This is a genomic window from Streptomyces sp. NPDC059455 (assembly GCF_042750115.1).
In the GTDB taxonomy this organism is placed as follows: domain Bacteria; phylum Actinomycetota; class Actinomycetes; order Streptomycetales; family Streptomycetaceae; genus Streptomyces; species Streptomyces endocoffeicus.
This window is the reverse complement of the sequence record NZ_JBHYVB010000048.1, coordinates 1-57,671: the sequence shown is the minus strand read 5'-3', so window position 1 is coordinate 57,671 and position 57,671 is coordinate 1. Positions and strand designations below refer to the sequence as shown.

Below are 57,671 nucleotides of genomic sequence, written 5' to 3'. Positions count from 1 at the left end.
CCGGCCGGCCGCCCGGCACGCCGCGAGGACGGCGCCGCCCGCGGTCGACCCCGGGTCGGCGCTGGAGCTGGTCTGCGAGCAGGTCGCCGAGGTGCTGGGGTACGGCGACGCCGACGCGGTCGACCCCGAACGGGACTTCCGGGAGTTCGGCTTTGACTCACTGACCGCGGTCGAGCTGCGGAACCGGCTGGCGTCGGCCACCGGGCTGCGGCTGTCCGCGACCGCGGTGTTCGATCATCCGACGGCCACCGCGCTCGCCGACCACGTGTGGGCGCGGCTGGCGGCTGGGCGTTCACCGGAGTCGGAGTCGTCGGCCTACACGGTTGCCACGCTGTACGAGCGGCTGTACCGGGATGGTCGGATCGAGGCGGCGACGCAGATGCTGGTCGGTGCGTCCTGGTCGGTGCCGACCTTCTCGGACCGGGACAGCGCGGAGCACGCCATGCCGCCGGTGACGCTGGCGACCGGTCCGCGGCGGCCGAGGGTGGTCTGCGTGCCGGCGGTGACTCCGGCGGCCACCCCGCATGAGTACGACGCGCTGGGCCGCCGGCTGGACGGGGTCCTGGACAGCGCGGTGCTGCCCTACCCCGGCTTCGGGACCGGTCAGGCCGTGCCGGAGGGCCGCGGGACGCTGGTCGGGATGCACGCGCGGTCCGTGCTCAGCCACGTCGGCGACGAACCGTACGTGCTGGTGGGCCGGTCCCTGGGCGGTACCGTCGCGCACGCCGTCACCGGCGAGCTGGAGCGACTGGGCCGCGGGCCGCGGGGGCTGGTACTGATCGACACCTACCCGCTGGACGGTGATTCGCGCGCCCAGGAGTGGCTGCTCGGGCTGCCCGCGCGGGCCGCGGTGGAGGAGGGCGCGCCGGACGACGCCGCGCTGCTGGCGATGGGTGCCTATCTGCGGATGTTCGCCGACTGGACACCGTACGCGGTCACCACGCCGACGCTGTTCCTGCGGGCCGGCCGCCCCACACCGGAGATGGCCGGAAAGGACGGCTGGCAGGCGACGTGGCCGCTGCCGCACGACCTGATCGAGGTGACGGGCGACCACTTCACGGTGCTGACCGACGAGGTGGCGGACACCGCGGAGGCACTGCTGGGCTGGCTGGCGAAGCTGGACTGAGCCGGGTGCGGCGAACCCATCGGCCGGTGGCGGCCCGGCCCTCCGCCGCACGCCGATCTTCCCCCCGCTGACCTGGCCCGACGGGTGGTCGGCCGATCGGCTGACGGACGGGTGGTGACCGGTCCGTGGAATGGTCGATGGAATTCCGTCACTGGGGCACGGGGCGGCGCCCCGCCTAGCATCGGCGGCGCCGTAAGGACTCGGTCAGCACGGGGGACATGCTCGATTGCAGGAGGAACCTTTGACCAGGTTGGTGGAGAGGGACGAGCAACTGTCCCGCCTTACCGCGCTGCTGTGTCAGGCCACGTCGGGGACCGGGAGCATCGCCCTCATCGAGGGGGCGGCGGCGACCGGTAAGACGGAGTTGCTGCATTCGTTCACCCGGTCCGTCGACGGAGCGTGTTCGCGTCGCGCCGACGGGCGCGAACCCGACTTGGACACGTCAACCGACGGCACATCGGCGGACGGAGCGTCGACGCACGGACGCCATGCGGACGGCGGGCCCGGGGCCGGCGGGGCACTGCTCCGACTGCACGCGATCTGCTCGCCGGCCGAGCGGGCGCTCCCACTGGGCGTGGTCAGCCAGCTGTTCCTGGCGCCCGCGCTGCCGACGGCGTTCCGGGATCGGGCCGCGGAACTGATCGACAGGCTCGCGTCCACCCCCGACACCGGGGCGACCGAGCGACTGACCGCCCAGGTGCTGCAAGGGCTGTGCGTGGAACTGCTCGCCCTGGTGAACCGTTCGCCGGCGCTGATCACGGTGGACGACGTGCAGCACGCCGACCCGGAGTCGGTGCTGTGGCTGCTGTGGCTGGCCCGGCGGATCGGGCCGGCCCCGGTGCTGGTGGTGCTGGCCAGCGACATCGGCCCGCACCCGGGGTTCTCGGCGGCCAGGACCGAGCTGTTGCGGTACCCGCACAGCGACCTGATCCCGGTCGGTCGGCTGTCGCAGCGAGGTGCCGCCGAGCTGATCGGACAGCGCTGCGGGCCGTCGGCCACCCACCGGCTGGCGCCGGCGTTCTTCAGCGCGAGCGGCGGCAATCCGCTGCTGTTGCACGCCCTGCTTGACGACTGGCGGACCGGCCGGAACATGGCCGGCCGCTCCTACCGGCAGGCGCTGCTGACCGGTCTGCGGCGCGGCGGGCCGGCCGGGCTGGCCGTGGTCCGCGGCCTGGCGGTGCTAAGCGGGTACGCCTCGGAGGCGTTGCTGAGCCGGCTGGTCGGGGTGAACGTGGACGTGGTCGCCGACACCGTCCGGGCCTTCGAGGCGGGCGGGCTGCTCAGCGACGGGGACTTCGCGCACCCCAACGGCCGGGCCGGGGTGCTCGACGACCTGCCGCCGCAGCAGCGCGTGGCGCTGCACCGCGCCGCGGCCCGGCTGTTACAGGAACGGGGCGAGCCGGCCACCGCGGTCGCCGTGCACATCGTCGCGGGCGAGGGCGCCGACGGGATCCCGGCCACCCGGATACTGCGGGACGCGGCCGAGAGCCACCTGCTGGAGCTGCGGTTCGCGGTGGCCGTGGACTGCCTGGAGCAGGCGCTGCGCAGCGCCGGGGACGGCCGGGAGCGGGCCGCGATCCGCGTCCGGCTGGCTCAGGTGGAGTGGCGCTCCGACCCCCGCGCCGCGGTCCGGCACCTGGAACAGCTGGCCGGGGACGCCCGGGCCGGCCTGCTGACGCCCGGCGACACCATCGAGGTATGCCGGCAACTGCTGTGGCAGGGCCGTCCCGAGGAGGCCACCGCGCTCGTCGAGCGGCTGCGGGCCGCGCCGGACGACGACCCGGCCGACGCCGGGGCCCGGCTGCGTGCGTTCGAGCTGTGGCTGATGTGCACCCACCCGCGGCCGGCGCGCCGACGCCGGCCGGTGCTGCGGGGCCACCCGACGGGCGAGGGGCCCGCGGACCGGTCCGAGCCGTGGCAGCGGTTCTCCGCGGTGCTGGCGGATGTGCTGATCCACGGGCGGTACGACGAGGCCACCGAACGGACCGAGCAGTTGCTGCACAAGGCCAGTGTGCAGCGGGGCACGGTGTGGACCGGCGAGTCCGCGCTGCTGTGCCTGATGCCGGAGGTGTACGCCGACCGGGCCGAGCGGGCGGCCCGCTGGTGCGAGGCCTGGCGCCGGGACCCGCGGACCGCGCGGCTGCCGATGTCCCGGGCCGAGCTGGCCGCCGTGTCGGCGGAGATCGCGGTCCGGCGCGGGGACCTGGCGACTGCCACCGAACGGGCGCGGGCCGCGCTTGAGGAGGTGTCCGCACCGGCCTGGGGCACGGCCGCCGGCCTGCCGCTGAGCTCGCTGATCCTGGCCGCCTCCCGGACCGGACAGTTGCCAATCGCCGCCGAATACCTGCGGGTTCCGGTCCCGGCGTCGATGTTCGAGAGCCGGTACGGGCTGCACTACCTGTACGCGCGTGGCCACTACCACCTTGTGTGCGACAACCACGCCGCCGCCCTGGCCGACTTCTTCGCCTGTGGCGAGCTGATGCGCTCCTGGGCGCTGGACACCCCGGGACTGGTGCCGTGGCGCACTGGCGCGGCCGAGACCTGGCTGCGCCAGGGCAACCGGGAGCAGGCCAGACGGCTGCTGAACGAACAGCTGGCCTGGGTGGGAACCGACTTCGGCCGGGTCCGGGGCCAGGCGCTGCGGCTACTGGCGGCGTGCGGGAGCGAGCGGCAGCGCACCGATCTGCTGGGGGACGCGGTGGAGATCCTGGAGGGCGCCGGGGACCGTTACGAATTGGCGCGGGCGCTGGCCGACCTCAGCCACGCGTACCACACGTCCGGCGAGCAACGGCGGGCCCGGCAGACGGCCCGCCGGGCCTGGCACGTGGCGCGCAGCTGCCAGGCCGAGCCGCTGTGCCGGGAGCTGTTCCCGGGCATGGCCGAGCACGAGGTGGACGGCCCCGGCGCGTTGGAGGACACCGCGCTGACCTTCCTCAGCCGGGCCGAGCGGCGGGTCGCGAGGCTGGCCTCGGCCGGCTACACCAACCGAGCCATCGCGGAGAAGCTGTTCATCACCGAGAGCACGGTCGAGCAGCACCTGACGAAGGTGTACCGGAAGCTGGGCGTGAAGCACCGCGAGGACCTGCCCGCGCTGCTCCACCACGACATCGCGACGTCCGCATGATGAGCGCACCGCTGCCGTCGGCGTGGGAGTCACGGCCGGCCGAGCAACAGCCGGAGTGGGACGCGCACCCCGCGCACGCCGCCGCGCTCGGCTGGCTGCGTGGCGCCGCGCCGCTGGTGACCCACACCGAGGTGGCCACCCTGGGCTGGGGCCTGGCGAAGGTGGCGCGGGGCCAAGCCCGGCTGGTGCAGGCCGGCGACTGCGCGGAGAGTTTCTATGAGTCCGGCGCCGGGCACACCGCCGCGAAGGCGTCGGCGCTCGAGGCGCTGGCCGACCGGATGGCGGCGCGGACCGGCCAGTCGGTGCTGCGGATCGGGCGGATCGCCGGGCAGTACGCCAAGCCTCGGTCGGCGCCGGTCGAGACGGTCGACGGGGTGACGCTGCCGGTCTTCCGCGGTCACATGGTCAACCTGGAGACGGCCTCGGAGCTCGCCCGGCGACCCGATCCGCGCCGGATGGTCTGGGCGTACCACGCGAGCACGGAGATCCTGCGGGACCTGCGCGCCTGGCGCCTGGCGGCGGCGGACGGCGGGCGGCTGGGGCCATGGAGCAGCCACGAGGCGCTGGTGCTGGACTACGAGGCCGGCCTGGTGCGGCACGACCCGACGCCCGGCCGGTCGCTGCTGGGCTCCACGCACTTTCCATGGATCGGCGAGCGCACCCGGCAGTTGGATCACGCACACGTGGCCCTGCTGGCCTCGGTGCGCAACCCGGTGGGCTGCAAGATCGGCCCGTCGACCGCCCCGGACACTCTGTTGCGGCTGTGCGCCGCGCTCGATCCCGACCGGGTCCCGGGGCGACTGACCCTGATCTTCCGGATGGGCCGGGACGCTGTCGCGGAGGCGCTGCCGCCGCTGGTGCGGGCGGTGGTGTCGGCCGGCCACCCGGTGGTGTGGCTGAGCGATCCGATGCACGGCAACACCCGGCGGGCGGCGGGCGGGCTGAAGACCCGTTATCTGACCGACCTGATCGCGGAGGGTCGGGAATTCCGCCGGGTGGTGGAGCGGGCCGGTCGGCATGTCGGCGGGCTGCACCTGGAGGTGGCCGCGGAGCGGGTGACCGAGTGCGTCGGCCGTCCCGAGGAGGAGAACGCGCTGACCGAGCGCTATCTGTCGCTGTGCGACCCGAGGTTGACCGTAGAGCAGGCGTCCGAGCTGATCGACGCCGTCTTCTGACAGGAGGCTATATCCCGTGATCTTGGTGACCGGTGCTACCGGGGCCGTGGGCGGCGAGGTCGTCGACCGGCTGCTGGAACGTGGAGAGAAGGTCCGGGTGCTCACCCGGAACCCCGAGAGCGCCCGACGCTGGGCCAAGGCGGTGGACGTCGTCACCGGTGACTTGACGGACCCGGGCTCGCTGGGCCCCGCGCTGGACGGGGTGGACCGGGCATTCCTGCTCCTGGTGCTGCCCGGGGTCCCGCAGGCCGGGCCGATCGTGCACGCGGTGCGCGACGCGGGCGTGCGGCAGGTGGCGCTGCTGTCCTCGATCCGGGCCGGCAGCGCGCGGGACAGCGCCATCAAGCAGGTCAACCTGGCGGCGGAAGCGGTGGTCCAGGGCTCCGGCCTGGACTGGACGGTGCTGCGCGGCGGCACGTTCATGTCCAACACGCTGCCGTGGGCGCCGTCGGTGCGCGCCGAGCGCGTGGTGCGGGCCTTCGGCGGGGATTTCCGCAGTTCGGCGGTGGACCCCCGAGACGTGGGCGAGGTGGCCGCCCGGGTGCTGGCGGATCCGGCCCCGCACCGGTCTCGCGTGCACACGCTGACCGGCGGCGAGGTGATCACGGTCGCCGAGCAGGTGGCCGTACTCGCCGACCTGCTCGGCGAGCCGGTGGCGTTCGAGGAACTGCCGGAGGCGGTGGCCCGGGCGGCGATGGTGGACCGGCTGCACTACCCGCCGGCGGTCGCCGACGCGATGCTGACCATGCTGCGCAACACCGACGAGAGCCTGGTGCGGGTCGATGGCGGGGTGGCGGAAGTACTGGGCCGACCGCCGCGGTCGTACCGGGAGTGGGCCGCCGACCACATCGAGGCGTTCCGGTGACCACCGACTGCGACGTGCTGGTGGTCGGCTGGGGCCCGGTCGGCCAGCTGACCGCGACGCTGCTGGCCCAAGAGGGCTGGCGAGTGACCGTGCTGGAGCGCTACGAGCGGCCGTACCCCTTCCCGCGGGCAGTGCACTTCGACGGGGAGACCGCGCGGTACCTGGCGGCCGCCGGGATCGGGGACCGGCTGCACGAGGTCGGGGACCCGGCGGTCGACTACGAGTTCCACACCGCCGACGGCCAGGTGCTGATGCGCCTGGAGCTGGCCGGCGACCCGCCCGGGTCGGCCGGCTGGCCGAGGTCGGTGGTCTTCCACCAGCCGGCGCTGGAGCGGGTGTTGCAGGAAAGGGCCGAGCGGCTGCCGAACCTGCGGCTGCTGCGCGGCGTGGAGGTGACCGACTGCGTCGAGCGGGACGACCATGTGGAGGTCACCGCCGGCCGGCGCCGGGTCACCGCCTCCTGGGTAGTGGGCTGCGACGGCGCGAACAGCGCGGTGCGCCGTGCCATCGGGTCCACGGTGACCGGCCTGGGGTTCTTCTACGACTGGCTGCTCTGCGACCTGGTGCTGAACGAGCCACGCGAGTTCCGGCCGAACAACCTCCAGATCTGCGACCCGGCCCGGCCGACCACGGCGGTCTCCGGCGGCTTGGAACACCGCCGTTGGGAATTCATGCGGCTGCCGGGTGAGAGCATCGAGGAGCTGAACCGGCCCGAGACCGCCTGGCGGCTGCTGGAAGCGCACGGCATAACCCCGGACAACGCCACCATGCACCGGCACTCGGTGTACACCTTCAGCGCGCAGTGGGTGGATCAGTGGCGGCGCGGCCGGATCCTGCTGGCCGGGGACGCCGCGCATCTGATGCCCCCGTTCGCCGGTCAGGGCATGTGCGCCGGCATCCGGGACGCGGCCAACCTGACCTGGAAGCTGGACCTGGTGCTGCGCGGCCGCGGCGACCCGGCGCTGCTGGACAGCTATGCGGTCGAACGCGCCGGCCACCTACGGCACTTCATCGGCTACGCGATCGAACTGGGCAAGATGGTGTGCGAACTGGACCCGGCCGCTGCCGCGGTGCGCGACACCATGCTGTTGGCCCGGGCGGCCGACCCGGAGGCCGAGGAGCCGCCGCAGCTCAGCGGGGTGCCGCTGAACGAGGGACTGTTGTCCGGGGCGGGCCCCGGCGCGGGCGCGTACATGCCGCAGGGCCGGGTGACCGGCACCACCGGCACTGGACGCTTCGACGACGTGGCCGGGCGTGGCTTCGTGTTCCTGACCGGCCAGGCCCCGGCGGCGCTGCTGGACGACGCCGACCGGGAGTTCCTGGCCGACATCGGGGCCCGCCTGGTGCGGGTGGTGCCGGCCGGGACACCGGTGGGCGAGGGCGAAGTGGCCGACGACGACGGGGTGTATCTGCCGTTCCTGGCCGAGTCCTCGGCGGTCGCGCTGGTGGTGCGGCCGGACTTCTACGTCTTCGGATCCGCCGCCGACCGTGTCTCGGCGGCGGAGCTGATGGGCGACCTGCGTCGCGGTCTGCTGTCCGCGACGCCACAACGATCACTCTCGGGAGGACCCGTATGACCGCCACACACCTGTCCCTGTGGGAGAACTGGACCAACCTCTGGTACAACCAGCTGGACCTGACCGACGAGATCATCGCGCCCGGGTTCAAGCTGTGCCTGGAGTCCGACCGCGACCTGGACGCGATCAACGACGCGCAGTCGGTCCGCCGGTGGGTGATCGCGGTGAACGCGGTCTTCCAGGAGGCGAAGTTCACCACCCTGGTCGGGCCGATCATCACGGACGAGTACATCACCACGCACTGGAGCGTGATCGGCAAACTGGGTCCGGGCGCGGGCGAACTCGGGCCGGAGGGCGCCACGTTCACCCGGATCCTGACCGAGATCCTCAAGGTGGAGAACGGTCTGATCACCGAGTGCTGGGCATCCTGCGACCCGGTCAAGGTGCTCACCGACTGACATGCCGCCACCGGGTCGGCCGGGCCCACCCGTCGGCGGGCCCACGGGTGCGCCGCCGACCGCCGGTGGGCCGGGGCGGCCCGGGGGACCAGCCCGCCATCACCGCGCGGCCGGCACCGGCAACGCCGTCGTCAGCCGACCCGAAGCGCCCCGGCCCGGCGGTCGGCACCGGACCGGGTGGCCTTCGGTAACTGGGCGTGCGCCACGTCCCGGATCACCGGGTGCGCGAAGGTGTAGCCCCTCTCGTCGAGCTCGTGCACCAGCAGGTGCCGCCGGGTCAGCTCGTCCAGGCAGCCCCGCACCACCCCCACGGAGCGGCAGCCCAGCGCGGCCACGGTGTCCGGCACGATGGGCCCGGACACCAGGGTGGCCTCCTTCAGGACCTCCTTCTCCTCAGGCCCGAGGCGGTCGAGCATCGCGGCGACCACCCGGTAGATCCGGGCCGGCAGCCGGCCCTCCGGGGTGCCGTCCGGCTCGTGCAGCCGCTGCCGGGCGAACTCGATGGCGTACATGGGGTTGCCGCCGATCCGGTCGAACAACTCCGGGGTCAGACCGGTGCCGTCACCACCTTCCTCGCGCCGCAGCACCGACCCCCACAGCTCCCGGACCGCGGCGTCGGTCAGCCGGTCCAGCGTCATCGTGGTGGATGCCCGGGAACACACCCGGCGACGGGCGAGCTCCGGCCGGGCCGTGGAGATCAGCAGCAGTGGGATGGCGGCGACCCGCCCGGCGAGCAGGCCGAGGAACCGCAACAGGTCCTCGTCGGCCGCGTGCAGATCCTCCACCACCAGCACCACCGGGAGTTCCCGGGCGATCCCGGTGAGCAGGTCGACGACGGCAGCGTGCACCGCGCCGGCGTCCGGCCCGCCGCGCGCCCGCCCGCCCGGAGCGAACAACGGGAGCAGGTCGCGGGCCAGCGACCGGGCCGCCGAGTCCTCGCCGAGCAGTCCGCTCACCGCGGCGGTCACCTTGGCCTCGGCCTCCTCAGGCGTGCAGCCGTGGGACAGCCCGGCCCAGGAGGCGACCAGGGCGGCGACCGGGTCGGCCGTGGCGGTCCGCAGGCCGTGCACCGTGCCGGTCCGCAGTACCCGGGCCCGGTCGGGGTTGTGCCGAATCAGCCGGGCGAGTTCCAGCACCAGACGGCTCTTGCCCATGCCCGCCTCGCCCACCAGGGTCAGGATCCGCCCGCGCCCACGCCGCACCACCAGGTCGAGGTGCTCCTGGAGGATCACCAGATCGAGGTCCCGGTCGACCAGCGGCGGCCGCGGGATGTCGACGGGGCACGGGGGGTCGCCGCGCAGCCCGGTCGCGTGCCACAGCCGCGAACCGGCGGGCGAAGGGTACGGGGCGGGGTCGTGGATGAGGTCGGCACCCCCGCTGCGCCGGGTCGCCTCGCAGATCCACACCGTATCCGGCGGTAGCGACCAGACCTGGCGCAGACAGGTGTCGATCGCCGGGCTCACCACCTCCGGCGCCGCGCCGTGCGTCTTGATCAGGATCTCCTCGGTGTTGACCGACAGGCGCACGGTGGCCGACAGAAGGCCGGTGTCCTCCCGGGCGGCGAAACGGTCGCGCACCACCAGCGCGGTACGAACCGCGGCCAGCATGTCCTGTTCACCGGTGCGCGGGACACCGAACACCGCCTGGACCGCGGAGCCGGTACAGCACACCACGGTGCCGCCGGCGAGCTCCGCCTCGGCACGGACCGCGGCGGCCAGGTCGGCGAGCAGGTCATCCACGTCCTCCGGGTCCACCCCGTGGCCGAGGTCGAACGACGTGGTGAGGATGGAGACGAGCTTGCGCTCCCCGGTCGAGGCGGTCGGCCTGGGGGACGGCGCGACCGGTTCGACCCCGGCCCGGCGGGCGGTCGGCACCCCGTCCGGGACGGTCTCGACCGTCGGTGCCGGACGGACGTGCGGGGCGCCGGAGAGGGTCAGCCGCAGCTCGGGCTCGACGACCGGGCGCAGGGACACGTCGTGGGCGAGGATGCGGGTCTCCAGCTCGCGCAGCTCCCAGGTGGGTTCCAGAGCGAGGTCGTCCATCAGCGCCTTGCGGGTCCGCTGGTAGGCGCGCAGCGCGTCGACCTGCCTGCCGCAGCGGTACAGCGCGACCATCAACAGCCGGCAGGCACGCTCCCGGTGCGGCTCCGCGGTGACCAACTCGTTGAGTTCCGCCACATGTTCGTGGTGCCGCCCGGCGGCGATCTCCGCCTCCAGATAGTCCTCCAAGGTGGTCAGCCGCTCCTCCTGGAGGGCGGCCAGCCGGGGCCAGGTGATGCCGGTGTCGGTCAGATCCTCCAGTGCCGTACCCCGCCACAGGTCGAGTGCCTCGCGCAGGGCCCGGGTGGCCTCGGCGCGCCGGCCGTCAGCCAGCGCCTCGCGGCCGACCCGGGCCAGCCGTTCGAAACGGAGCAGGTCGAGCATGCTCTCGTCGACCCGCAGGAGGTAGCCGGGTGAGTGGGTCAACAACGCGCAGGACGGGGCCAGGTCGTGCTCGGCGAGCAGGCCGCGGATCCACGACACGGTGTTCTGGAGCATCTTACGCGCGGTCGAGGGGGCTCCCTGAGGCCAGATCACCTTGATCATCTGGCTGGTGGCGACCACGTTGTTCGCGTGCACCAGCAGGTATCCCAGAACCGCGCGCTTCTTGGGACCACCCATCGGCAGCATGGCGCCGTCGCTGACCACCTGAAGCGGGCCAAGAACATTGAATCGTACTTCAGGCCCAGGTTTTGGCATCGCACGGAGTCGCCGGTCCTGCCACCTTTCGAGCATCACACGAACCCCCTATTGGAGTACAAGCATGGAGATATCGGTTCTTCTACGGATTCGACCGACCGGTCCACCCGTACCCAGCCCTGACAACGTTGCACACGGTCGAAAAGATCAGCGCCCATGGCATCCAGCAGACGCCGCACCTCTTCAAGAACAGGACATTCCGGGACAGCCCATAAGGTTTCAATCATGTCGGCGAGGGTCAGATCCGCCAGACGGCGAGCAGCCGTCCGGCACTCAACGAGGGAGGTGACATAGCACTACACAGTAGAGCCCACGCGGGCTGATCAGGCAGGTTTCTCGGGCTGCAAGCGATACGACAATCCTAATTCGAACGATTTAGAAGAATCACTAAGGTGTGTACTACATGGTCTAGGAGGCCATCTAGCGGCGACACCCGGCGACCCAGGCCCTGTGGAGCCGGAATCTGTGCCACCCCCTGTGCGACCTGCATGGATCCGGGCTCGGCGGGTCGGCCCGGCGGCCACTGTTCGAGGAGTTGGTGCGACCTGTGTCTGTTGCAGTACTCCGCGTACTCATCGATGACGAGGCGTGATCGCGAAGTCACACTGACACCGCACCGGGGTGTCCGAGTCCAACGGTCAGCGGTGGGACTTGAGCCAGCTACGGATATCGGCGATGACCCTCTGGTCGGGCTCGCCGGGCTCCGGGGAGAACTTCGAGGTGATGTTCATGAGGTGTGCCATACCCGGATCGATGATGCTCTTGTGGTCCTTGTTGCCGGCCGCGGCGACGGCGGCGTCGGCGACCAGGGCGCCACGGGCCGGGGTATCGGTGCTGGACAGCACCTGGTCGCCGTGGAGCAGGACGGAACGGAACTGGTCGGCGGTCTCCTTCGGCTGAGCGACCAGGCCGTTGACGGCCTCGGTGACGGTCAGTTGGCCATCACCGTCCACGTCGAACTCATCGTGCAACTGCAACCGCAGGCGGCCGTAGATTTGCAGGGTGATCAGCTGCCTGAATTTCAGGCCGACGACACCCATCTCGATGACACCGGCGGGCTTCGGGATGCGGTACTTGTCCGGGTCGGCGGCGAGGTTGGCGGCCACGTTGGTGCCCTCGCTGTGCCCGGCAGCGAGACCGGTTCACGGTCGAGCTTGGCCGTCAGGGCCAGATAGTTCTGACGAACCCCGCGCTCGGTACTGCCCAGGCGGACGGTGTCGTTGTGGGCGACCGCGAACCGGGCCAGGTCGAGCCGGCGGTCCTCCATGGCGATGCTGAACGTGCGGAAGTCGTCATAACCGCGCTCGTTCGGGTCAACCGAACTGTCGATCACCATGCGTTCGACGGTCTTCGGGAAGAGCTCCCGGTAGAGCGATCCGAGATAGGTGCCCCAGGAAATGCCGTAGTAGGAGATGGTGCGCTCACCGAGCGCACGATGGATCCGGTCCATGTCCCGAGCGACGTTCGCAGTGGTCAGGTGCGGCAGCAGGTTGCCGGAGTTGTCCGCGCACTGCTTGGCCATCCGCTTGGCGTAAGCCACGTTCCCGTCGGTTGAACCGTCACCAGACGGGAAGGACAGCACCTCCATCTGCTCGTCACGGACCAGTTCATCAGCGTCTCGGCCGCAGTTCATCGGGGCGCTGTATCCGATGCCACGCGGATCGAAGGCGGCCAGGTCGTAGCTGTCGCGCACTTCGGCCGGCAGGAGGCTGCCCATTGCGGTGGGCACGTCCAGACTCGGGCCTGGACCTCCGCCATTGAGCATCAGAACACCCTTGCGCTTCTCCGGCTTAGCCGGGGGAATCCGGGACACCTCCACCTTGATGGTGCGCCCTTCGGGGGCACGGTAGTCGAGTGGCATCTTGAGTGTGGCGCACTGCTGAGGCGCCGGGGCATCGGTCGGCCACTCACCCCACTTGAGGGCGAGCGGGCGAGGCGTCGTGGCCTTGGCCGACTCAAGCACGGTGGTGGCGATGACGCCGAGCGTCCCCATAGCGGCAACGACGGCTAGCGTCCGCGCGCGACGGGAGTAGCGCCCACCAGAGCGGGAAGAATTCTTCGATCGCATGTACTGACCGTAGAAATCCCGGGAACAGACCACTAACCCGCTGACTGCTGGGATTTCCGGATTGGCACGCTCTGGGACACGACCGACGCATACCGTTCCCTGTACTACGCCGAAGCCCTAGCGACAGGGAGAAGGACGTCGAGATCCTCGTACTCCGGCACCAACTGCTGGTCCTGCAACGCCGGGTCGGTAAGCCGACCTTCACCGACAGCGACCGTGCCATCCTCGCCGGCCTGCTCCACCACCTCCCCAAAGACAGACTGCGGCACCTCTTGCTGTTGGTCCGCCCCGACACGGTCCTGCGCCGGCATCGCGACCTGCTCAGGCGGCGCCATGCCGCGACCTGCGTACCCAAGCGACGCGGACGCCCACGCACGATCCGATCGATCCGCGCCTCGGCCCTGCGCCTGGCCCGGGAGAAAGCCTCGTGGGGATATCGACCGATCCACGGCGAACTCGCCGCACCGGGGATCAAGATCGCCGCCTCCACCGTCTGGGAGATCCTCCGCGAGCACGGCATCCCACCCGCCCCCGAACGGCAGAGCACCACCTGAGCCGACTTCCTCCGCAGCCAGGCCAAGGCTCTTCTCGCCTGCGATCTTTTCGAAGCCCACACTCTGACGGGAGCGCGCCTGTATGCCTTCGCCGTCATCGAGCACACCACCCGTCGCATCAGGATCCTCGGCGCCACCGCACACCCCACCGCGGAGTGGATCGTGCAGCTCGGACGCAACCTCCTCATGGACCTCGAAGACGCGGGCAGCAAGGCGAAGTTCCTCATCCGCGACCGCGACTCGAAGTTCACAGCCGCCTTCGACGCCCTCATGACCGATGCCGGTCTCAAGGTCGTCACCACCCGCATTCGGATACCACGGATGAACTCACGCATGGAGCGCTGGATACAGACCTGCCGCAGGGAACTTCTGGACCGGACCCTGATCTGAAACCAGAACCACCTTCTCCACGCCCTGCACGAGTACGAATCCTTCTACAACGAGCACCGCCCGCACAGGACCCTGGAACAGGCGGCCCCATGCCGCCCACTACCCACGCCCGTCACCCAACAAGCCCAACTCGTTCATCTGGAAATCCACAGACGAGACCGACTCGGCGGAACCCTCCACGAATACCAGCACACGGCGTGAACCGCACGGATGATGTATCGGCACCCGCAATGTCAGAGTCCACCGTGTCCAGGCCCGGCGTCTCGACCTCGCTGACGCCGGACGGGTACGAACTCGCCACCGCGGTGGATGTTGTGGCCGAAAGAGTCCGACAGGCTGCCCCGGCCTCTCGACCGGCTTTCCTTCGGCTGATGCCTGAGGCCATGGCTGGTGACTGATCACACTCAGAGCCGAGCGATCACCGGCGCGAACTCGTGTGCGAGGGCCTGCTGGATCGTAAAGTACGTGTAACCCCACTGTTCCCGACGTTCATGCAGTCGTTCGACGATCTGTAGCACGCTGCCGAGGAGCACGATCGGCGACGTGATCACCTCAGTGGCGGGGGCGCCGAAGAGGTGCTCAAGCCCTGCGGCGGCTTCGAGTGCGTCGGGCACGACGCCGGCAAAGCGCAGCCAGCCATGGATCTCAAGGTCGTCGAAGCGTGGTCCCGCCGCCTCCCGCACCCAGGTGAGCTTTCGGTCGATACTGGGTGGGAGTGCGTCGGGCGCGGAGGCGGCCCGTTGCGTGCTGGATGGCAAGGACGGGTTCACACCCACGATATCCGCGTGCGCTCCGGCGAAGGTGAGAACGCGCCTGCCCCCGCCCGCCACGAGGATCGGAGGGCCGCCGACCCGGTGCGGCGTGGGCGTTCCCAGCAATTCCGAAATCCGGTAGTGCGCCCCTGAGTAGTTGAACGGGCCGTCACTGAACAGTCCCTTGAGTACCGTGACGTGCTCGATCAGCCGGTCGACGCGGATGCCGGGTGAGGCCATCGGGATCCCGGAACACCTGTAGTCGCGCACCTGGTATCCGGCACCGACGCCCACTTCGAGTCGGCCCTGCGACAGCTGGTCGATGGACGCCAGCTCCCGGGCGAGCACTGCCGGGTGCCGGAAATCCGCAGCGAGCACGGCCGGGGCGACCCGCAACGTGGTCGTCGCGGCCGCCGCCATGGCCATCGCGGTGATCGGGCCGTAGCCCTCGTCGAGGTGGTCGGGAACGAACAGCGTCGAGTAGCCCAGTGATTCCAGCTCCCGGGCCGAGTCCGCCCAGGTCCGGCCGGGGAACGGCGCCATCATCTCCACGCCGAAGCGGAACGGCCGCGGCGCAGGTCCACGAACACGTCCTGGATACGGGCGCGGGCTCGGCCTCTTGGCAGGTTGTTGCATCGCCACCCGATTCTCCGATCTGTGTTCCGCACGGGACGATCAGCGGTCGACTGCGGCACCTGTCGACCGCGCATCGCTACACAAGGGCCAGCGCATTGGCCGGGGAACCAATTCCGCCTCGCTTGTGCAACGGGGCGCTGGTAAGCAGACCGGAGTAACGACGTTCCCGGTGACAGTATTCAGCGAGCTGCTCCAAGTTGAACATTTCTCCAACCGCCATGCCGAGCAGCGCGATGAGCCGGAAATGCAGAAACCCGTCAACTGCCATGTTGTCGAAGGGCATCACCTCAAGAGCGGGAACGTCCGCGGCCACGGCACTGATCCCGTTGTCCCACAACCATTCGAGAACGGCATCGGTGCGTGCCAAGCCCGGACTGCCTTGATCCTGGGTGTTGGCGGCGAGCCGATGACGTTCGTCTTCGCCCAGTTTCTCGTACCAGGCCGTCCAGCCGAATCGGATCAGCAGGATGTCGCCACGACGCAGTTCGACGTCCTGTGCCGCACGAATATCCTCCAAGTCCGCAGCGTCGAACGGGACCGACAGGCCGGCATCGATGGGAGCACCGCGGTCCGCGCGATACTGGCAGGCGTCCAGGAGCACGAAGCGGCCGGCGATTCCGCGCTCGGCCCATACATGAATGCCGAGCGCGTCGCCGACCGTACCGACTTCTCGCCTGCCGTTGTAGAACCCATAGTTCGGGTGAGCGATATGAGACAACGCGTCCCACTGGCTGGACCGCTGCGGGTAAAAGCCGTCGTAGCGGTCGTCATTGCCACCGTTCTCTTCCGCGATGACGGTGTGCACCGACGGCAACCGGCCGAACAACGGCGGGTCGGGCAAGTCCAGATCCCAGTCGAGCGGAAACACCAGACCAGCCCGCACCAGTCGGGCGGCGTCTCTCACATGCTCCGGCGTCAGCCGATTGATCGTTCCCGCCTCGTCGTCCTCGCCGAACACCCCCCAACTGGACCCAGGTGGCATCCTGGCAGCCAACTGTGCGTAGGTGGGCTCACTTTCACGCATCATCATGCCCTTTCGACAAAGGTCTCACGCAGGGGTTCTACCGCCGCTGTCCGCTTCACTCGGACTTCCTTCGACAGCATCACCGGGACAATAGCGACGAGCATGATTCCTCCACCCACCGCCATCGTAGTGGCCAACTCGGCGTGTCCCGTCGCATTCTCGTCGAACCAGGACCCACTCCGCTTGACGAGAAACATCCCGGCAACTACCTGGAGACATGACGTGATTCCGGAAAGTGTACCCGTGAATCGCGGTCCGGCGAGTTCCGCCCAGTAGGCGTTCATGGTGCCGAAGTAGATCAGATTCGCGACCATGACCCCGCCGCCGAGCAGCAGCGCCCACGGCACCCACCCCATCGGCACCAGCGCAGCGATGAGAAACGCGATTCCGCCCAGCAGGAACCCCACGGCTATCCACATACGCGCCCGTCCTCCGAACACGCGCTGCAGAACCAGGCTGTTCAGGAACGAAAAGGCGACGGGAATTACAGTGATCGCAGGCAGGACAACCGCGACGACGTCCGGGTTGACCTTGTCAAGATTGATCAGGCCGAACGACAACCAGTTCAGCGACAACCAGATCGGACTGATGAGCAGCCCCGAGATGCCGAACAAGATGACACCGCGATTACGCAGCAAACTCACCACCTCCCGAAACCCGACCCGGCCGAGCGGCCGCGCGGCAGCCGCCTCGCCTCCTTCGATCAGGGCAATCTCGCCCGCACTGATTCCGCGCATCCGTCGTGGTTCGTCGGAGATCCAGAACAGCAAGATCAACGGAGGTACGGTGAAGACGGCCACCACGATGAATGCCAACTGCCACGAGGCGTGGTTCGCGATCGGGAGTGCGATCAGCGGTGTGACCATCGACGAGATACCGGCACAGGCACCGGTCGTCAACGACGTTACCTTGGTCCGCTCATGGGATGGGAACCAGGTCGCCAGAATTCGAAATGTCGGCGCCAGCAACAGGCCGAACACGAACCCGAACGCCAGATTTCGCCACCACATTTCATTGTAGGTGCGTACAAAGACCATACTCACCGACAGCACGGTGACCCCGAAGCCGCAGGTCAGCAGCATTATCTTCGACCCAAAACGGTCGGCGAGCACACCAGCGATGGCCAGCATCGGAGCATACCCGAGCAGATACGCGGACAACACGCCGGACACCTGAGCGGGAGTCAGCGCCAGCGAATCCGACCAGAACGGGGCAAGTTGTGAGACCTTGGCCTCGTCAAGCCATACTCCGAAGTTCAGCGCGACGACTACACCGAATACAAACCAGCGCCGGCGTGAAATACTTTCCGGTGGGGCACCAGTGGTCTGCCGTGACGAAGATTCCATCGAGACGATCTCCTCGGAATGCGGAGCGTATTACGTTCATGAATCACCGCTGCATCCCCCTTCATTGGTCAGCTTCCCGTGTCCCGTAGGTCCGCGAACGCCTGGTCGGTGCGGTCGAGGATGGCGTCGATGTCGGCATCGGTGTGCGCGGCCGAGAGGAACCAGTTGTGCCATGGGTGCAGGTACACGCCGCGCCGGACCGCGGCCTCGGCCCATGCCGTGCCCAAGCTCAGGTCGTCGTCGCCCGCGAAGTACAGGACGGGCATCTGCACAGGACCGGTCTGGCGGATCTCGTACCCGTGGGTGGCCGCCTGCGCCGCCAGGCCCTCCCGCAGCCGGGTGCCGGTACGGAGCATGTCCGGCAGCGCCTGTCCGTTGCGCAGTTCGCGCAAGGTGGCCAGGCCTGCGGCGAGCGGCACCGCCGCGTACCAGAACGAGCCCGTCACATAGACCGAACTCACAGCGTCGCGTAGCGCGTCGATCCCTGTGACAGCGCCGAGTGGCTGCCCGTTGGCCAGCGCCTTGGACCAGGCCGTAAGGTCGGGCCGGACACCGAGTGGTTCCCAGCTGCCCCCGAGGTGCAGCCGGTGTCCGCATCGGACGTCGTCGAGGATCAACACGGCGCCGGTGCGGTCGGCCAACGCCCTCAGGCCATGGGCGAACGCCGGGTCGGCGAGTTCCTGGTCGCGCCGCACGTCGTGGCGCATGGGGCAGACGATGATCGCCGCGAGGTCGTCGCCCGCCTCGGCCGCGGCCCGTTCCGCAGAGGGCAGGTCGTTGTACTCGTAGCGGATCAGGTGGGTCTGGTCCTCCGCGGTGACGCCCCGGCCCCTCAGCGAGCACCACGGCACCGCGCCGTGGTAGGCGCCGGCCGCGACCAGGACCTTCCGCTTGCCGGTGGCTGCCCGTGCGATGGTGACACACGTGGTGGTGGCGTCGGTGCCGTTCTTGCAGAACATGGCCCAGTCCGCGGACGGCACGGTGTCCACGAGCAGTTCGGCGTAGTCGACGGCGACCGGGCTCGTCCCGTCGAGGCAGTCGCCGCGTTCGAGCTGGTCCAGGATCGCCTTGGTGACTCCGGGGTGCCGGTGCCCCAGCACGACCGGTCCCCAGCCGCACATGAGGTCGAGGTACTCCCGGCCATCGGCGTCGGTGACGCGGCAGCCGTTGCCGGACACCATGAACTGCGGGTGCGCGCCGCTGAAGTCCGTTACGCGCATGTGGCCATACATGCCCCCGGGGATGACCTGGCCGGCGCGTTCGCGCAGGGCCAGCTCGCGCTGGCCGAGCATGGTTGGTGCGGTGGTCACTGGTGGACGCTCCTCTCTATGGGCCCCGTTGCGAGGGCCGTGGCCGGATGCCGGTGCGAGCCGGGATGGATGCCTGCGGTGGTCGCCCGTTCAGGACCCGTATGACACTGCCGCCTACTTGGGTTCCGGAGCTTTCTGACGGCAGACACGGGGCTCGCCACCGAGTCCCGGTCGGTGACCGCCCGGTGATCAGCTTCGTCACCGGCTGAACGCTGACAGCCGCGAGCGGAGCCGTACCGCTCACTCATGCGGCCTGAGGGCGAGACAAGGGATGTCATGTGGCGTCCCCCTCCGACGTGGTGAGCAGTTCCTCGGCAACGGCGACGATCCCGGGCGCGTCGAGACGGTAGTGGGCGTAGAGGCCGGCCGGTGGTCCCACGGGCACGTGCTCGTCGGGCACCCCGTGGCGGCGGAAGGGGACGCGGGCACCGGCCTCGAACAGCACCTCGGCGACCGCGGTCCCCAGCCCGCCCGTCACGTTGCCCTCCTCGACCGTGAGGATCGCGCCTGTCGTGTTCGCCGCGTCGAGCACGGCGTCACGGTCGAGCGGTGAGATCGTCCACATGTCCACGACCCGGGCCGAAATCCCTCGCTCGGCTAGGATTTCGGCTGCCCGGAGGGCCGGGTGCACTTCGGAACCGGTGGCGATGATCGTCAGGTTCGAGCCGTCGCGGACGGTCCGCGCCTGCCCAACACACAGGTCCGGGACCGTGTCGTACACTTCGGGATCCCGACCGCGGCCCAGGCGCAGGTACATCGCATGCGGATGGTGCAGGGACAGGCGCAGCAGGGCGCGCAAGTGGTTGGCGTCGGTAGCGCACACAACGGTGAGATCGGCGATGGTCCGCATCATGCCGAGGTCTTCGAGGCTGTGATGGCTGGTGCCGTAGAACCCCATCGACATCCCGGAGTGGTGGCCGACGATCCGCACCGGGAGATCCGGGTAGGCGCAGTCGGTGCGGATCTGCTCTGCACACAGCAGCGCGGCGAACGAGCCGAACGTGGCGGCGAAGGGCAGGTGGCCGCAGGACGCCATGCCGGCCGCGATCGTGACCATGTTCTTCTCGGCGATGCCGACGTTGACAAAGCGGCCGGGGTGGCGTGCCGCGAAGTCCAGCGCGCGATTGGAGCGGCCGAGATCGGCCGTGAGCACGACGATCCGTGGGTCGTGCTCGGCCAGGTCGGCCAGTTCCTCGCCGAAGACGAACGCCGGGATCGCCCGTGTGTCCGTGCCGTCCACCGATCGGACGTCCTTGAGTCCGTTGAAGATCTCGGACTGATCCTGTCCCATGGTCACCGCACCTCCTCATGGCGCAGCTCCGCCATGACGTCGTCGTAGTCGGTGCCGACCAGATTGCCCACGTGCCAGTCGGGGCTCAGTTCCATGCGCTGGACGCCTTTTCCCTTCACCGTCTCGGCGACGATCAACTGCGGGACCCGGCCGTCGCTGTCCGGCAGCGCCGCGAACACGTCGAGCAGGGCCTTGATGTCGTGGCCGTCGACGCGGTGGGTCTGCCAGCCGAACGCCGCGAACCGTTCCTCGATGGGCTCGGCCGGCATGACGTCGCGGACGAATCCGTCGATGCCGAGCTGGTTGGCGTCGACGATCGCGACAAGGTTGCCGAGTCCGAAGTGGCGCGCGGACATCGCCGCCTCCCAGACCTGACCCTCGGCAAGTTCGCCGTCGCCGAGCATGCAGTAGGTGCGGTAGTCCAGGGTGGACATGCGAGCGGCCAGCGCCATGCCCACGGACACCGAAAGGCCGTGCCCCAGCGAGCCGGAGGAGAAGTCGACACCCGGGATCTTCTTCATGTCGGGGTGGTCGCCGAACGGGCTGCCCAGGCGCGTGTAGGTGTCCAGTTCGGACGGATCGAAGTACCCCAGGTCGGCCAGTACCGGATAGAGACCGATCGCCGCGTGGCCCTTGCTGAGTACAAACCGGTCCCGCTCGGGCCAGTCCGGCCGGCGCGGGTCGACGCGCAACTGGTTGTAATAGAGAACGGCGAACAGCTCGGCGCAAGAGAACACGGCGCTGTAATGGCCCGCACCGGCGATACGGGTGAGCCGAACGGTCTCGGTCCGCACGAACTTCGCGCGGTCGGCGAGTTCTTCGGCGACGGTGGCCATACTATTCTCCGTTCGTGGTGGCAGGGCCGAAGACGGAACCGGCGGTGTCGCGAAAGCGGTCCAGGACGTTGGCCGTGACGCGGGCGGTGTCGTTGTCCCCACCGTTGTGGGTCATGGCGGTCGACCAGGCGATGGATCCGACCGAGAACACCGCACCGCCACCGGGCCGTCCGAAGAGGACGATGTCGGCCCGTACTTTGGGGTGGATCCCGGGTGGAGGCTCGGCATAGCCGTGGTCGGTCTCCTCCGGCACCAGCAGGATCTTCTCCGAGTGCCCCTCGGACGAGGCAAGGACGACCGCGTCGGGTGGGGTGCCGAGGGTGACGTCGGCCCGGTCCAGTTCGTCACCCGCGGCGCCGCGAAGCCCGGGGCCCTCGTCGCCGAACACCTCACCCACACCGGCGCTGACGCCGTCGAACACCCAGGACACGGTGGCATCGGCGCTGGCGCCGGAGCGGCGATAGCCACTGGCGTGGTCATGTCCCTGGGCGGTGAAACCGACGCCGGCCAGCACGTTCGGCGCCCGCCCGCGCAGGCGCCACAGACCACCCGGCTCGCCCGTCGCGGAGAGGTTCTCCTCACCGGGATCGGACACCCAGGTGGCGACTCCCGCGTGCCCCCGGCGGATTTCGATGGCGTCGGGATGCCCGGGATGCCGCGCGGTGACCTGATAGAAACCGTTGCCGCCCAGGTACATCAGCCGTCCGCAGGCACGGGTGTACGCGAGGTAGGAGTCGAGCATGCCCGCGGAGCAGTACTCGGGGTGCGAACCGGTGATCACCACGCGGTACTGGCCGAGCAGCGCACTGCCTTCGCGTTCGATCTCGTCGTCGGTCACCACGGCGTAGTGCTCGCCCCGTGCGTCGAGCCATGCGAGTAGCTGCAGGTCCTGAGCGAAGTGCCGGAACCCACGGGTGGTGGGCGTGTAGTAATCAGGGCGGATGTTGACAATCGGGCGCAGTCTCGACGAGAAGAAGACGCCGCTGCCGTCGGTGTGGACGTCGTAGAGCGAGCGGCCGAACTCGGGGTGCTCGACCAGCCACCGGTCGCGCTCGTCGACGCCGCGTCGCTCCCCGTAGATGCCGATCCGCTCGTCCTCGTACTCCGCGTAGGTGCGCCAGTTCGCGTAGGCGAGATACGTCCAGGTCGGGAGGACCACCAGCACCGGCGCCTCGTGCGCGGCCGGGGTGACGACGAACGGGACCCGGTCCACGTCTTCCCCCGCGGTGACCTTCAACGCGTAGACGCCGCTCGGCAGGCCGTCCGGGATCGTCCAGGTGAGGTCGGGTACCCAGCCGGCGTCGGCGAGGTCGTCCTCGTGCAGGTGCAATGCGTCGAACTCAGCCGGGGCGCGGCGGAAGTCGGTCTCCGCTCCTGTCCACAGAGGGCCTGGCACGCCGCGGCCCGGCAGGTGGCGGATCTCCGCACCGGCGGTGAGACCGCCACGGTCGGGGACCCGCCTGCCGCCGGGATCGACCGCGAGGTCGAGCACGCTGGTGCCGTCCGCGGAGAGCAGTGTCAGCGGGTCGGCGCCGGCCGCGAGCGCGCCGGTGGTGGTGTGCGGCCAGGCCGTCGCGGACACAACCGGGCGGGCCACCTTGCCGTTGAACGTATGCCCGAGGCCGCCGGTGCCGCGCCCGTCGCCGCCCAGGAGCAACCCCGGCCGGACCAGGTGAACCGGCTCGGTCCGGCACGACACGGACAGCTCCGGGCGGCCGGGCCGGTGCAGGGACAACAGCACCGTGCCCGTCTGGTCGATGGTCGCGGCCACGAACACCCAGACCTGTTCCTCGACCGGGGTGGCCAGTTCGGCGACGGCCCGCTGCCCCGACCGCAGCGTCACGCCGTGGGCCGACACGCTCAGGACGAGATCACCGACCGCCAGGAGCGGGCGCGGGCGCGGGCCGGGCAGGGTCGGCCGGCACCACACGGCCAAGCCGACCGCGCCGAGGTTCTGCCGTACCTCGGCCATGGCGTATGAGCCGGAGGTCGTGACCTGCTTCCGTCCTTCAAGGACTTCGGGGAGGTCCGCAGCCACTGGCTCCTCGATCGGCGGTACGCCGTGCCGGAGCGGACCACCCGGCCTGCGCAGACGGACGATCTCCGGCCGCATCCCGGGATGCTCCGAACTCAGATGGAAGGTCACACGTTCACCGGGCCGGGCCGAAAGTCGGTCCGCGTATCCGACCAGCCTCATCCGTTGACCCACTTCGTCCACCGCCGGGTGGCCTCGTCGAGGTTCTTCGCCCACCAGGTGTTGTCCCGTACCACGACCGTGCCCTTGGCCTTGGTGTCATCGGCGACGAACGCGCCGATCGCGGCGTCACTGGTCTTGCCGGCCTTCGAGTTCGCCGCGCCATAGGGCTGCTGATCGACGACGGCCTTCTGGTTCTTGGTCCCGATCAGGGAGTTGATCAGGGCGTATGCCTGGTCCTGGTGCGGGGCGCCCTTCACTATGGTCAGCACGTCGTAATACTTGATCGGCTGGTTGAACACGACGCCGAGGTTCGCTCCGTTCTTGACGGCGTCGTAGGCGCGGCCGGGCCACGCGAGCATCATGTCGACCTCACCCGACTGCAACGCCTGGGTCTGCTGCGCGCCGGTGTCGTAGAACCGGGTGTTCTTCCGGATCTTGTCCAGCGTGGCGAACGCCTTGTCGTAGTCGAGCGGGTAGAGCTTGTCGGCCGGCACTCCGCCGGCCAGCAGCGCCGTTTCCATACCCGCGTCCTTGGCGAAGTTCATGACGCCGCGGGTGCCGGGGAACTTCTTCGTGTCGTAGAAGTCCGCCCAGCTCCTCGGCGGGTTCGACTTGTAGGTGTCCTTGTTGTAGACGAGCACGAAGTGCGACTTCAGCACCGGGACCCCGCAGTCGGTCATCTGCGACTTGTCGAGTCCGCCGGTGTGGATTCTGCTGTAGTCGATCTTCTCGAAGAGGGTGCCGCACTTGGCCATGGCCGCGTACGGCGTGGAGTAGTAAACGTCCCAGGTGGGCTTGGAGCCCCGGACCATCGCGGTCAGCTTCGCCTCATTGTTCGGTGACTCCGTGGACACCGTGATGCCCTTGCGGGACAGATCGGCGTACGCGTTCTGCTTGAACACCTTCTCCAGCGCCCCTCCGGTGTTGCTGAACACCACGGACTTCCCGCCGTCGGCGGAACTGCCAGCGGTTCCGAAACAGGCCGTCATCGTCAGTCCCAGCAAGACCGCCAGCACCAGCGCCTTGCCGAGACGTCCATTACGTCGCACGAGAGCCCCTCTCCCATATTTCATAATATGAAATGCTGCCCGTATTGAGGAAAGCATGGAGTCAGGACGCAACTCGCGTCAAGCCCCCGCGCACCCGTCGATTGCCGTGTTACTTGCCCGTTAATTCCGGTGCCAACGATTGACACACAACTCAACGGAGCACACACTCTGTTTCACTTCGTGAAATGAGTATCGGAGAAAGAAACGGTGCTGATGGTAGTGACATCCCCGTCGAGCTCAGCCGCCCACTCCACGCCCCGCCCACGACCGCCCGCAAGAGCCCGCACGGCCCGGCGTCTCGGCCTCCTGCTCGCGGCGCCGGCAGTCGCGGTTCTGGTCGTCTTCTTCGTCGTGCCCGCACTGCGCCTGCTCTGGCTCTCGGTGACCGACCCGGTCCCCGGCCTGGGCAATTACACGGCGATCGCCACGGACGACGTGGCGCTGACCGTCGTGCTGCGGACCCTTGGCATGGCGGCGATCGTGACGGTCGTCTGCTTGCTCCTCGCCTATCCGTACGCGTATCTGATGACGATCTCTACTCCGCGCTGGCGGGCAGTCCTGATCGCCGTCGTCCTCATCCCGTTCTGGACCTCGCTCATGGCACGCACCTTCGCCTGGGTGGTGCTGTTGCAGGACAACGGGGTGGTCGACACCCTGCTGCGCGGGGCTGGGATCGGGCCGATGCGCCTGCTGGGCACCACAGCAGGGGGCACGCTCGCGATGGCGCAAGTCATGCTGCCGTTCGTGGTGCTGCCGGTATACACGACGATGCGCGGGATCAACCGCCGCCTGGTCGATGCGGCGCTCTCGCTCGGCGCCCGCCCCGCCATCGCCTTCCTGCGGGTCTACCTCCCACTGTCCCTGCCGGGCGTCGCCGCCGGAGCAACCCTGGTGATGGTGCTGTCCCTCGGGTTCTACGTGACGCCGTCGCTCGTCGGCTCGCCCAAGCAGTCCATGCTCGCCCAGTTCATCTCCGTACAGGTCAACCAGCTCGTGGACTTCGGTGGGGCCGGCGCGCTCGCGGTCACCCTGCTCGTGATCACGCTCCTGCTTCTCGGCGGCGTCCAGTTCGCGACACGACGCAAGGGCACACGGGCGAACAGTGCCCCCATATCGGGAGGGATACCACTATGAAGACCGGGCGTGGCCTGCGCGCCGTCCTGATCACGTTCGGCGTGCTCACCGGAGCGTGGCTCGTCGTGCCGACCCTCGTCGTGATCCCGATCAGCTTCTCCGGCGAGAACAGCTTCGCCTTCCCACCGAGCTCGTGGAGCCTGCGCCACTACACCACGTTCTTCACCGAGCCCAGCTGGCTGACCTCACTACTGGTGTCGCTCCAGCTCGCGCTGCTCGTCACCGCGGTGGCGACCGTGCTGGGCACGACGGCTGCGTTCGCCCTCGCCAGGCGGACGTTCGCCGGCAAGGGCATCGTCGAGGGGCTGTTCATGGCACCCCTGATCGTTCCGGGGATCGTGGTCGCCGTCGCGATGTACGCCGCCTTCCTCGGCTGGGGGCTGATCGGCACCCCGATCGGGTTCATCGCCGCCCACACCGTGCTCGCCCTGCCCTTCGTGACGGTGAACGTGACCGCCTCGCTGGCCGGCTTCGACCGGGTGCTGGAACGTGCTTCGGCGACTCTCGGCGCATCCCCATGGACGACGTTCCGGTCGGTGACCTTTCCGCTGATCCGGCCCGGCGTACTGGCCGGCGCCCTGTTCGCCTTCGTGACCTCGTTCGACGAGGTCGTCGTGTCCCTGTTCATCCAGTCCCCCACGCTGCAGACCCTTCCGGTCCGGATGTTCACCTCGGTCACCAACGAGGTCGACCCGACCATCGCGGCGGCATCGACCGTCGTTCTCGTGGTCTCCACCATCCTGCTGGGACTCGCAACCATCACGAGGAGGAACCACCATGCGGCCTGATCGCCATGGCGGTGCACGCATCGAGACCCGTGACGTGTGCAAGCGGTACCGGGGCTCGTCCCAGTACGCGGTCGACACCGTCAACCTGACGATCGAGGCAGGTGAGTTCATGACCCTGCTCGGGCCCAGCGGCTCGGGCAAGACCACCACGCTGAACATGATCGCCGGATTCGAGGACGTGACCTCCGGTCGGATCCTGGTCGACGACGCCGATATCGCCCCGGTGCCGACCTACCGGCGCGACCTCGGCATGGTGTTCCAGAACTACGCGCTGTTCCCGCACATGACCGCGGCCGAGAACGTCGCGTTCCCCTTGCGCCGGCGCAAGGTGGGCAAGAAGGAGATCGAGCGCCGCGTCGCGGAAGCCCTCGAACTGGTGCGCCTGAACGAGCATGGCAACCGCCTGCCGGCCCAGCTATCCGGCGGCCAGCAGCAGCGTGTCGCCCTGGCCCGCGCTGTCGTGTTCAAGCCACGGGCCCTGTTGCTGGACGAACCGCTGGGCGCGCTGGACAAGAAGCTGCGCGAGTCACTGCAACTGGAGATCTCCCGGCTGCACTCCGAACTCGGGATCACGTTCGTGTTCGTCACCCACGACCAGGAAGAGGCACTCGCGCTCTCCGATCGCATCGCCGTGTTTCGCAACGGTCAGATCGAGCAGGTCGGAGCGCCGGACGAGCTGTACGAGAACCCCGCCTCCCACTTCGTGGCCACTTTTCTCGGCGACTCCAACGTGTTCACCGGGCAGATCCGCGACGGCGTCCTCGACACCGGCTGGTGCGAACTGCGTACGGAGGGCGAGCTCCCAGCGGGACCGGTCGTGCTCATGGTGCGGCCCGAACGGCTGCGCATCGGCGCGCCGGCCGAACCCGGGGCCAATGTGCTCTCCGCTACCGTGACCGACGTCGTGTACCAGGGCGCGTTCCGGCGGGTCCTCGTCGAGTTCGACGGCGGCACCACCGGCCAGGTCCGGGACATCACCTCGGGCACGCCGGTGACCGCCGGGCAGCGGATCGAGCTGCACTGGCCCAGCCACGCCGGTGTACTCGTACCAGGTGACGAAATCGACCAGCCGCGACGCGTGGCGGTGAGCGCGCAGTGAACTCCGACGTCATGACGGCTCGCCGGCAGGTCGCCGAGACCGGCACACGTTTGACGGCCGACGGGCTGGTGCTCGGCACCGCGGGCAACATCAGCGTCCGGGTCGGCGACCTGGTGGCCATCTCGCCGTCCAGCATTCCCTATCACCTGGTGACCGCCGAGGACGTCTGCGTGGTCGATCTCACCGGCGGGCAAGTCGCCGGCCTGCCACCGTCGTCCGAGACGCCCATGCACCTCGCCATCTACGCCAACACCGACGCGAATGCCGTGGTGCACCACCACGGCCTGGCCAGTGCCGCGGTGTCCACAGCAGTCAGCGAACTCCCGCCCCTTCACTACTACGCGCTTCAGCTCGGCGGCCCGACCCGCGTCGCCCGATACGCGACGTTCGGCACCGATGAACTGGCCCGTTCCGTGCTCGCCGCGCTGGAAGACCGCACGGCGGCGCTGATGCAGAATCACGGTGCCGTCGCGCACGGCGACACCCTCGACCGTGCCTACGACCGGGCCCGACTACTCGAATGGCTGTGCAACCTGCATATCCAGGCTCATCGGATGGGCAGTCCGCGCGTGCTCAGCGAAGCGGAGCTCGCGGACGTCACCCGGCACAAGGCGGAAAGGGCGGCATCATGAAGGTCGTATGCGTCGGGGCGCACATATTCGACGTGCTCGGCCACCCGGTAGGCGAGATCCCACCCGGTCAGGGGCGGCTGGCACTGGAACAGATCCGGGTGACCGCGGCGGGTACCGCCGGGGGCACCGCGGTCGACCTCGCCAAGCTGGGCGCGGAGGTGATCAGCTTCGGCGCCATCGGCGACGACACGGCGGGCCGGGTGCTGCGGCTCCTGCTCGCCGAGAACGGGGTCGACGAACGCCTCGCGGTCAAGCCGGGCCGGGCCACGCCGTCGACGATCCTGCCGATCAGACCGAACGGGGAACGCCCCTCCCTGCACGCGTCCGGCGCGATGGACACGCTCACCGCGGACGACATCGACTGGGACGCCGTGGCCGAGGCAGACGTCCTGCACATCGGCGGACCGGACGCCCTCGGGGACTTCTCCGTCGACGTGCTGCCCAGGCTGCTCCGATTCGCCCGCGAGCACGGCACCGTCACCACCATGGACTTCCTGCGGACAAGCGTGTCACCGGAGGTCGTCGAGCTGCTGCGGCCGTGCTGGGCGAACACGCGGTACCTGCTGCCCAACGACGACCAGATCCGCGCGGTCACGCAGATCGAGGACCTCCGCCTGGCCGCCCGGACCATGCGCGCACACGGAGTCGGCACGGTCATCGTGACCAGAGGCGGGGACGGCTCGCTGGTCGTGGACGAGGCTCTGGCCGAGGAGATCCCCGCCTTTCGGATTCCGGTCGTCGACACCACTGGCTGCGGCGACGGATACACGGCCGGATTCATCGTCGGGCTGTGCCGGAACCAGGACCTGCTGTCCTCGGCGCGCCTGGGTACCGCGGCGTCGGCGCTGGTGGCGCAGGGGCTCGGCTCAGACGCTGGAATCGTCGACCTGCCACGGACGCTAGGCTTCTTGTCCGAACGGCGGACGGATCTGCTTCACCGGAACGAGGAGGACATCACCGACTGTGGCCAGGCCTGACGCGTTGGAGAATGAGGACAAGGTGAGTTCCGGGGGCAGCCCGGTCCGGGTGCTGGTCAAGGCGATGGCGGTGCTCGAACTACTCGCCGAGACGTCGGACGAGCTGAGCCTCGGCGAGATCGCGGGGCGGCTCGACCTCAACAAGAGCACGTGTCACCGGATCCTGACCACCCTGATGGCCGGCGACTTCGTGGAGCGGCCCTCCCCCGGCGCATACCGACTGGGCATCGGCGCGTTCCGTGTCGGTAGCGCGATGGCCCGGCGGTTCAGCATCCGCGACCGTGCCCTGCACGCGATGCGTGAGGTGTACCGGCAGACCGGGGAAACCGTGTTCCTGATCGTGCTACGCGGCGACGAGGCGGTTTGTCTGGAACGCCTCGACGGCCGCTACGCGGCCACGCACGTACTACAAGTGGGCGGCACACTACCGCTGTACCTGGGTGCCGGTCCCAAGCTACTCCTGGCCCAGCTTACCGAATCCCAGTTCGAAAACTATCTGGCCGGGCCGTTCCAGCGCCGCGTCGGCGGCCCCAGTGAAGCACGGCTACGCGAACAGGTAGCCGAAATCCGCCGCGACGGCTACGCGGTCAGCCACGACGACATCGAGGAGGGCGTCACCGCGCTGAGCGTCGGAGTACGCGACCACCTCGGCAAGATCACCGCAGCTCTGAGTCTGAGTGGGCTCTCCGCACATCTGCCGGAGTCCGAACGCCCCCTTCACCTCCGCCGTCTCAAGGAGGCGGCGGAGGAAGCCTCACGAGCCATGGGCTTCCGCGCCTCCGTTACCGAACGCCCCGCGGACTTGAAAGTCATCGACTCCTAGAAACTGAAGACCTTCCGCACGGTCGCGACCAGCCCGGTTCAGCCCGAGCGACCGGGCGTTCCTGGCGGCGCTGCTGCATCGGCTGCCGTTGCCCGCCCTGTCCGGCGCGCGGATGTACATATTCGCGGTGATCGAGCACAGCGCCGCCGCATTCGGATCCTGGGCGCCACCGCAACACCCGACCACCTCCTGGGTAACCCGGGCTGCGAAGAACCTGGTCATGGATCTCGAGGACGTAGGCTGCCGGGCCCGGTTCATGATCAGGGACAGGGATGGGAAGTTCCCCGGATTGTTCGATGACGTCCTCGAACCACCAGGGCATCGCGAACGCCCGACCACTACACCCACTGCCCACGCCAATCGACGATCCCGACAAGCTGAGCCACCTCGGCATACGACGCCACGACCGCCTTGGCGGCATCCTCCACGCATACAAACATGCCGCGTGACCTGCACGGACGAGATTATTCGGCAAGCGCAAGGTCCGGCTCCGGCGGGATGCCGGGTTCGGCTGCGCTATAACCGGCCCCCGTCGACTGGAATGTCGCGTCCGCCGTGGACCACGAGCTTGACCTCGTGCACCGCACCTGGGTGAGACCGGTGAGACGCTCGTGGTCGTGGCCAGGACCACCACCCCGATGTGGCAGATCGTCCAACACATCGGGAGCCTGCGGACCGAGCCCGGCCGGGCCGATACCGAGTAGCGGCCGAGAGGATACTCAGTGTCCTGGCGGGGGCCTCGGTCGCTACGGGCGACCGGCTCGGGATCGGCGTCGAGCGCATCGAGCACCGCGTCGCCGTTCGCCCTCGCCCACTCGGTCAGCATGTGCATCGGATCGATCAGCGTCGCCCCGAGCGGGGTGAGCTCGTACTCGACGCGGGGCGGCACCTCGGCGTAGGCGTGGCGGCGGATGAGTCCGTGCGCCTGGAGCCGTCGGAGCGTCTGGGTGAGCATCTTGCGGGAGATGCCGCCGATGATCTCGATCAGCTCGCCATGGCGCACCGGGCCCTCGCTGAGGCCGTAGAGCACGACCTGTCATGCTGCATAAAGGAAACGATCACAGAGGACATGATCCCAGCGGACTGACCGCATCCCGTTCACCTGCGGCGATGACGTTTCGAGCGGCACAGGGTCAAGCCGCCTTTCCGAAGACAAGCACCTCCGTGGAGGCGACGCCCATCGGCGCCAGGAAACTGGCCTCCAGGCTGCAGCCGAGGGTCGCGAAGAGGTCCACGCAAGTCCGGCGAGGCATGGCGGCTGGGTAGGAGTCGTGCCCCGCGCCGCCCTGCGTCGCCCAGGCGCGTACCGCGGCCGGGTCCAGGCAGTTCTCTGTCATTACGTCGAAGACGATCCGACCACCGGGTCGCGTGACACGTGCCATCTCGAAGAAGTAGCGGGAGGCGCAGAGGAAGGTCACGGTGTTGAAGACCTTATGGGCCTGAACGAGGTCGATGCTGCCGTCGGGTGTCGGGGCGAGGCTGCATCCTGCGGTCGGTTGGGCGACCACGCTGAATGTGTCCACTAGGTAGTTGGCCCAGGGCGCTGCCGTCTCGTAGATTTCGTAGCGGTCCGGTGAACACTCCTTCAGCGTCTTCTCCAGGTACCGTCCGGACCCGGGGCCGATCTCCAGCACCGTGTTCGGGTTGGCAGCGAAGACGCCGAGAGCGCGTAGTTCATCGATGGTGCACTGGGTGGCGCCAGGCGTCCCGTTCATGACCTTGTCGATGTGGTCACCGACCGACAGACCGGACGCCCGTGCAGCCCGCATCGTTGCCTCGAACGGGATGAAGTCGTCGACGCCACCCAGGTTGTTGGTGCTGCGCACGATATCGAATCCAGCACGACCCAAGAGCCGCTTGACCCCCGACTTCAATACTGAGGTTCTCCCGCCTGCTGCCCTCATCACGCATACCCCCAGGTCGTCTCCACCCTCGGTGTCAGCATAGGATCGCGGACGCAGACGCACAGGGGGACGGCGAATTTGCTACGCGGCTGTCGAGGGCCGACGGACGGCGCCGGGATCTCAGGCCCAGTACGGCTGCTTGTCGATCCTCAGTCGCCAGCGTGGGAGCCTCTGCCAGCACTTCGGCCACTGTCGCCCGCCCGCCGCCCAGCCGAGCCAACGCGCTCACCGCCGTGACCAGCACCGCCTGCACCCGCCCGGCCTCCTCGCGCAGCCGCGCGACCTCCTCTCGGACCTTGTCCTTTCACGTCTCCAGCAGCCCCAGCACCGACGGCACCAGCCATCCCCACCAGCGAGTACGCGCCTACGAACAACCCGATCCCTCCCGCCCAGCGGCAGTTCATGCCCACCCGGACCCAATCGAACGATCACGTTCGGAAAGCGGAAGCCTTCTTACGATTCCGGCTTCGAGATAGGCCACTTCCTCAACAGCGAGGGCCTATAGCCCGGCAAGGACCCGTGCTCGGGCCAGGGCGGGGAGCGCCGAGGTGGCCTGCGCGATGGGGAGCGTCAGTAACAGCTCCCGCAGATAGGCTCGGTGGAGCGCCCCGGGAGTAGAGCAGGCAGGGCCTGCTGATCATGGAGTTGCAACGCTCTGTGATCATCGGGAGACCTGTGCGTGCACTGCCATCATGGCTGACCGAACCCCTCTGGGACCAATTCGCGGCGCTGCTGCCCCACCGGCCGGTCTACGATCCGACCCACCCACTGGGCTGCCACCGCCCGCGGATCAGCGACCGGATCATCTTCGACAAGCTGCTCCAGTTCCTCCGCTTCGGCTGCTCCTACCAAGCCATAGCGGACACCACCTGCTCAGCCACCACGATCCGCAACCGCCGCGACGAGTGGATCCGGCTGGGCGTCTTCGCCCAGCTTCGGCACATCGCCTTGGAGGCGTACGACCGAATCGTCGGCCTCGTCCTGGACCAGATCGCCATCGACGGGTCGATCACCAAAGCACCCGGAGGCGGAGAGGCCGCCGGACGCTCACCGGTCAACCGCGGCAAACAGGGCCTCAAGCGCTCAGGTATGACGGACGGTTATGGAATTTCGCTGGGCCGGGTCCTAGCCGAGCCAACTGCCATGACTCGCCGCTGCTCGCCCCGACCCTGGATCTGTTGGACGACCTCGGCCCACTGCCTGAAGTCATCACCGTGCACCTTGACACCGGCTACGACTCGGGCAAGACCCGCACCACCCTCGACGCACGCGGGCTACGAGGCCGGATCGCACACAAGGGCGAGAAGGCCCCTGTCCAGGCCACCCAGCGCTGGCGTATAGAGCGCACCCACGCCTGGCAGAACGCCTTCTACCGGCTCGCACGCTGCTACGAACGCCGCACCAGCGTCATCAACGCCTTCTTCGACCTCGCGGACGCCGTCATCACCGTCCGTAGCACCATCCGCCGGACCACTCACCGCTGGGACGACCGCCCCACCCGCCGACCATGACCCCACGCCTATCTGCACGAGCTCTAAAGTACGCCGTCGGCTGCGGGCGCGAGGACCGCCTGTTCCGCCTGGCCGGGCACGCGGAACAGGCGGCACGCTGGCCGGCCGGATCCTTGAGATATGGGCGGGAAGCTAGCTCTGGCCAAGCTGGCATGAGCGATCTCACATTCGCAGCGGCCGATGAACCCCGGACTGCACGCGAACGTCCTACCCAGGTGCGCACGCGTGTCCCGGGCGGACCGGTGGACGCGCTGATCCGGCCAGAAACGCAAACCGAGCCCATGGTTACGAGGAGTTCTTCGATGTCTGCGCCAAGCCGTGCCGCCCTGGTTACAGGATCTACTGACGGAATCGGCCGGAACGCCGCGCTCGCGCTTGCCCGGGCCGGCATGTTTGTCGTGGTCACCGGCCGTGGTGAGAAGCAAGGAAAGGAGACGTGCGAGGCGATCGAAGCCGCGGGCGGCTCCGCGGCGCTGGTGTTAGCCGATCTTGCCGACGTGAACGCGGTCAGCAGACTCGCCGAGGTCGCCGTCGACACGGCGGGCGGCCACATCGACGTGCTCGTCAACAACGCGGCTGTGCCCTACTACGCGCCGACCGAGAAGACCTCGGCAAGCGACTTCGATGCTGTGATCGCCGTGAATCTTCGCGCACCGCTGCTGCTTACGGGTCTGCTCGCCCCCGCCATGGCCCGCCGCGGGGACGGTGTGATCGTGAACATGACCGGAACAGCCGCGCAGTTCGGCGTACCCGGCCTGAGCCTGTTCGGAGCGGCCAAGGCGGCACTGGGCTCCATGACGCGCACCTGGGCAGCGGAATATGGTCGCTTCGGCGTGCGGGTCAACGCCATCGAGCTCGGTGCTATCCGTACGCCGCGCGCAGATGCCGTGGCCCACGACCTGCTCGACGCGTACGGCGCTGCGATCCCCGCGGGTCGGCCGGGCGACCCCGACGAGGTGGCCCAGGTGATCGAGTTCCTCACCACGCCAGCCGCGAAGTACATCCAGGGAGCCGTCCTGCCGGTCGACGGCGGAATGCTGGTCACGTCGCCCACCGCGCCGCCGCCGACCGAACTGCCGCGTCCGTGGGAATGAGGGCGGCCACGGCATGATCGTCTGTGCGGATCAGTCTGCGTACGGTGATGATTGTGTCGGCGAGGTCGAAGAAGGCGTTGATGACGCTGGTGCGGCGTTCGTAGCAGCGGGCGAGCCGGTGGAAGGCGTTTTGCCAGGCGTGGGTGCGCTCTATACGCCAGCGCTGGGTGGCCTGGACAGGGGCCTTCTCGCCCTTGTGTGCGATCCGGCCTCGTAGCCCGCGTTCGTTGAGCAGCGCGCGGGTCTTGTCCGAGTCGTAGCCGGCGTCCAGGTGGACGGTGATGTCGTCGGGTAACGGGCCGAGGTCGTCCAGGCGGTCCAGGGTGGGGGCGAGTAACGGGGAGTCGTGGCGGTTGGCGCCGGCCAGGACACGACCCAGCGGAATGCCGTATCCGTCTGTCATGCCCGAGCGTTTGAGGCCCTCTTTGCCGCGGTCGACTGGTGAGCGACGGGCTGCCTCGCCGCCTCCGGGCGCCTTGGTGACGGAGCCATCGACGGCGATCTGGTCGAGGACGAGGCCGACGATCCGGTCGTAGGAGTTCAGCGCGATCTGCTTGAGCCGGGCGAAGACGCCGAGTCGTATCCACTCATCGCGGCGGGTGCGGATCGTGGTGGCCGAGCAGGTCGTGTCGGCGATCGCCTCGTACGAACAGCCGCAGCGCAGCAGTTGCAGCATCTTGTCGAAGATGATCCGGTCGCTGATGCGCCGGCGGTGGCAGCCGAGCGGATGGTCCGGGTGGAACTGCGGCCGCTCGGGAAACAGGGCCGTGAATTGGTCCCAGAGCGGTTCGGTCAGCCATGATGGAAGCGCGGGCACAGGTCTCCCCAGTGATCACAGAGCGTCGCAACTCCATGATCACTAGGACCTGTGCCCGTTCTGTTGCCGGTGTCCCCAACCACGCCTATCCGCGCGGCCTCTAAGTCCGCTCGTCCATCGCGGTAGGTGAGACAAGTCGTGTCGGCCTGGGTGAGGGGCTCGGTGGCCACGATATATGTGCGGATCTGTCGGCGGCGCAGCTCAACCCAGTCAACGGCGACCCGTCGATGGACGGGTATGCCGTAGGTGTGGACGCCTGCCGGCGGCATGGCACGCCGTCAAGAGTTGGCGAGCGCGGGCGCAGACACCGGGTGCATGCCTCCAACTCTGAAGTGGGGCAATCGATACTTCCGCGGCGGCGCGGTCCAGCCAAGTGCTTTCGTTCAACTAGTGAATCCAGCATGACCCTTGACCGGCAAGGGCAGGGTCCAAGACAGTCATTGCGTGTGAGCGCTCTCTCGACCCCGTCCGCGCTCGCTCTGCTCACTGTGCCCGAGTTCCCGTAGCCCGACTCCATCGCCCCCACGCCAGGAGCGGGCTACGGGGGCTCGCACATCCCGCCACCGCGATACCTTCAAACGAAAGCAGCCCCCCACATGTTCAGGATCACTTCCTCAGATACGACGGCGGACGCCAAACCCCGCCGCCGACGACGCGTTCTGGCCTTCGTGGCCGCCCTGTCGCTTCCGGTGACCGGACTGCTGGCTCTCACGGTGTCCTCCAACACCGCCGCCGCGGGCGAGCCCGCGGCCAAGGCCGAGTGGACCACCGTCTTCCAGGACGACTTCAACGGCGCGGCGGGCACCGGCCTGAACAAGAACGACTGGCTGTACGACATCGGCACCGGCTACCCGGGCGGCGCCGCGAACTGGGGCACCGGCGAGATCGAGTCGGTCACGGACTCGACCGACAACGTCTACCACGACGGTGACGGTCACATGGTGATCAAGCCGATCCGTGACGGTTCCGGAAAGTGGACTTCCGGCCGTGTGGAGACCCAGCGCACCGACTTCGAGGCGCCCGCCGGTGGGCAGTTGGAGATCAGCGCTTCCCTCAAGCAGCCCAACCCGGAGAAGGGCCTCGGAATTTGGCCCGCCTTCTGGGCCATGGGCGCCGACGCCCGCCCGGTCGGGGCCACCAACTGGCCGAGCATCGGCGAGCTGGACATCATGGAGGACGTCAACGGGCTGAGCAAGCACTCGAACACCTTCCACTGCGGTGAGTGGGCCGGCGAGTGCCACGACCCGGACGGGATCACCAGCGATCTGCTGCCGTGCGACGGCTGTCAGACCGACTACCACACGTACTCCGTGATCGTGGATCGCACCGACACCTCCGCCGAACAGCTGCGCTTCTACCGCGACGGCAAGGAAACCTTCACGGTGAAGCAGAACCAGGTGTCCGCCGAGACCTGGAAGAAGGCGGTGGACCACGGGTTCTTCGCCATTTTCAACGTCGCGGTCGGCGGCTCTTACCCGAACAAGGTCTGCGGCTGCACCTCGCCGGCGGCGGACACCACCTCGGGTGAGGGAATGAGCGTGGACTGGTTCTCCGTCAAGGTGAGCAAGTAACGCCGCGCACGTTCATCCAGGTAGCGGAGCGCCCCGGCCCCACACCGCCGGGGGGCCGGGGCCCACACCGGGCACCCCCCAGCCGAGTGTGGCCGCCCAGGGCAGCATGGCGGCGAGGCGCGGCCAGTACGCCTAACGGGACTGGTCGAAGAGCCAGTCGATGACGACGTCGTTCTCGTATGTCTGGGCCCACGCGAAGTGCGGGCTCACCGGCGTCGTTCCGGGCGTGTAGCTCGTGAACAGCACATGGCTGCGGGCCCGGCGGGCCCGGTTCAGCAGGGCCCTGGAGCGGGCTTCGAATTCCGCTTTCGGCAGGTCGTTGGCCCACTCCCCGCGGGTGACCTGCGCACCGGCGCTCTCCAGCGCGTTCATCAGCGTCCAGGTGCCGGGCTTTCCGAACCGTCCCTCGCGGTAGGGGACCACCGGGTCGTCAATGGAGTGGTCGGCCCAGATCGGGATGTGCGTGATGCCGTCCATGGTGGACGGGTCACCCCAGCCGGCGGTGGCCAGGGCCGCGGCGAAGGTGTGGGGACGCCCCGGGAGCAGGTTGAAGATGCCTCGCGCACCCGATGACAGGCCGACGAGATACAGCCGATCCGCGTCGACGGGGCGCTGCGTTGTGAAGGCGTCGATGAGTTCGACCAGCGCCGCGCGGACCTTGGGGTCGGTCCAGTCCGTTCCGTCGGGTCCGTCCATGGGACGGGGCAGTGGAATCTGGGGGGCGAGCACGAACGCCGGGTGCCGGCGCTGGCGTTCGGGCTTGGCGAAGGTGACGGCGACGCGATTGGCGGTGAGCTGGGTCATGTTGTTGTCGGCGACCTCGCCGCCGCCGTGCAGGGTGACGACGAGCGGATACCGGGTGGCCGCCCCCGGACTCCGCACGAACCCTTCCGGCTGGTACAGCCGGAAGGCCAGCTCGAATCCCGTGGAGTCGGTGAACGATCCCGCCGTGAAGTCGTCGACCACCGGGGTGTTGACGTCGTCGTTCCGGATCGCCAGCGGACCGGCCGCGAGCACCAGGTCGCCGCCGGGGGTCCGCACATCGGCCAGCTGCCTGACGGTGTAGGCGCGATGGAGCGGAAGAGGGTCGGTGCCGGAGGCCCGTGCGTTGGCGTCGTCCGGGTCGAGCTCGATGATGAGGTATCTGCCCGGCCGTCCGGCGTTGCGGAGGTCGTCCGTCCTGGCCACGGTGTTCGGGTAGACCCGGGTGACCGTTCGGGCCGCGCTCTGCCCGCCGAGGTCGGCGGTGACCTGGAACGCGGAGGGTGGGATGACGCCGCCGCGAATGTCGATGGGAACCGCGTAGTGGATGGCGACGGCGGTCACCCGCCAGTTGTTCCTGGGCGTCACCTGTGTGACGAGGGCGGTCCGCAGAACGGGATTGGCTCCGGACGCCGCCGGTCGGCGCGGCGCCGGGGCATCGGCCGCCGCGGCAGCCGCGGTGGCCGCGGTGCTCACCGTCGAGGCGGTGACGGTCCCCGCGGCGATGGTGAGCGCCGCACGTCTGGTGATGTCGCGCACAGGTCCTCCGTAAGGTGTCGGACGGCCCGAAGGAGGGCCGGATGTGGAGCCGTTCGCCTGGTGCGGTGAACCGAGGAAGAGCCGTACGGCGTGGTGAGCGCCGACGCGTGGCGGGGCAGATGGTGAAGGCAGGTGGCGGGGCGTCGCCCTATCACCCGTGAGTCTCCAAGCCGTGTCCGAACGGCGTCCAGCGTCCGGACCGGGATCTGTCGATGCGTCATCTGCATCAATCCGGCCGTCTGCTCGTGCTCCCCGGGCAAGGGAAAGGCAACACCGCGGTGTGCACGACTGTCTTATGCGCAAACGACAGCTTCATATCCGGGGGCGAGGGGTGGCCCTGCCGCCACGCACATCTGAAGCTTTGTTATACACATGTCAACGCATGACCCCCTTTGTGCGGCACACGGCCCTATCCGCTGAAAGGACCCCCAGATGCGTTCAGCGCCGCCTCCACCTCCGCCCAGCGGCGCGCCCGCCGAGAAGGAACCGGCCCCCCGCTCGGTGACCGGCCGGGTTCTCAGCGTGCTGGACGCGTTCGCCGGAGAACGCCGTCGGCTGACCCTCTCGGACATCAGCCGGCGCACCGGAATGCCGCTGACCACTACGCACCGGCTCGTCGGCGAGCTGTTGTCCTGGGGTGCGCTCGAACGTCACCGGAACGGCCGCTACGAGATCGGCCTGCACTTGTGGGCGGTCGCGGCCATGGCCCCACGTTGGCTGGAGCTGAGAGACGTGGCGATGCCCTTCCTCCTGGGCCTGTACCGGGAGACCGGGCGGCAGCAGGTGCGGCTGACGGTGCTGGACGGCATGGAGACGGTGCTCGTCGAGCGGATCGGCGCCCCGGACACCGGCGGAGCGGGCGAACCGGTCGGCGGCCGGCGCCCGGCGCACGCCACCGGTGACGGCCTGGTGCTCCTCGCGTACGCGGGGGCCACTGTCCAGGAACGCTATCTGGTCCACCACGCCCCGGCGACCGGCCTGCGTCGCGTGCTCGCCGAGGTGGAGGGGACGGGCTTCGCGGTGATCGGCCGGTGGCCCGGCCCCGGGGGCACGGTGTCGGCCGCGGCCCCGGTGCGGGACGCGACGGGCGAGGTCGTCGCCGCCGTGTCCGTCGTCCCGGGGACCTCTGATGCCGGACAGAGCGCGCTCGCGCCCGTGGTCATGGCCACCGGCCGGACCATCTCCCGCGCATTGTTCCGTCGGCAGAACGGCGCGTGAGCCGACGCCTCCGCAGGACGCGGTTACGGACGGAGCGAGCAGCACGGGCTCGTGAGGAGGGCTCCCGCGGCAGACCGCGGGAGCCCTGCGAGGATCCGCTCAGAACGGGCAGGTGTCCTGCCAGCGCGTGACCAGGGAGGGGTTGTTCTTGTCCGCTTCCCGCGCGGCACCGCACAGGAACGGGCTGAAGCGGGTGTCGCCGTACAGCCAGCGGCTGAAAAACGACACGATCCACTTGCCCTGTTTGGCCTTGTTGCCGTAGCCGGTCATCGGGCAGAGATGGTCGCCGGGAACCTCCACGAAGAGCTTCTCGGCCTGGGACATGGAGTTGTACCAGGGCAGAGCGTAGGTGTTGGCGTGGGCGACGGGGTCGCTCTGACAGGTCATGAAGAAGGTGGGGTCGGTGACTCCGGAGAAGCTCTGGTTCGGGTAGTACGGGGCCAGGGGCACGCCCGCCTTGAAGCGGGAGTCGTCCCGGAGGGCCGCCATGACACCGCCGCCGCCCATCGAGTGCCCGGCCGCACCGAGCGTGCCGTTCACCTTCCCGTGGATCGGGTTGCCGGCGGTGGAGCTGAACGAGATCAGCTGGGTGCCGGCGGCGCTGATCTGGCGGCCGCGCGACGCGGGATCGTCGCCCAGCGTGGAGGTGCCGACGTTGATGACGACGAAGCCCCAGGAAGCGAGGCGGGGCGCGAGCCACTGCAGGTTCTGCTGGGTGCCTTGGTACCCCGGCATCAGCACGACGCCCGGGTACGAGCCACCGGCCGTCGGGTAGGTGATCGTGCCGGACCCGTACCCGCTCGGATTGGGAACGGTGTAAGTGGCGATGGCCAGCGGCCCGTTCGTGGCCTCGAGCGAAGCGGTGGTCGGATTCGGGATCGCCGCGAGGACGGCAGCGCTCTCGGCGGACGGTCCGGTCGCGGGCCTGTTCTGGGACTGCCGCGCGGCGGCCGCGGTCGGTGTGACCGAGACCGCGAACAGCGCGGAGGCGAGGGTGGTCGCCAGCACGAACAGCACGGCCACGACACGGGACCGGGACCGTAACGGCGAAGTCCTTCTGGACGAACGACGGGTTGGACGCATCGATGGACCTCCAGGATGCGGCGCGGGTGCGCGCTGCGGAAGCGCAGCGCGACCGCACCGTAAGGTGCGCCGGCGACACCCGGAAGTCGGCTTTCTGCCCAGCGGAAGGAAAGACGGCGCTCTTCGGGCCCTTTGAGCCTTGGCCTTGCCCTGAGGTCAAGCTCCACGGTGCCGGTACGGACTGGTCGTCACCGCCGTGACGGTGACACTGTGCCTCGGATACCTGTGGCTGCGGTACTTCGCCCTGAGGTGACCGCCGACACCCACTGACCGAACGGGGGCTTCGACGTCGTGTTCTCTTCATCCGCCGCACCACCCCGGCCGACCGCACCGCACATGGTCGTCTGCGGTGACGACGCGCTCGCACACCGCCTGGCCGCGGAACTCCACCACGTCTACCGGGCCCGGGTGACGCTCATCATCCCGGGCGGTGTCTCCCTGGCGGAACCCACGGGACGGGGGATGGCGGGAGGCCGTGCCGCCGCGCTTTTCGGCCGGTTGAGCACGGCCGTCGGGCGGGGCCCGCTGCCGACGTCCCCGGACGACGCCGCCCCGTACCGGGGAGTGGAGGTCATGGAACCCCCGGTGCTGGACGACGAGGTGCTGGCCGAGGCGGGTATCGAGCATGCGACGGCGCTGGCCCTGGTCCATGACGACGACGAGGCCAACATCCACGCCGCGCTCCGCGCTCGCCGTCTCAACCCCCGGCTGCGCCTGGTCATCCGGCTCTACAACCGCAAACTCGGCCAGCACCTGGAGGAACTCCTCGACCAAGCGGCGTGGGTCGCCGCCCCCGGCATGGACCCGGCCGAGCTGGACGCGGCCACCACGGTGCTGTCGGACGCCGACACCGTCGCCCCCGCGCTCGCGGCCACCGCCGTCGCGGGCACCAGCAAGGTGGTACAGGCCGACGGGCTCCTGCTGCGCGCGGCCGAGCGCCTTCCGTCCGGCTCCGACGAGGTCGCCGATCCGGGGCTGTGCACCCTCGCCCTGCTCTCGTCCACCACCAGCGACCCGGGCGGCAGCGAGGGCTCCGAGGGCAGCGGAGACGAAGGGCCCAGACTGCTGCCAGGAGACGAGGAGGTCGCCGCCGCCACCGGGCGCGGCACGGTGGTGCTGGAAGCCGTCTCCGCCACCGGCAGCCCGCTGCCGTCTCGTCGGCTCGGCAGCCGCAGACTGCCGCTCGCCTCACTCTTCTCCCGCCGACTGCGCTGGTCCGTCGCCGGCATGGCAACCGCCGTGCTCGGGCTCGCCATCGCCTCCTGGTACTTCACCGGGGCCGGTCTCCTCCACGGGGCCTACCTCACGGTGCTGGACGTCCTGGCCATCGACGACCCGGCGCTCGACGAGCCGACCGGACGCAAGATCCTCCAGCTCCTCTCCGGGCTGACCGGACTGCTTCTGCTGCCCGTCCTGGTGGCCGCCGCGCTCGAAGCGCTGGGCACCTTCCGCACCGCGTCCGCGCTGCGCCGGCCTCCGCGCGGCCTCTCCGGCCACGTCGTGCTGCTCGGGCTCGGCAAGGTCGGCACCCGGGTCCTGGCCAGACTCCGGGAGATGGACATCCCCCTGGTGTGCGTGGAAGAGGATCCCGGGGCTCGCGGCATCCCGCTGGCCCGCAGGCTGGGGGTACCGACCGTCATCGGCGATGTCACCCAGGAGGGCGTCCTGGAGGCCGCCAAGATCCAACGCGCACACGCCCTGCTCGCCCTGACCAGTGGCGACACCACCAACCTGGAGGCGACACTGTACGCCCGCTCGGTCAAACCCCGGCTGCGGGTGGCCCTGCGCCTGTACGACGACCACTTCGCCACCGCCGTCTACCGCACCCTGCGCGCCGCCCATCCACAGGCGCTGACCCGCAGCCGCAGCGTCTCCAGCCTGGCGGCGCCCGCCTTCGCCGGGGCGATGATGGGCCGCCAGGTCCTGGGCGCCATACCGGTCGAGCGCCGGGTGCTGATCTTCGCCGCACTGCACGTCGCCGGACATCCGCAACTGGAGGGACGTACCGTCGCCGAAGCGTTCGCACCGGGCGCCTGGCGGGTGATCGCACTGGATACGGCCGAACCCGAGGACCGGCAACGCGACCTCGCGGCGGCACCCCGCTATGACGGAGCCGCCCGGCAACCGGCCCTGGTGTGGGAACCGCGCCCCGATTACGTCCTGCGGTCACAGGACCGCGTGGTGCTGGCCGTCACCCGCCAGGGCCTGGGTGAACTTCTCGCCGGTCATTCACCCGCCGATATGAACGGATCGCAGGGAGCTGACCGGTGAACCAGGCGGAGTCGTCGCCCGGACTCGAGCAGGCTCACTCAGCCCTCGCCGGGCCGCACGACGACGGCGTTGGCCTCGACACGTCCGCTGTGTTCGAAACGGAGGGTGAAGGGCACCAGGTCACCGGCCCGCCAGCGGGCTGTGGCCGGGACGGTCACATCACTGGTGAACGGTGACATGTCGAGCGTGCCACCCGCCGGAACCGGCAGGAACTCCGCGGCCTGCGGGTAGGCCGATCCCCGCCCGGTCATCCGGTGACGGCTGAGCGAGATCCCTGCGGTGACCGCGGAGGACGTCACCTCGACCAACCGGTCCCGCACACCGCCGGTGTTGGTGATCCGGAAGAACGCGGCGGTCCGGGGCACTCCCGGGGCCGGAAGGAAGAGCCGTGCGTCGGTGACGTCGATACGCGGAGGACTGCCCGCGTTGCCCGAGGCGGTCCACACGGCGAGGCCACCCAGCGCCAGGACACAGGCGCAGGCCGGAGCGACCGCGGCCCGCAGGGAGTCCGTGAGGCGACGGTGGCTGGGCGTCCAGGAGGGGTTCGTCATCGGGCGGGTCTCCACCTCGGTGTCGGGCCGCGGTCGCGGGCAGGCGGTCCACAAGCGGCGAACAGGGGCATCACAGTGGTGTCCGGGCGGCGGGCCGGGCAGGGCGTCCGCCAGTCGGTCTGCCGGTCGGTCTGCCGGTCGGTCTGCCGGTCGGTGACGGCTGCCAGACACGCAGTCGCAGGCTGTTGCCGACCACGAGCAGCGAGCTGGCCGACATCGCGGCCGCGGCCAGCATGGGGTTGAGCAGGCCGACCATGGCCAGCGGCACGGTCACGACGTTGTAGCCGAACGCCCACAGCAGGTTGGACCGGATCGTGCCCAGGGCACTACGGGCGAGGCTGACCGCGTCCGCCAGGGTCTCGATGTCACCGCGTACCAGGGTCACGTCGGCCGCCCCGATCGCCACGTCCGTGCCCGTGCCCATGGCGATGCCGAGGTCGGCGCCGGCCAGGGCGGCCGCGTCGTTGACACCGTCGCCGACGACGGCGACCCGGCAGCCCCGCTCCCGTAGCTCGCGGACGAGGGCGGCCTTGTCCTCCGGGGTACAGCGGGCGTGCACCTCCTCGATGCGGAGGTCGGCGGCGACGGCGCGGGCGGGCGCCTCCCGGTCGCCGGTGGCGAGCACGGGTCGCACCCCCAGGCGGCGGAGCCGGTCCACGGCCCGGTAGCTTCCCGGTCGCAGAACGTCCCCGATCTCGATCAGCGCCTCGGTCTCGCCGTCGACGCGGACCATGACCGGTGTGCGGGCGGCGGTCTCACTGGCCCGCAGCACCCGGGCCAAGGCGGGAGGCAACGCGTCGTCCGGGGCCAGGACCTCGATCAGCCGACCCGCCACCCGTCCGCGGACGCCCCTCCCCGGCAGCGCGAGGAAGTCGGCCACGGGCGGAAGCGGCTCCCCGGGAACGGTTCGCCGGGCATACGCGGTGATGGCACGCCCCAGCGGATGTTCCGATCCCTGTTCGACCGCGCCCGCCAGCCGGACCACTCGCTCCTCGCCGAGTCCGCCCGGCACGGCCGTGACCCGGGCGACGCTCATATGCCCGGAGGTGAGAGTGCCGGTCTTGTCGAGCACCACGGCATCGAGGTGCCGCAGTCCCTCCAGCGCCCGCGCCCCGCTGACCAGGACCCCGAGTTGGGCGCCCCGGCCGGTCGCCGCCATCAGGGCGGTGGGGGTCGCCAGGCCCAGCGCACAGGGGCACGCCACGACCAGGACGGCCACGCACGCGGTGATCGCTGCCTGTGGCTCGGCGCCGGCCCCGAGCCAGAATCCGAGCACCGTGACGGCCAGGGCGAGCACGACGGGGACGAAGACCCCCGCGACCTGGTCGGCGAGCCGCTGCGCCCGTGCCTTGCCCGCCTGGGCCTCGGTCACCAGCTGCGTGATACGGGACAGTTGTGTGTCGGCTCCCACCGCGGTGGCCCGTACGAGAATCAGCCCTCCGGCGTTGACGGCACCGCCGATCACCGGTGTCCCGGGGCCGACCTCCACCGGCTCGCTCTCCCCGGTCACCAGGGAGAGATCGACGGCCGAGCCGCCCTCCACGACCGTGCCGTCGGTGGCCAGGCGCTCCCCGGGCCGGACGGCGAAGACCTGACCGACCCTCAGTTGTCCGATCGGGATCAGGCGCTCGCCGTCGCCGTCGCGTACCGAGACCTCCTTGGCGGCCAGCCGGGCCAGTGAGCGCAGTGCCGCGCCGGTTCCCCGCCGGGCCCGTGCTTCCAGGTAGCGGCCCGCCAGGACGAACAGCGGTACGCCGACGGCGGCCTCCAGATAGATGTGGGCGACGCCGTCCGAGGCGGTGGGCACCAGGCTGAACGGCATCCGCATGCCGGGATCTCCGGCGCCGCCGCAGAACAGCGCGTAGGAGGACCAGGCGAAGGAAGCCACGACTCCCAGCGACACCAGGGTGTCCATGGTCGCCGCCGAGTGTCGCAGTCCGCGCGCCGCCCGCAGGTGGAAGGGCCAGGCTCCCCAGACGACGACGGGCGCGGCGAGTACGAAGCACAGCCACTGCCAGTTGCGGAACTGCAGACCGGGAACCATCGACAGGACCAGCACCGGCACCGCGAGCAGGGTCGTGATCACCAGCCGGTCCCGCTCCCGCCGGGCGTCCTCCGCCTCGTCCCCGTCCTCGTGCCGTCGCTTCCTGGGCGGCTCGGGGAGCGCGGCGGAGTAGCCGGCCTGCTCGACGGCCGCGATCAGCTGGTCCGGGCCGACTCCGGGCGGGTGGTTCACCCGGGCCCGGCCGGTGGCGAGGTTCACACTCGCCGTGACCCCGTCCAGTCTGGCCAGCTTCTTCTCGACGCGCCGCACACAGGCCGCACAGGTCATTCCGCCGACGGAGAGGTCGGTCACGACCGTCACAGAGGTCGATTCGGCGGCCATCAGCGCCCGCTTCCCTGGTCCGTGCCCATGCCGTCCATGTCCATGCCGCCGCCGTCGTGGCCGCCTCCCGAGCCGTCCTGCGTCGTGCCGGTGCCGTGCATGCCGGGGGCGACGGGCCCGACGCTCGTGCCGACGGCGTAGGAAGCGGCGAACACCACCACGAGCAGCAGGAGGAAGCCGCACAGCGCCGGCGGGGGCAATGCTCCGGACAGCGACGCGGCCGCCCTGCCTCGGGCGGGTCGGTGGTTCTGCTCCATGTGACGAAACTCCGATCGCTTCGTACGGCCTCAGCCAGTCCAGCCGTACCGGTAGAGGAGTCGGACCGGCCGGCACCCGAGTTCCGATGCCTTGCGGTGACGCGTGCCACAGCGGGGGCGCGGGCTCAGCCCTGTTCGTAATGGCTCGGTCTGCCGTGCCGGTGGACGAGGCGGCCGAGCTGTTCCGCGCGGGTGCGGGGCATGAGGGTCCAGGTGCCGTCGGTGCGGTGCAGGGCGGCGGAGTGCCAGGGGGTGGTCCAGACGTCGGGGGCGTCGAGGAGGCGGATGCCGAACTTCGGGGCGCCGATGGCCTGGGGGTGGATGGACAACCGGACGGCGCGAGGGTGGTGCTCGGCGATCAGAGCGCCCCAGGCGCGACTGCGCCGGATGACGCCGTACGCGCGTTTGCGGCATTCGCGCTGGAGGGCGGAGCGGGTGCCGGTGAAGTCCGCGGTGTCGTCGACGAGGAATCGGGTGATGCCCCGGTACAGGGCCAGGGTGTGGCCCTCGGAGCGGACCTCCGCCCGCAGCGCCTCCAGGGTGGGGGCGTACCGCTGGTGCACCCGGGCGCGCTTGGCGCCGTGGGGCAGGTCCCCCAGCACATCGCGCAGATCGAAGACGGAGAGGCGGTGCAGGCCCGCCTCCCGTATGAGGTGTCCGAGTGCGTCCGCGTAGCCGTCTATGTGGTCGTCCGGGACGCGGATGAGGTCTCCGAAGACATGGCCGTCGGAGCAGATGATCACGCGGGCGCCCGGCGTGTGGATCCGCTCGATCTCCCCGCACAGGGTGTTCAGGAAGCCGAGGGACAGGCGTTCGCCCTGGTCGGGGAGGTGGCCGAGGACCTTGGCGGGGTTGGGGGACTTGCAGGGGAAGCCGGGCAGGGTGAAGACCACGGGTTCTCCGGCGCGTACGAAGTCGGCGATCTGGCGCAGTTGGTGCGGGAACGCCACCACTCCCCCGGGCGCGGCGGTGGTCGTGCGGTGGTGCGGCAGGAGCAGGTTGAGGATGGCGGCGCTGATGCCGCTCGTGGAGCGGGTGTCCGGCGTAGTCGTCAGCGGCATGGATGGGGTCCTCCGTGAAGGTGTGCGACCGGGCATGCGGGCATGGCCGTATGGCGCCTCGGCGTGCCGCGCCGGGCGCCTACGGGTGGGAACGGGTGGGATCAGCCGGGACGATCAGGGGAGGCCGGTGGTCACCGGCGCCGGGTCAGATGCGCCGGTCGTAGCCGACGAGCAGGTGGTTGGTGCCCCGTCCGAGGACCGCCGGGATCCACTCGATGTCCCCGTCGTCGATGGCCAGGCACAGTCCGGGGAGGCGGGCCAGGAGGGTGTCCAGGGCGATCTGGAGCTCGGCTCGGGCGAGGGCGGCTCCGGGGCAGAAGTGGATGCCGTGGCCGAAGGCCAGGTGGGGGTTGGGCGAGCGGTCGAGGTCGAGTGCGTCGGGGTCGGGGAAGCGGCGCGGGTCGCGGTTGGCGGCGCACAGCGAGATGATCACTGAGTCACCGGCCGGGATCCTCGTACCGTGCAGGTCGCCGTCCTGGTCGAGGAAGCGCCATGTGGTCAGCTCGAAGGCGCTGTCGTGGCGGAGGAGTTCGTCGACCGCGCGGGGTGTCAGGTCCGGGTTGTCGCGCAGCCGGGCGAGCTCGGCGGGGTGGCGGAAGAGGGCGATCAGGTCGGTGGTGATCTGGTTGGTGACCGGCTCCTGGCCGGCCACGAGGAGCTGGAAGATCATCGAGTCCAGCTCCTCCGGCGACAGCTCTCGGCGGTCGCGGGCCACGACGAGGCCGCTGAGCAGGTCGTCCTCCGGGTGTTCGCGCTTGTGGGCGACGACGTCGGCGATGTAGCTCTGCAGTCCGTGCAGACGGGCCTCGTACAGCGGGCGTCCGGGGTCGGTGGGGCCCACCGGCTGGACGACCTTGCCCCAGTCGCGGTCGAAGCGGGCGGCCAACTCGGTTGGCAGGCCGATCACTTCGGCGAGGACCCGGAAGGGAAAGTGGGCGGCGAAGCCGGTGGCGAGGTCCGTGGGACCGGTTCCCGGGAGGGCGTCGACGAGGGCGTCGGCCAGCTCCTGGAAACGGGGCCTCAGTCGCTCGATACGGCGCGGGGTGAAGGCGTCGGTGACGAGGCGCCGCATGCGGGTGTGCCGGGGCGGGTCCTGGTGCAGGAGGTGGACCTGGAGCTGGGAGTGCTGTGGCTCGGGCATGATCGAGGCGCGGGCGCGCCAGTGGTCGTTGCCGCGGTCGTGGCTCTTGCCCAGGCGGTCGTCGTTCAGCGCGGCGTGGGCGGCCTCGTAACCGGTGACGAGCCAGGCGTGCACACCGCTGGGGAACAGGACGCGATGGACGGGACCGCTCTCCCGCATCCGCTGGTACAGCGGATAGGGGTCGGCCTTGTACGGGCAGCCCATGAGCGGGACCGGGTCGGGCAGGGGTTCGCGCGGGCCGTCCGCGTCCATGGCGGGCAGAGGCTCCTGGAGGGTCATGGCGGGCGCTCCTCAGAGGGCGAGGTCGGGCTGGTAGTGGTCGAGCCAGAGGGCGAGGTCGACGACGCGTTCGAGGCGCAGCCGGTGGCCCCACCGGAGTTGATCGGGCGCGGTGTCGAGGCAGGGCTTGATGCGGGTCTCGTCGGCGAGGGAGCGGACCCGGTCGTCGGCGAGCGCGTCGCGGGCCATGTCCTGAAGGCCGCGGTTGTAGTCGGGGTGGTGGGTGGCCGGGTAGTGGTTCTTGGGCCGGTGCAGCACCGACTCGGGCGCCAGCCCCGTGCCCGCCGCGCGCAGCAGGCTCTTCTCCCGGCCGTCGAAGCTCTTCAGCGCCCATGGGGAGGTGAAGGCATACTCGACGAGCCGGTGGTCGCAGTAGGGGACGCGTACTTCCAGGCCCTGTGCCATGCTCAGCCGGTCCTTGCGGTGCAGGAGCTGGCGCAGCCAGCGGGTGAGCGACAGGTGCTGCATCTCGCGCTGCCGGTGCTCGGTCTCCGACTCGCCTTCGAGGTGCGGTACGGCGGCCAGGGCGCCGCGGTATGTGTCCTCGCGGAACTCGCCGATGCGCAGGTCGAGTTCGGGGTTGAGCGGCATGGCGGCCTCGTCGCCGGTCACCAGCAGCCAGGGGAAGGTGGGCGCGGCGAGCGCCTTGGGGTCGTGGAACCAGGGGTAGCCGCCGAAGACCTCGTCGGCGGCCTCACCGGACACGGCGACGGTGGAGTGTTTCCGGATCTCCCCGAAGAGGAGGTAGAGGGAGGTGTCCATGTCGCCGACACCGATCGGCGAGTCGCGGGCCACGACCACGGCCTCGCGGTGCTCGGGGTCGAGCAGGGCACGCGGGTCCAGCACGACCGTGCTGTGATCGGTGCCGATGAACGCGCCCGCTTCCGTGGCGTACGGGGTGTCGTGTCCGGTGCGCAGGACGTCGCCGGTGAAGCTCTCGGCCTGGTCGCTGTGGTCGACGGCGTAGGAGCGGATGCGGGCGTCCGGGCCCTCGCGCAGCCGCAGTTCGTCAGCGAGCAGGGCGGTCAGGACGGTGGAGTCGATGCCGCCGGACATCAGGGAGCACAGGAGGACGTCGGCCTCCAGCTGGGCGCGGGCAGCGGTGCTCACCAGGTCGTGCACACGGGCGACGGTCGCGTCCCGGTCATCCGGGTGGACGCCGGCCCCCAGCTGCCAGTAGCGGCGTTCGCGGATGCCGTGCCGGTTCAGGAGGAGGAGACCGCCGGGCTCGACCTCCCGTACGCCCGACCACACTGTCGGACCGGTGTTGAACAGCAGGCTGTACGCCTCGCGCAGCCCGTCCGCGTCCACCCGGGGCCGTATCTCCGGGTGGGCGAAGAGTGCCTTGGGTTCGGAGGCGAAAGCCAGACCGCCGTCGACGGCCGCCCAGAACAGGGGCTTGACGCCCAGCCGGTCGCGGACCAGGAGCAGCCGCCGCTGCCGCTCGTCCCACACCGCGAACGCGAACATGCCGTCCAGGTGGTCGGCCACCGCCTCGCCCCACTCGGCGTAGGCGCGCGATACCACCTCGGTGTCACTGCGGGTCCGGAACTCGTGGCCCAGATTTCTCAGTTGGGCGCGCAGCTCATGGTGGTTGTAGATCTCACCGCTGTAGGTGAGGACGCTCGTCGGGGCATCCTGCCGGTCGGTCATCGGCTGTGCGCCGCCTTCGATGTCGATGACGGCCAGGCGACGGTGGCCGATCGCGGCGTGCTCGCCGAGCCAGACTCCGCCCGCGTCGGGCCCGCGCGGGGTGAGAGCGGCGGTCATGGCCTCGATGACCGGGGCCTGGGTGCGGGCGTCCTGGTGGAAGGACACCCAGCCGGTGATTCCGCACATGGGTACGCTCCTCGGTGAGGGCTGGGGATCGATGGCTCAGCGGGGTGTGGCGGGTGCCGCGTCGGTGGCGTTCCCGGGGAGGTTCGCCGGACCTCGGGCAGGCAGGGCGAGCAGTGGCACGGCGAGGCAGGCGGCGGTGGCGGCCAGCGCCAGGCCCGTCCGTGCGCCGCCGTCCGGGCCCGTCAGCCGCCAGGCCGCCGTGGCGAGAGCCGGGCCGAGCGTGAAGCCGAGGCTGCGGGCGAGCTGCACCGTGGAGCCGACCGTGGCGGCGCGGCCCGCCGGAGCGGCGCCCATGACCAGGGCCTGGGTGGGTCCGCCGGTCAGCCCCATGCCGAGTCCGGCCACGACCAGCCGCCAGGCCACCTCGGGCGGTGACCAGCCGTCGCCCGGCAGGACGAGCAGCAGCAGCCCGGTGGCGGTGAGGGCGGCACCGGTGACCGCGACGGGCCTGGCACCGTAGCGGTCGGCGAGCCGTCCGCCGAGCGGGCCCGCCAGCCCCATGCCGAGGGGGAAGGCGAGCACGGTCAGGCCCGTGGTGGTCGCGCTGACGTCCTCGTCGTGCTGGAGGTGCAAGGCGACCACGTAATGCATGGCGGCGAAGCCCACCGCCAGCGCCAGCACCGCGCCGTGCACCCGCAGCAGCCCCGCCGCCCGCAGCACATCGGTCACCGGACGGCCGCCCGGACCCCGCAGCCACCACCACAGCGGCGGTACGGCGACGAGGGCGAGAGTGAGCCAGGCGGGCGCGTCGGAGACCAGGGTCAGGGCCAACAGCAGGATCGTTACTCCGGTAGCCACCAGGGCCGTATCGGCAAGGGAACGGCGGTCCGGGCCGCGCGGGCGCCCGCCCCGGGGCATCGCCCGCCACACCACTGCCAGCGCCGCCAGACAGAGCGGGATCTTGACCAGGAAGATCCAGCGCCAGCCCAGATGGTCCAGGACCAGCCCTCCGACCGCCGGTCCGATGACGGCGCCCAGGGGGCCGAGGGTCGCCGGCACGCTCATCGCGCGCCCGCGCAGCTCCGGCCGTACGGAACGGACCGCCAGCACCGGCATCAGCACGAACAGCACGGCGCCGCACGCGCCCTGTCCGATCCGGGCGGCGATCAGCCAGAACGCCCAGGGGGACGCGGCAGCGAGCGCGCTGCACAACCCGAAGCCGGCGGTCGCGGCCAGCAGCGCGGGGCGGACGCCCATGTCGTCGAGCCAGCGACCGACGGGCAACAGCAGTGCGACGACCGGGAGTTGATAGCCCAGGATCACCCACTGCGCCGCCGCGGCCGACACCCCCAGGCCCTCGGAGATGTCCGCGAGCGCCACGTTCACGATGTTCATGTCGAGCATCGCCACGAACGACAGCACGCCTGCCACGAACACCAGGAGCCAGCGGTCGTGGACCTCGGATACGTCCCCGGGCCGCTCCGACACGTCCCCGCGCCGCTCCGCACCCGAAGCATCGTCCGTCATGCGCTCTCCCGATGGTCGAAGGCGATCAGCGGGTCCCCGGTCAGTGGGTGCTCGATCACGGCCGCGCGCACGCCGAACACCTCGGCCAGCAGGGCCGGCCGCAGCACGTCGCGGGGTGCTCCGGAGGCGACCACGCGGCCGTCGTGCAGGACGTGGAGCCGGTCGCACACGGAAGCGGCGGCATTGAGGTCATGCAGCGAGACCAGGGTCGTACGGCGGCGGCCGCGCAGCAGGGCGAGCAGTTCGACCTGGTGGCGGATGTCGAGGTGGTTCGTCGGCTCGTCCAGGACCAGTACGTCCGTCCCTTGGGCGAACGCGCGAGCCAGCAGCACGCGTTGGCGTTCGCCGCCGGACAGCTCGGTGAAGCGGCGGGCGGAGTGGTCCGCCATGCCGACATCGGCGAGGGCACGGGCGACCATGTCCCGGTCGGCGGCGTCCTCCCCGGCGAACGCCCGCTTGTAGGGGGTGCGCCCCATGGCGACGACCTCACCCACGGTCAGCTCGAAGTCCTCACCGCGCTCCTGCGGAAGGGCGGCGATATGCCGGGCCGACCGGGCGGGGCTCAGCTCGCGGATGTCGGTGCCCTGGAGCAGAACGCGCCCGGCGGCGGGCTTCAGATGCCGGTACACGGTTCGCAGGAGGGTGGACTTGCCGCTGCCGTTGGGCCCGACCAGGCCGGTGATCTCGCCCGCGGCCGCGATGAGGTGGGCACCGGCCACGACCGTGCGTCCGGCATACGCGACATTCAGGTCCTCGATGTCGATCCTCAACCGACGCTCCCCCGGTCCGTCCTCGGCTCCCGCTTCCTCGGGCAGGACCGCCCCTTCTGCCCTCCGTCCGGTCCTCAACTCCCGCTCCCCAACCGCCGGTCCAGCAGATACAGCAGCGCCGGAGCGCCGATCAGCGAGGTGACGACCCCGACCGGCAGTTCCTGCGCCTCCATGGCCGTGCGGCACACGAGGTCGACCACCACCAGCAGCAGCGCGCCGAAGAGCGCCGACACGGGCAGCAGGCGACGGTGGTCACCGCCGACCACCAGACGGCAGACGTGGGGGACCATGAGCGCGACGAAGGCGATGGCCCCGGAGACCGCGACGAGGACACCGGTGAGCAGGCTGGTGACCGCGAACAGCTCACGGCGCAGCCGTACGACGTCGATGCCGAGCCCGGCGGCCGTCTCATCACCCATCAGCAGCGCGTTGAGCCCCCGGGCCCGGGCCTGGAGCAGCAGCAGGACCGCCGGAACCGCCACCGCCGGGGCGGCCAGCAGGGGCCAGCTCGCGCCGCTCAGGCTGCCCATGAGCCAGAACAGCACACTGTGCGTCTGCTGCTCGTCCCCGGCCTGGAGGACGAGGTAGCTGGTGAAGCCGGACAGGAACTGCCCGATGGCCACCCCGGCGAGCACCAGTCTGAGCGGTGCGAACCCCCCGCCGCGCCGGGCCACCGCCCAGACGAGAGCGAAGGTGGCCAGGGCCCCCGCGAACGCGGCGCCGGACAGGCCGAGACCCAGAGCGCCCCCGGTGCCGAGGCCGAGGACGATGGCGGCGACGGCGCCGAGGGAGGCGCCGTTGGAGACGCCCAGGAAGTACGGGTCGGCCAGCGGGTTGCGGACGAGGGCCTGCATCGCCGTACCGACCAGACCGAGCCCGGCACCCACCAGCGCGGCCAACAGAGCGCGAGGAAGGCGCAGTTGCCAGACGATCAGATCGTTCGTGCCGGGCCTGGGGGCATGGCCGGTCAGTCTGCGCCAGACCACGCTCCACACCTCACCCGGCGGGATCGATGTGGAACCCCAGGCGACCGCCGCGGTGAGGGCCGCGAGCAGCCCGACCGCGAGGAGCAGCGCCAGCGGCCCGGCGGGCACGGAACGCCGCGTGCGCGCGGGGGCGTCGGTGGCGCCATCGGTGGTGCCCTTACCGCTCACCGTGATATCGAGCACGGTCAGCCGACCTTGCCCGGGTAGACGGTCTTGCCCGGGTAGAGGGTCTTGGCGATCTTCTGGACGGTGTCGGCGTTCTCGACGCCGGCGATGGTGGTCTGCTCGGAGCCGATGCGCAGGAAGTGGCCTTCCCTGACGGCCTTCAGGCCCTTGGTGGCGGAGTTCGACTCGAGCCACTTCCGCGCCTCGTCGAACGCCTTCTCGTTCGCCGCCTCGCTGCCCCGGTTACGGACGCCCAACTGGATCCAGTCCGGGTTCCTGGAAATGACATCCTCCCAGCCGACCTGCTTGTAGTCGCCGTCGCAGTCGGCGAAGACATTGCGGGCACCGGCCAGCGTGATCACCGCGTTGGCGACCTGCCTCTTGCAGACGGCGGTGGGCTGCTTGGTACCGGCGTCGTAGTCGAAGAAGAAGTACGTCGGCCGCTCATCCTCCGCCGTCTCGCCGACCGCCTTCCGGACGGCGCCCACCTTCTCCTTCATGCCGTCGACGAGTTCCTTCGCCTTCGCGCTCGTACCGGTGACCGCGCCGAGGGAGGTGATGTCGGCCTCCACCGCGGACAGCTCGGTCAGCGCGCTCTTGTTCCGTGCCGCACAGGCGGTGGACTTGAGGTAGATGTGCTTGATCCCGGCCGCCTTGTACTCCTCCTCCGTCGGAGCGTCGCCCATGCCGCCGCCCATGTTCATCGAGGCGAAGGTGTCGATGTACACATCCGCGCCGGAGCCGAGGAGCTTCTCCTTCGGGATCACGGACTGGGCGAGCACCTTCACCTTCCGCGCCCGCGCGTCGAGTTCACCGGGCAGCGTGCCCTTGCCGGGCGGGAAGCCGGTGCCGAGCACCTTGTCACCGGCGCCCAGGCGGAGCAGCAGCTCCAGGCTGGAGGCGTTACTGGTGACGATCTTCTCGGGAGCCTCCGAGAACGTGGTCTCGGCGCCCGTGCAGTCGGTGACGGTGACCGGGTAGTCGCCGGTGGCGGGCTTCTCGGCGCCGGCACTCGCCTCGTCGCCGCCCCCACTGCCGCCTCCGTCGCCACAGCCCGCCACGAGGAGGCCGCCCAGCACGACGGCCGTCGTACCCCACCACACACGAGAACGCATCGAAACTCTCCTGGATCCACTTGGCGCACAGGGGGGAACGTCGCCCCGGTCCAGTAGTCGTGGCGGATATGGCATCGGTTCCCGCCCACGCGTCGGACGAGAAGGTCACCGCCGATCAGCTCTCCCAGGCGCATCCCCGCCTCGCCGTGGCCACCGCACACCCCCTCCGGGGTCCGCGTGGGAGCATCAGCCGCCAGGTCAGCCGGTGGTGGGCGGTGCGTGGAACGCCGAGGCCAGCAGGGTGATCAGACGTTCGGCGTCGGCGTTCGCGGTTGTGGCCGCGACGGCGCGGCCCGGGTGGAGATCGGTGAGGACACCTGACTGATAGAGGCCCAGCAGGCCGACCATGGAGCGATAACGGAAGCCGACCTCGTCCGGGGACAACTGGGGAAGCGCGGCCTGCAGGGCTTCGAGGTATCGGCCCTCCACGGGACTGACCTCCGCCCCGAAGAGGCGTCGGATGGCCGGGTCGCGCTCGGCCATCACACGGCCGAGGAACCGGGCGACGTCCGTGCCGCGTTCACCGCTCCGCTCCACGAGACGCGCGCCGGTCAGGACGAAGGCGCGCACCAGTTCCTCCACGGTGGGCTGGTGACCGGAGGTGCGCAGTTCCTCCAGCAGGCGCATGCGCTCACCGTTGACCACGGCCATCGTGCGCTCGACGACCGCGCGCAGCAGCCCTTCTTTGGAGCCGAAGTGGTAGTTCACCGCTGCCACGTTGGCGTCGGCCTCGACCGTCACCGCCCGCAGTGAGGTGGCAGCGAAGCCCTGCTCACCGAAGAGCCGCTCCGCGGCGTCGAGGAGGCGTTCGCGAGTGGAGACGTGGCGGGGCTGGTCCGCGGGCGAGCGGGGTCCGCTCTCGGCGGAACGGGTCTCGTTCATCCCCTCAAGTTTAAACGAACGCTTGATTCAAACAAGAAGCCCATGCTCTACTTTAAACGATCGTTTTAAACAGTTGCTTGAGTGGAGTGATCGTCATGCGGCAATCCACGGCTCCGCCGGCCGTGCGACCTGGGGCCGCCCACCGGAAAGCCGTACTCGCGGTGATGTGTCTCGCCCTCGCCGTTGTGGTCGGCATGCTCGCCTCGCTCTTGGTGGCGGTGCCCGACATGGCACGCGATCTGCGGGCCACCGAGTCGGAGCTGCAATGGATCATGAATGCGTACGGGGTGGCCTTCGCCGGCCTGCTGCTCTTGGGTGGTGCGCTCGGCGACCGCTATGGCCGCAAGGGGGTCCTGCTCACAGGTCTCGCTCTCTTCGCCCTGGCCTCGGGCGCCGTCGTCCGGACCGACGACGTGGATCTGGTGATCAGCCTGCGCGGCCTGGCGGGCGTGGGCGCTGCCCTGGTCATGCCGATGACCCTGTCGATCATCACCAACGTCTTCCCGCCCGATGAACGCGGCCGGGCGGTCGGCATCTGGTCCGGGGTCAGCTTCGGCTCGGCACTGCTGGCCGTACTGATGGCCGGCGGGCTGCTGGAGGCATACTCCTGGCGTTCGGTGTTCGTGGCGAACGCCGGACTCGCCACCCTCGCCCTGGTGGTCGCGGCCATCCTCGCGCCCACCTCGAAGAACGCCGAACCCATACGGCTTGACGTGGTGGGCGCACTGCTGTCGGTCGTGGGCGTCGGGGCGCTGGTCTTCGGCATCGTGCAGGGCCCGGAAAGCGGCTGGTCCGACAGAGCGGTACGCACGGGCTTCGCGGTGGGCGCCACCGGCCTCGCGGCGTTCATCGGCTGGGAGCTGAGGAGCGCGCAGCCGCTGCTCGACATACGGGTGTTCCGGATACGGGGCGTCGCCGCGGGCTCGCTCGTCATCACCGCCGAGTCGATCGCGATGTTCGGCTTCTTCTTTCTCGGCCTTCAATATCTGCAGCAGATCCTCGGCTACTCGCCGCTGCACTCCGGGCTCGCCCTGGTCGCGATGGCCGTCGGCGCGATGATCTTTTCACCCGCGGCCCCCGCGTTCGCCCGACGGAGCGGCATGCGTGCCGTGATGGGGCTGGGCATGGCTCTGATCGCCGCGGGTCTGGGGCTACTGGCAGTCACCGTTGACGGAGGAGGCATCTGGCCCTTCCTCGCCAGTACCACCCTGCTCGGCGCCGGGATCGCTTTCGCCGCGACCCCGGCCACGGAGGCCATCGTCACCGCGCTACCGCCCGAGAAGCAGGGGGTGGCTTCCGCACTGAACGACCTCACCCGTGAACTGGGCGGAGTGCTCGGGATCGCCGTCCTCGGTAGCGTCTTCAACACCACCTACCGCTCCGACACGGGCGACGCGGTGGACGGCCTGCCCCCTGAGGCGGCCGAAGCGACCCGCGGCTCCCTGACCGGCGCGCTGCATACGGCGGCGGAACTCGGCGGACGACCGGGTGCCCATCTGGCCGACGCGGCCCGCGAGGCATTCGCCGCCGGTATGGCCAACGCCCTGCTCGGGGGCATCGGCGTCGTGGTCCTCGGTGCCGTCGCGGCGGTGGGGCTCCTATCCCACCGCCGCCGCTGACCCCCGGCTCCGTCGCCTCTCGCCTTGCTTCGGTAACGTCGAGGGAGGCACAGGGGACCACCTTCCGGCACCCGCCCTGCCGAATGCCACCATCACCCCGCGCCGGAATCCCCCGCGCCGCTGACCCCATTCCCTGCCATTGACCCCATTGCCCCATCCGAAAGGCTTCCCAATGCTGATGTCAAGCCGCTGCCGTGACAGTTGGTGTGGCTTGGTAGCACGCTCCGTCGCGGATCATGGCCCACAGGACATTG

At 69.9% G+C, this 57,671-nt stretch carries 43 protein-coding genes and 5 pseudogenes (1 of these 48 running past the window's edge); 21 read left to right on the top strand and 27 right to left on the bottom strand.

Annotated features, from left to right (window positions below; all coding sequences use genetic code 11):
- From ACFXB5_RS19390 to ACFXB5_RS19365, 6 genes are all read left to right on the top strand, one after another.
- The coding region annotated (locus tag ACFXB5_RS19390) for a type I polyketide synthase (RefSeq protein WP_385209253.1) crosses the window boundary (this coding region is incomplete at its 5' end): on the top strand, positions 1–1,126 show 1,126 of its 3,415 nt. The annotated region extends 2,289 nt beyond the left edge of the window.
- 241 nt (positions 1,127–1,367) lie between these two features.
- Complete coding sequence (locus ACFXB5_RS19385) at positions 1,368–4,250, top strand: AAA family ATPase (protein ID WP_385209250.1); 2,883 nt, start codon at positions 1,368–1,370, stop codon at positions 4,248–4,250.
- Positions 4,247–5,425, top strand: a complete 1,179-nt coding sequence (locus ACFXB5_RS19380; protein ID WP_385209247.1) for a 3-deoxy-7-phosphoheptulonate synthase — start codon at positions 4,247–4,249, stop codon at positions 5,423–5,425. Before ACFXB5_RS19385 ends, ACFXB5_RS19380 begins: the two co-directional genes overlap by 4 nt.
- A 16-nt stretch (positions 5,426–5,441) precedes the next feature.
- Positions 5,442–6,290 (top strand): NAD(P)H-binding protein, encoded by an 849-nt coding sequence (locus ACFXB5_RS19375; protein WP_385209244.1) that lies wholly within the window; start codon positions 5,442–5,444, stop codon positions 6,288–6,290.
- The gene (locus ACFXB5_RS19370; protein ID WP_385209241.1) at positions 6,287–7,867 is read left to right on the top strand and encodes a bifunctional 3-(3-hydroxy-phenyl)propionate/3-hydroxycinnamic acid hydroxylase; all 1,581 of its coding nucleotides are present in this window, start codon (positions 6,287–6,289) and stop codon (positions 7,865–7,867) included. The genes ACFXB5_RS19375 and ACFXB5_RS19370 overlap by 4 nt, the downstream gene beginning before the upstream one ends.
- Positions 7,864–8,265 carry a hypothetical protein gene (locus ACFXB5_RS19365; RefSeq protein WP_385209238.1) on the top strand — a complete coding sequence of 134 codons (402 nt, stop codon included), beginning with the start codon at positions 7,864–7,866 and terminating at the stop codon, positions 8,263–8,265. The genes ACFXB5_RS19370 and ACFXB5_RS19365 overlap by 4 nt, the downstream gene beginning before the upstream one ends.
- A 131-nt stretch (positions 8,266–8,396) precedes the next feature.
- Here the strand turns inward: ACFXB5_RS19365 and ACFXB5_RS19360 are convergent, their stop codons facing one another.
- The 3 genes from ACFXB5_RS19360 to ACFXB5_RS19350 form a co-directional block, all read right to left on the bottom strand.
- Positions 8,397–10,952 carry a BTAD domain-containing putative transcriptional regulator gene (locus ACFXB5_RS19360; RefSeq protein WP_385209236.1) on the bottom strand — a complete coding sequence of 852 codons (2,556 nt, stop codon included), beginning with the start codon at positions 10,950–10,952 and terminating at the stop codon, positions 8,397–8,399.
- A gap of 689 nt (positions 10,953–11,641) precedes the next feature.
- Positions 11,642–12,109: a hypothetical protein gene (locus ACFXB5_RS19355; RefSeq protein ID WP_385209234.1), complete on the bottom strand. Its 468-nt coding sequence runs from the start codon at positions 12,107–12,109 to the stop codon at positions 11,642–11,644.
- A complete protein-coding gene (locus ACFXB5_RS19350) occupies positions 12,025–12,996 on the bottom strand; it encodes an alpha/beta fold hydrolase (RefSeq protein ID WP_385209231.1) in 972 nt (323 codons plus the stop codon). Before ACFXB5_RS19350 ends, ACFXB5_RS19355 begins: the two co-directional genes overlap by 85 nt.
- Before the next feature lie 146 nt (positions 12,997–13,142).
- On the opposite strand from ACFXB5_RS19350, the pseudogene ACFXB5_RS19345 reads away from it, so the two are divergent.
- Positions 13,143–14,216: pseudogene (locus tag ACFXB5_RS19345) on the top strand (integrase core domain-containing protein).
- A 203-nt stretch (positions 14,217–14,419) separates the two neighbouring features.
- Here ACFXB5_RS19345 and ACFXB5_RS19340 read toward each other — a convergent pair.
- The 8 genes from ACFXB5_RS19340 to ACFXB5_RS19305 all read right to left on the bottom strand — a co-directional run bounded on the left by ACFXB5_RS19340 (position 14,420) and on the right by ACFXB5_RS19305 (position 24,456).
- Positions 14,420–15,319 (bottom strand): TIGR03621 family F420-dependent LLM class oxidoreductase, encoded by a 900-nt coding sequence (locus ACFXB5_RS19340; RefSeq protein WP_385209228.1) that lies wholly within the window; start codon positions 15,317–15,319, stop codon positions 14,420–14,422.
- A 160-nt stretch (positions 15,320–15,479) separates the two neighbouring features.
- The gene (locus ACFXB5_RS19335) at positions 15,480–16,361 is read right to left on the bottom strand and encodes a cyclase family protein (RefSeq protein ID WP_385209225.1); all 882 of its coding nucleotides are present in this window, start codon (positions 16,359–16,361) and stop codon (positions 15,480–15,482) included.
- Between the two features lie 68 nt (positions 16,362–16,429).
- Complete coding sequence (locus tag ACFXB5_RS19330) at positions 16,430–17,773, bottom strand: MFS transporter (RefSeq protein WP_385209223.1); 1,344 nt, start codon at positions 17,771–17,773, stop codon at positions 16,430–16,432.
- A gap of 68 nt (positions 17,774–17,841) precedes the next feature.
- Positions 17,842–19,083: an aminotransferase class III-fold pyridoxal phosphate-dependent enzyme gene (locus tag ACFXB5_RS19325; protein WP_385209220.1), complete on the bottom strand. Its 1,242-nt coding sequence runs from the start codon at positions 19,081–19,083 to the stop codon at positions 17,842–17,844.
- Positions 19,084–19,357: 274 nt separating this feature from the next.
- Positions 19,358–20,323: a transketolase family protein gene (locus ACFXB5_RS19320; protein WP_385209217.1), complete on the bottom strand. Its 966-nt coding sequence runs from the start codon at positions 20,321–20,323 to the stop codon at positions 19,358–19,360.
- A 53-nt stretch (positions 20,324–20,376) separates the two neighbouring features.
- Positions 20,377–21,210: a transketolase gene (locus ACFXB5_RS19315; protein WP_385209214.1), complete on the bottom strand. Its 834-nt coding sequence runs from the start codon at positions 21,208–21,210 to the stop codon at positions 20,377–20,379.
- Between the two features lies 1 nt (position 21,211).
- Positions 21,212–23,323: a N,N-dimethylformamidase beta subunit family domain-containing protein gene (locus ACFXB5_RS19310; RefSeq protein ID WP_385209211.1), complete on the bottom strand. Its 2,112-nt coding sequence runs from the start codon at positions 23,321–23,323 to the stop codon at positions 21,212–21,214.
- A gap of 80 nt (positions 23,324–23,403) precedes the next feature.
- Positions 23,404–24,456 (bottom strand): extracellular solute-binding protein, encoded by a 1,053-nt coding sequence (locus ACFXB5_RS19305; RefSeq protein WP_385209208.1) that lies wholly within the window; start codon positions 24,454–24,456, stop codon positions 23,404–23,406.
- 351 nt (positions 24,457–24,807) lie between these two features.
- On the opposite strand from ACFXB5_RS19305, the gene ACFXB5_RS19300 reads away from it, so the two are divergent.
- The 7 genes and pseudogenes from ACFXB5_RS19300 to ACFXB5_RS19270 all read left to right on the top strand — a co-directional run.
- On the top strand, positions 24,808–25,590 hold the full coding sequence (locus ACFXB5_RS19300; protein ID WP_385209205.1) for an ABC transporter permease: 783 nt from the start codon (positions 24,808–24,810) through the stop codon (positions 25,588–25,590).
- Complete coding sequence (locus ACFXB5_RS19295) at positions 25,587–26,378, top strand: ABC transporter permease (protein ID WP_385209201.1); 792 nt, start codon at positions 25,587–25,589, stop codon at positions 26,376–26,378. Before ACFXB5_RS19300 ends, ACFXB5_RS19295 begins: the two co-directional genes overlap by 4 nt.
- Entirely contained in the window at positions 26,368–27,477 is a 1,110-nt protein-coding gene (locus ACFXB5_RS19290) for an ABC transporter ATP-binding protein (RefSeq protein ID WP_385209198.1), read from the top strand. The genes ACFXB5_RS19295 and ACFXB5_RS19290 overlap by 11 nt, the downstream gene beginning before the upstream one ends.
- Positions 27,474–28,109, top strand: coding sequence for a class II aldolase/adducin family protein (locus tag ACFXB5_RS19285; protein ID WP_385209195.1), 636 nt, complete (start codon positions 27,474–27,476; stop codon positions 28,107–28,109). The genes ACFXB5_RS19290 and ACFXB5_RS19285 overlap by 4 nt, the downstream gene beginning before the upstream one ends.
- On the top strand, positions 28,106–29,086 hold the full coding sequence (locus tag ACFXB5_RS19280; protein WP_385209192.1) for a carbohydrate kinase family protein: 981 nt from the start codon (positions 28,106–28,108) through the stop codon (positions 29,084–29,086). Before ACFXB5_RS19285 ends, ACFXB5_RS19280 begins: the two co-directional genes overlap by 4 nt.
- Positions 29,087–29,108: 22 nt before the next feature.
- Entirely contained in the window at positions 29,109–29,909 is an 801-nt protein-coding gene (locus tag ACFXB5_RS19275) for an IclR family transcriptional regulator (protein WP_385209189.1), read from the top strand.
- Between the two features lie 97 nt (positions 29,910–30,006).
- Positions 30,007–30,358, top strand: a pseudogene (locus tag ACFXB5_RS19270) (IS481 family transposase); the annotation flags it as partial.
- Between the two features lie 293 nt (positions 30,359–30,651).
- On the opposite strand, the pseudogene ACFXB5_RS19265 reads toward ACFXB5_RS19270, so the two are convergent.
- Positions 30,652–30,942: pseudogene (locus ACFXB5_RS19265) on the bottom strand (winged helix-turn-helix transcriptional regulator); the annotation flags it as partial.
- 100 nt (positions 30,943–31,042) lie between these two features.
- Positions 31,043–31,813, bottom strand: a complete 771-nt coding sequence (locus tag ACFXB5_RS19260) for a methyltransferase domain-containing protein (RefSeq protein WP_385209186.1) — start codon at positions 31,811–31,813, stop codon at positions 31,043–31,045.
- A 675-nt stretch (positions 31,814–32,488) separates the two neighbouring features.
- Between ACFXB5_RS19260 and ACFXB5_RS19255 the strand changes: the two are divergent.
- Together ACFXB5_RS19255 and ACFXB5_RS19250 are read left to right on the top strand one after the other, a co-directional pair.
- Positions 32,489–33,324 (top strand): annotated as a pseudogene (locus ACFXB5_RS19255) (IS5 family transposase).
- A gap of 302 nt (positions 33,325–33,626) precedes the next feature.
- Positions 33,627–34,418, top strand: a complete 792-nt coding sequence (locus ACFXB5_RS19250) for an SDR family NAD(P)-dependent oxidoreductase (protein WP_385209183.1) — start codon at positions 33,627–33,629, stop codon at positions 34,416–34,418.
- Here the strand turns inward: ACFXB5_RS19250 and ACFXB5_RS19245 are convergent.
- Positions 34,366–35,235 carry an IS5 family transposase gene (locus ACFXB5_RS19245; RefSeq protein ID WP_385209180.1) on the bottom strand — a complete coding sequence of 290 codons (870 nt, stop codon included), beginning with the start codon at positions 35,233–35,235 and terminating at the stop codon, positions 34,366–34,368. The two genes, ACFXB5_RS19250 and ACFXB5_RS19245, sit on opposite strands and share 53 nt — an antisense overlap.
- Positions 35,236–35,831: 596 nt before the next feature.
- Here ACFXB5_RS19245 and ACFXB5_RS19240 point away from each other — a divergent pair.
- Complete coding sequence (locus tag ACFXB5_RS19240; RefSeq protein WP_385209177.1) at positions 35,832–36,806, top strand: glycoside hydrolase family 16 protein; 975 nt, start codon at positions 35,832–35,834, stop codon at positions 36,804–36,806.
- A gap of 132 nt (positions 36,807–36,938) precedes the next feature.
- On the opposite strand, the gene ACFXB5_RS19235 is transcribed toward ACFXB5_RS19240, so the two are convergent.
- Entirely contained in the window at positions 36,939–38,327 is a 1,389-nt protein-coding gene (locus ACFXB5_RS19235; protein WP_385209174.1) for a PHB depolymerase family esterase, read from the bottom strand.
- A 432-nt stretch (positions 38,328–38,759) separates the two neighbouring features.
- On the opposite strand from ACFXB5_RS19235, the gene ACFXB5_RS19230 reads away from it, so the two are divergent.
- Entirely contained in the window at positions 38,760–39,545 is a 786-nt protein-coding gene (locus tag ACFXB5_RS19230) for an IclR family transcriptional regulator (RefSeq protein ID WP_385209171.1), read from the top strand.
- A 99-nt stretch (positions 39,546–39,644) separates the two neighbouring features.
- Here ACFXB5_RS19230 and ACFXB5_RS19225 read toward each other — a convergent pair whose 3' ends face one another.
- Positions 39,645–40,568 carry an alpha/beta hydrolase family protein gene (locus ACFXB5_RS19225; RefSeq protein WP_385209168.1) on the bottom strand — a complete coding sequence of 308 codons (924 nt, stop codon included), beginning with the start codon at positions 40,566–40,568 and terminating at the stop codon, positions 39,645–39,647.
- 396 nt (positions 40,569–40,964) lie between these two features.
- Between ACFXB5_RS19225 and ACFXB5_RS19220 the strand changes: the two genes are divergently transcribed.
- Positions 40,965–42,899, top strand: coding sequence for an NAD-binding protein (locus ACFXB5_RS19220; protein WP_385209258.1), 1,935 nt, complete (start codon positions 40,965–40,967; stop codon positions 42,897–42,899).
- A gap of 38 nt (positions 42,900–42,937) precedes the next feature.
- On the opposite strand, the gene ACFXB5_RS19215 is transcribed toward ACFXB5_RS19220, so the two are convergent.
- The 11 genes from ACFXB5_RS19215 to ACFXB5_RS19165 all read right to left on the bottom strand — a co-directional run bounded on the left by ACFXB5_RS19215 (position 42,938) and on the right by ACFXB5_RS19165 (position 55,798).
- Positions 42,938–43,450, bottom strand: coding sequence for a copper chaperone PCu(A)C (locus ACFXB5_RS19215; RefSeq protein WP_385209165.1), 513 nt, complete (start codon positions 43,448–43,450; stop codon positions 42,938–42,940).
- Between the two features lie 70 nt (positions 43,451–43,520).
- Positions 43,521–45,836: a heavy metal translocating P-type ATPase gene (locus tag ACFXB5_RS19210; RefSeq protein WP_385209163.1), complete on the bottom strand. Its 2,316-nt coding sequence runs from the start codon at positions 45,834–45,836 to the stop codon at positions 43,521–43,523.
- Positions 45,836–46,093, bottom strand: coding sequence for a hypothetical protein (locus ACFXB5_RS19205; RefSeq protein WP_385209160.1), 258 nt, complete (start codon positions 46,091–46,093; stop codon positions 45,836–45,838). Before ACFXB5_RS19205 ends, ACFXB5_RS19210 begins: the two co-directional genes overlap by 1 nt.
- A gap of 125 nt (positions 46,094–46,218) precedes the next feature.
- The gene (locus ACFXB5_RS19200; protein WP_385209157.1) at positions 46,219–47,154 is read right to left on the bottom strand and encodes an L-tyrosine/L-tryptophan isonitrile synthase family protein; all 936 of its coding nucleotides are present in this window, start codon (positions 47,152–47,154) and stop codon (positions 46,219–46,221) included.
- A 145-nt stretch (positions 47,155–47,299) separates the two neighbouring features.
- On the bottom strand, positions 47,300–48,574 hold the full coding sequence (locus ACFXB5_RS19195) for a cytochrome P450 (protein WP_385209154.1): 1,275 nt from the start codon (positions 48,572–48,574) through the stop codon (positions 47,300–47,302).
- Between the two features lie 12 nt (positions 48,575–48,586).
- A complete protein-coding gene (gene asnB, locus ACFXB5_RS19190) occupies positions 48,587–50,413 on the bottom strand; it encodes an asparagine synthase (glutamine-hydrolyzing) (RefSeq protein WP_385209151.1) in 1,827 nt (608 codons plus the stop codon).
- A gap of 36 nt (positions 50,414–50,449) precedes the next feature.
- Positions 50,450–51,880: an MFS transporter gene (locus tag ACFXB5_RS19185; RefSeq protein WP_385209148.1), complete on the bottom strand. Its 1,431-nt coding sequence runs from the start codon at positions 51,878–51,880 to the stop codon at positions 50,450–50,452.
- Positions 51,877–52,650 carry an ABC transporter ATP-binding protein gene (locus ACFXB5_RS19180; protein ID WP_385209145.1) on the bottom strand — a complete coding sequence of 258 codons (774 nt, stop codon included), beginning with the start codon at positions 52,648–52,650 and terminating at the stop codon, positions 51,877–51,879. Before ACFXB5_RS19180 ends, ACFXB5_RS19185 begins: the two co-directional genes overlap by 4 nt.
- Before the next feature lie 74 nt (positions 52,651–52,724).
- Positions 52,725–53,810 (bottom strand): FecCD family ABC transporter permease, encoded by a 1,086-nt coding sequence (locus tag ACFXB5_RS19175; RefSeq protein WP_385209255.1) that lies wholly within the window; start codon positions 53,808–53,810, stop codon positions 52,725–52,727.
- A gap of 11 nt (positions 53,811–53,821) precedes the next feature.
- Positions 53,822–54,916, bottom strand: a complete 1,095-nt coding sequence (locus ACFXB5_RS19170) for an ABC transporter substrate-binding protein (protein ID WP_385209143.1) — start codon at positions 54,914–54,916, stop codon at positions 53,822–53,824.
- A 198-nt stretch (positions 54,917–55,114) separates the two neighbouring features.
- Positions 55,115–55,798: a TetR/AcrR family transcriptional regulator gene (locus tag ACFXB5_RS19165; RefSeq protein ID WP_385209141.1), complete on the bottom strand. Its 684-nt coding sequence runs from the start codon at positions 55,796–55,798 to the stop codon at positions 55,115–55,117.
- Positions 55,799–55,893: 95 nt separating this feature from the next.
- Between ACFXB5_RS19165 and ACFXB5_RS19160 the strand changes: the two genes are divergently transcribed.
- Both ACFXB5_RS19160 and ACFXB5_RS19155 read left to right on the top strand, forming a co-directional pair.
- Positions 55,894–57,417: a DHA2 family efflux MFS transporter permease subunit gene (locus ACFXB5_RS19160; RefSeq protein WP_385209138.1), complete on the top strand. Its 1,524-nt coding sequence runs from the start codon at positions 55,894–55,896 to the stop codon at positions 57,415–57,417.
- A 28-nt stretch (positions 57,418–57,445) separates the two neighbouring features.
- Positions 57,446–57,541, top strand: a pseudogene (locus ACFXB5_RS19155) (pirin family protein); the annotation flags it as partial.
- Positions 57,542–57,671 lie beyond the last annotated feature (130 nt).

What these genes read in the sequence shown, in the direction of transcription:
- ACFXB5_RS19380 (WP_385209247.1), top strand. Translation starts at nt 4,247, where the DNA reads ATGATGAGCGCACCGCTGCCGTCGGCGTGGGAGTCACGGCCGGCCGAG.
- ACFXB5_RS19365 (WP_385209238.1), top strand. Translation starts at nt 7,864, where the DNA reads ATGACCGCCACACACCTGTCCCTGTGGGAGAACTGGACCAACCTCTGG.
- ACFXB5_RS19350 (WP_385209231.1), bottom strand. Translation starts at nt 12,996, where the DNA reads ATGGGGACGCTCGGCGTCATCGCCACCACCGTGCTTGAGTCGGCCAAG.
- ACFXB5_RS19330 (WP_385209223.1), bottom strand. Translation starts at nt 17,773, where the DNA reads ATGGAATCTTCGTCACGGCAGACCACTGGTGCCCCACCGGAAAGTATT.
- ACFXB5_RS19315 (WP_385209214.1), bottom strand. Translation starts at nt 21,210, where the DNA reads ATGGCCACCGTCGCCGAAGAACTCGCCGACCGCGCGAAGTTCGTGCGG.
- ACFXB5_RS19310 (WP_385209211.1), bottom strand. Translation starts at nt 23,323, where the DNA reads ATGCGGCCGGAGATCGTCCGTCTGCGCAGGCCGGGTGGTCCGCTCCGG.
- ACFXB5_RS19295 (WP_385209201.1), top strand. Translation starts at nt 25,587, where the DNA reads ATGAAGACCGGGCGTGGCCTGCGCGCCGTCCTGATCACGTTCGGCGTG.
- ACFXB5_RS19290 (WP_385209198.1), top strand. Translation starts at nt 26,368, where the DNA reads ATGCGGCCTGATCGCCATGGCGGTGCACGCATCGAGACCCGTGACGTG.
- ACFXB5_RS19280 (WP_385209192.1), top strand. Translation starts at nt 28,106, where the DNA reads ATGAAGGTCGTATGCGTCGGGGCGCACATATTCGACGTGCTCGGCCAC.
- ACFXB5_RS19260 (WP_385209186.1), bottom strand. Translation starts at nt 31,813, where the DNA reads ATGAGGGCAGCAGGCGGGAGAACCTCAGTATTGAAGTCGGGGGTCAAG.
- ACFXB5_RS19250 (WP_385209183.1), top strand. Translation starts at nt 33,627, where the DNA reads ATGTCTGCGCCAAGCCGTGCCGCCCTGGTTACAGGATCTACTGACGGA.
- ACFXB5_RS19240 (WP_385209177.1), top strand. Translation starts at nt 35,832, where the DNA reads ATGTTCAGGATCACTTCCTCAGATACGACGGCGGACGCCAAACCCCGC.
- ACFXB5_RS19230 (WP_385209171.1), top strand. Translation starts at nt 38,760, where the DNA reads ATGCGTTCAGCGCCGCCTCCACCTCCGCCCAGCGGCGCGCCCGCCGAG.
- ACFXB5_RS19220 (WP_385209258.1), top strand. Translation starts at nt 40,965, where the DNA reads ATGGTCGTCTGCGGTGACGACGCGCTCGCACACCGCCTGGCCGCGGAA.
- ACFXB5_RS19215 (WP_385209165.1), bottom strand. Translation starts at nt 43,450, where the DNA reads ATGACGAACCCCTCCTGGACGCCCAGCCACCGTCGCCTCACGGACTCC.
- ACFXB5_RS19210 (WP_385209163.1), bottom strand. Translation starts at nt 45,836, where the DNA reads ATGGCCGCCGAATCGACCTCTGTGACGGTCGTGACCGACCTCTCCGTC.
- ACFXB5_RS19205 (WP_385209160.1), bottom strand. Translation starts at nt 46,093, where the DNA reads ATGGAGCAGAACCACCGACCCGCCCGAGGCAGGGCGGCCGCGTCGCTG.
- ACFXB5_RS19200 (WP_385209157.1), bottom strand. Translation starts at nt 47,154, where the DNA reads ATGCCGCTGACGACTACGCCGGACACCCGCTCCACGAGCGGCATCAGC.
- ACFXB5_RS19195 (WP_385209154.1), bottom strand. Translation starts at nt 48,574, where the DNA reads ATGACCCTCCAGGAGCCTCTGCCCGCCATGGACGCGGACGGCCCGCGC.
- asnB (WP_385209151.1), bottom strand. Translation starts at nt 50,413, where the DNA reads ATGTGCGGAATCACCGGCTGGGTGTCCTTCCACCAGGACGCCCGCACC.
- ACFXB5_RS19185 (WP_385209148.1), bottom strand. Translation starts at nt 51,880, where the DNA reads ATGACGGACGATGCTTCGGGTGCGGAGCGGCGCGGGGACGTGTCGGAG.
- ACFXB5_RS19170 (WP_385209143.1), bottom strand. Translation starts at nt 54,916, where the DNA reads ATGCGTTCTCGTGTGTGGTGGGGTACGACGGCCGTCGTGCTGGGCGGC.
- ACFXB5_RS19165 (WP_385209141.1), bottom strand. Translation starts at nt 55,798, where the DNA reads ATGAACGAGACCCGTTCCGCCGAGAGCGGACCCCGCTCGCCCGCGGAC.
- ACFXB5_RS19160 (WP_385209138.1), top strand. Translation starts at nt 55,894, where the DNA reads ATGCGGCAATCCACGGCTCCGCCGGCCGTGCGACCTGGGGCCGCCCAC.